At 45.7% G+C, this 57,671-nt stretch carries 57 protein-coding genes and 1 riboswitch (2 of these 58 running past the window's edge); of the genes, 12 read left to right on the plus strand and 45 right to left on the minus strand.

Going from position 1 to position 57,671, the window contains the following annotated elements; genetic code table 11:
• Positions 1–308, plus strand: partial view of a helix-turn-helix domain-containing protein gene (locus AC5W14_RS08990; protein WP_496060363.1) — the 3' portion only. It extends 49 nt beyond the left edge of the window; the window shows 308 of its 357 coding nt (coding positions 50–357); its start codon lies beyond the left edge, outside the window; it ends in the stop codon at positions 306–308.
• 132 nt (positions 309–440) lie between these two features.
• Here the strand turns inward: AC5W14_RS08990 and sinI are convergent, their stop codons facing one another.
• The 4 genes from sinI to AC5W14_RS09010 form a co-directional block, all read right to left on the minus strand.
• Complete coding sequence (sinI, locus tag AC5W14_RS08995; protein ID WP_496060362.1) at positions 441–551, minus strand: DNA-binding anti-repressor SinI; 111 nt, start codon at positions 549–551, stop codon at positions 441–443.
• A 36-nt stretch (positions 552–587) separates the two neighbouring features.
• A riboswitch (cyclic di-GMP riboswitch) is annotated at positions 588–673 on the minus strand.
• 179 nt (positions 674–852) lie between these two features.
• Complete coding sequence (locus AC5W14_RS09000; protein ID WP_496060361.1) at positions 853–2,049, minus strand: class I SAM-dependent rRNA methyltransferase; 1,197 nt, start codon at positions 2,047–2,049, stop codon at positions 853–855.
• Positions 2,050–2,054: 5 nt separating this feature from the next.
• On the minus strand, positions 2,055–3,098 hold the full coding sequence (locus AC5W14_RS09005) for an AbrB family transcriptional regulator (protein ID WP_496194170.1): 1,044 nt from the start codon (positions 3,096–3,098) through the stop codon (positions 2,055–2,057).
• Between the two features lie 44 nt (positions 3,099–3,142).
• Entirely contained in the window at positions 3,143–4,567 is a 1,425-nt protein-coding gene (locus tag AC5W14_RS09010; protein ID WP_496194171.1) for an MFS transporter, read from the minus strand.
• Positions 4,568–4,714: 147 nt separating this feature from the next.
• Between AC5W14_RS09010 and AC5W14_RS09015 the strand changes: the two genes are divergently transcribed.
• A complete protein-coding gene (locus AC5W14_RS09015) occupies positions 4,715–5,176 on the plus strand; it encodes a hypothetical protein (RefSeq protein WP_496194172.1) in 462 nt (153 codons plus the stop codon).
• Positions 5,177–5,491: 315 nt separating this feature from the next.
• On the opposite strand, the gene AC5W14_RS09020 is transcribed toward AC5W14_RS09015, so the two are convergent.
• From AC5W14_RS09020 to nei, 11 genes are all read right to left on the minus strand, one after another.
• On the minus strand, positions 5,492–6,016 hold the full coding sequence (locus tag AC5W14_RS09020) for a DsbA family oxidoreductase (RefSeq protein ID WP_496194321.1): 525 nt from the start codon (positions 6,014–6,016) through the stop codon (positions 5,492–5,494).
• A gap of 70 nt (positions 6,017–6,086) precedes the next feature.
• A complete protein-coding gene (locus AC5W14_RS09025; RefSeq protein WP_496194173.1) occupies positions 6,087–7,025 on the minus strand; it encodes an NADP-dependent oxidoreductase in 939 nt (312 codons plus the stop codon).
• Complete coding sequence (locus AC5W14_RS09030) at positions 7,022–7,972, minus strand: ribokinase (RefSeq protein WP_496194174.1); 951 nt, start codon at positions 7,970–7,972, stop codon at positions 7,022–7,024. Before AC5W14_RS09030 ends, AC5W14_RS09025 begins: the two co-directional genes overlap by 4 nt.
• A gap of 132 nt (positions 7,973–8,104) precedes the next feature.
• Positions 8,105–8,917, minus strand: coding sequence for a teichoic acids export ABC transporter ATP-binding subunit TagH (gene tagH, locus AC5W14_RS09035; protein ID WP_496194175.1), 813 nt, complete (start codon positions 8,915–8,917; stop codon positions 8,105–8,107).
• Positions 8,918–8,934: 17 nt separating this feature from the next.
• Positions 8,935–9,741, minus strand: coding sequence for an ABC transporter permease (locus AC5W14_RS09040; protein ID WP_496060354.1), 807 nt, complete (start codon positions 9,739–9,741; stop codon positions 8,935–8,937).
• A gap of 103 nt (positions 9,742–9,844) precedes the next feature.
• The gene (locus tag AC5W14_RS09045; protein WP_496060353.1) at positions 9,845–11,113 is read right to left on the minus strand and encodes a CDP-glycerol glycerophosphotransferase family protein; all 1,269 of its coding nucleotides are present in this window, start codon (positions 11,111–11,113) and stop codon (positions 9,845–9,847) included.
• A 410-nt stretch (positions 11,114–11,523) separates the two neighbouring features.
• Positions 11,524–11,922, minus strand: coding sequence for a glycerol-3-phosphate cytidylyltransferase (gene tagD / locus AC5W14_RS09050; protein WP_120193725.1), 399 nt, complete (start codon positions 11,920–11,922; stop codon positions 11,524–11,526).
• Between the two features lie 264 nt (positions 11,923–12,186).
• Positions 12,187–15,057: a CDP-glycerol glycerophosphotransferase family protein gene (locus tag AC5W14_RS09055; RefSeq protein ID WP_496194176.1), complete on the minus strand. Its 2,871-nt coding sequence runs from the start codon at positions 15,055–15,057 to the stop codon at positions 12,187–12,189.
• 36 nt (positions 15,058–15,093) lie between these two features.
• Positions 15,094–15,663, minus strand: coding sequence for a GNAT family N-acetyltransferase (locus AC5W14_RS09060; protein WP_496194177.1), 570 nt, complete (start codon positions 15,661–15,663; stop codon positions 15,094–15,096).
• A gap of 17 nt (positions 15,664–15,680) precedes the next feature.
• The gene (locus AC5W14_RS09065) at positions 15,681–16,289 is read right to left on the minus strand and encodes a histidine phosphatase family protein (RefSeq protein ID WP_496194178.1); all 609 of its coding nucleotides are present in this window, start codon (positions 16,287–16,289) and stop codon (positions 15,681–15,683) included.
• 16 nt (positions 16,290–16,305) lie between these two features.
• Complete coding sequence (nei, locus tag AC5W14_RS09070; protein WP_496194179.1) at positions 16,306–17,127, minus strand: endonuclease VIII; 822 nt, start codon at positions 17,125–17,127, stop codon at positions 16,306–16,308.
• Positions 17,128–17,237: 110 nt separating this feature from the next.
• Between nei and AC5W14_RS09075 the strand changes: the two genes are divergently transcribed.
• Positions 17,238–18,326, plus strand: coding sequence for an exonuclease domain-containing protein (locus AC5W14_RS09075; RefSeq protein ID WP_496194180.1), 1,089 nt, complete (start codon positions 17,238–17,240; stop codon positions 18,324–18,326).
• 49 nt (positions 18,327–18,375) lie between these two features.
• Here AC5W14_RS09075 and AC5W14_RS09080 read toward each other — a convergent pair whose 3' ends face one another.
• From AC5W14_RS09080 to AC5W14_RS09160, 17 genes are all read right to left on the minus strand, one after another.
• Positions 18,376–19,029, minus strand: coding sequence for a 3'-5' exonuclease (locus AC5W14_RS09080; RefSeq protein WP_496194181.1), 654 nt, complete (start codon positions 19,027–19,029; stop codon positions 18,376–18,378).
• A gap of 32 nt (positions 19,030–19,061) precedes the next feature.
• Entirely contained in the window at positions 19,062–21,008 is a 1,947-nt protein-coding gene (locus tag AC5W14_RS09085; protein WP_496194182.1) for a DUF294 nucleotidyltransferase-like domain-containing protein, read from the minus strand.
• Entirely contained in the window at positions 20,983–22,650 is a 1,668-nt protein-coding gene (locus tag AC5W14_RS09090; RefSeq protein WP_496194183.1) for a sodium:solute symporter family protein, read from the minus strand. Before AC5W14_RS09090 ends, AC5W14_RS09085 begins: the two co-directional genes overlap by 26 nt.
• A gap of 64 nt (positions 22,651–22,714) precedes the next feature.
• Complete coding sequence (locus AC5W14_RS09095) at positions 22,715–23,017, minus strand: DUF4212 domain-containing protein (RefSeq protein ID WP_496060345.1); 303 nt, start codon at positions 23,015–23,017, stop codon at positions 22,715–22,717.
• A 102-nt stretch (positions 23,018–23,119) separates the two neighbouring features.
• Positions 23,120–23,386, minus strand: a complete 267-nt coding sequence (locus AC5W14_RS09100; protein WP_496060344.1) for a hypothetical protein — start codon at positions 23,384–23,386, stop codon at positions 23,120–23,122.
• Between the two features lie 23 nt (positions 23,387–23,409).
• Entirely contained in the window at positions 23,410–23,592 is a 183-nt protein-coding gene (locus AC5W14_RS09105; RefSeq protein WP_496060343.1) for a hypothetical protein, read from the minus strand.
• Between the two features lie 233 nt (positions 23,593–23,825).
• Positions 23,826–24,614, minus strand: a complete 789-nt coding sequence (motB, locus tag AC5W14_RS09110; RefSeq protein WP_496060342.1) for a flagellar motor protein MotB — start codon at positions 24,612–24,614, stop codon at positions 23,826–23,828.
• A 1-nt stretch (position 24,615) separates the two neighbouring features.
• Positions 24,616–25,425 carry a flagellar motor stator protein MotA gene (gene motA / locus AC5W14_RS09115; RefSeq protein WP_496060341.1) on the minus strand — a complete coding sequence of 270 codons (810 nt, stop codon included), beginning with the start codon at positions 25,423–25,425 and terminating at the stop codon, positions 24,616–24,618.
• 84 nt (positions 25,426–25,509) lie between these two features.
• Complete coding sequence (locus tag AC5W14_RS09120) at positions 25,510–25,707, minus strand: helix-turn-helix transcriptional regulator (RefSeq protein ID WP_496060340.1); 198 nt, start codon at positions 25,705–25,707, stop codon at positions 25,510–25,512.
• 21 nt (positions 25,708–25,728) lie between these two features.
• Positions 25,729–26,208, minus strand: coding sequence for a DUF6773 family protein (locus tag AC5W14_RS09125; protein WP_496060339.1), 480 nt, complete (start codon positions 26,206–26,208; stop codon positions 25,729–25,731).
• A 99-nt stretch (positions 26,209–26,307) separates the two neighbouring features.
• Positions 26,308–27,048, minus strand: coding sequence for an SDR family oxidoreductase (locus AC5W14_RS09130; protein ID WP_496194184.1), 741 nt, complete (start codon positions 27,046–27,048; stop codon positions 26,308–26,310).
• 122 nt (positions 27,049–27,170) lie between these two features.
• Positions 27,171–28,655 (minus strand): NAD(P)H-binding protein, encoded by a 1,485-nt coding sequence (locus tag AC5W14_RS09135; RefSeq protein WP_496194185.1) that lies wholly within the window; start codon positions 28,653–28,655, stop codon positions 27,171–27,173.
• 83 nt (positions 28,656–28,738) lie between these two features.
• Entirely contained in the window at positions 28,739–30,184 is a 1,446-nt protein-coding gene (locus AC5W14_RS09140) for a DEAD/DEAH box helicase (RefSeq protein ID WP_496194186.1), read from the minus strand.
• Positions 30,185–30,303: 119 nt separating this feature from the next.
• Positions 30,304–31,014: an ethanolamine ammonia-lyase subunit EutC gene (gene eutC, locus AC5W14_RS09145; protein ID WP_496194187.1), complete on the minus strand. Its 711-nt coding sequence runs from the start codon at positions 31,012–31,014 to the stop codon at positions 30,304–30,306.
• Positions 31,015–31,025: 11 nt separating this feature from the next.
• Entirely contained in the window at positions 31,026–32,396 is a 1,371-nt protein-coding gene (locus AC5W14_RS09150) for an ethanolamine ammonia-lyase subunit EutB (protein WP_496060335.1), read from the minus strand.
• Between the two features lie 18 nt (positions 32,397–32,414).
• Entirely contained in the window at positions 32,415–33,845 is a 1,431-nt protein-coding gene (locus AC5W14_RS09155; RefSeq protein ID WP_496194188.1) for an ethanolamine ammonia-lyase reactivating factor EutA, read from the minus strand.
• A 291-nt stretch (positions 33,846–34,136) separates the two neighbouring features.
• On the minus strand, positions 34,137–34,373 hold the full coding sequence (locus AC5W14_RS09160) for a hypothetical protein (protein ID WP_496060333.1): 237 nt from the start codon (positions 34,371–34,373) through the stop codon (positions 34,137–34,139).
• Positions 34,374–34,585: 212 nt separating this feature from the next.
• Here AC5W14_RS09160 and AC5W14_RS09165 point away from each other — a divergent pair, with 212 nt between their 5' ends.
• The 3 genes from AC5W14_RS09165 (at position 34,586) to AC5W14_RS09175 (ending at position 38,392) form a co-directional block, all read left to right on the plus strand.
• The gene (locus tag AC5W14_RS09165) at positions 34,586–36,148 is read left to right on the plus strand and encodes a BCCT family transporter (RefSeq protein ID WP_496060332.1); all 1,563 of its coding nucleotides are present in this window, start codon (positions 34,586–34,588) and stop codon (positions 36,146–36,148) included.
• Between the two features lie 182 nt (positions 36,149–36,330).
• Positions 36,331–37,044, plus strand: coding sequence for a C40 family peptidase (locus tag AC5W14_RS09170; protein ID WP_496060331.1), 714 nt, complete (start codon positions 36,331–36,333; stop codon positions 37,042–37,044).
• Positions 37,045–37,216: 172 nt separating this feature from the next.
• The gene (locus AC5W14_RS09175; protein ID WP_496194189.1) at positions 37,217–38,392 is read left to right on the plus strand and encodes a DUF4317 domain-containing protein; all 1,176 of its coding nucleotides are present in this window, start codon (positions 37,217–37,219) and stop codon (positions 38,390–38,392) included.
• A 147-nt stretch (positions 38,393–38,539) separates the two neighbouring features.
• On the opposite strand, the gene rlmD is transcribed toward AC5W14_RS09175, so the two are convergent.
• Positions 38,540–39,925, minus strand: coding sequence for a 23S rRNA (uracil(1939)-C(5))-methyltransferase RlmD (gene rlmD / locus AC5W14_RS09180; protein WP_496194190.1), 1,386 nt, complete (start codon positions 39,923–39,925; stop codon positions 38,540–38,542).
• A gap of 155 nt (positions 39,926–40,080) precedes the next feature.
• Here rlmD and AC5W14_RS09185 point away from each other — a divergent pair, with 155 nt between their 5' ends.
• Positions 40,081–40,650, plus strand: coding sequence for a sugar O-acetyltransferase (locus AC5W14_RS09185; RefSeq protein WP_496194191.1), 570 nt, complete (start codon positions 40,081–40,083; stop codon positions 40,648–40,650).
• A gap of 18 nt (positions 40,651–40,668) precedes the next feature.
• On the opposite strand, the gene AC5W14_RS09190 is transcribed toward AC5W14_RS09185, so the two are convergent.
• Complete coding sequence (locus tag AC5W14_RS09190) at positions 40,669–41,106, minus strand: hypothetical protein (RefSeq protein ID WP_496060326.1); 438 nt, start codon at positions 41,104–41,106, stop codon at positions 40,669–40,671.
• Positions 41,107–41,119: 13 nt separating this feature from the next.
• Positions 41,120–41,623: a GNAT family N-acetyltransferase gene (locus tag AC5W14_RS09195; RefSeq protein WP_496060325.1), complete on the minus strand. Its 504-nt coding sequence runs from the start codon at positions 41,621–41,623 to the stop codon at positions 41,120–41,122.
• 270 nt (positions 41,624–41,893) lie between these two features.
• Here AC5W14_RS09195 and exaC point away from each other — a divergent pair, with 270 nt between their 5' ends.
• Both exaC and AC5W14_RS09205 read left to right on the plus strand, forming a co-directional pair.
• Positions 41,894–43,417: an acetaldehyde dehydrogenase ExaC gene (gene exaC / locus AC5W14_RS09200; protein ID WP_496060324.1), complete on the plus strand. Its 1,524-nt coding sequence runs from the start codon at positions 41,894–41,896 to the stop codon at positions 43,415–43,417.
• Between the two features lie 143 nt (positions 43,418–43,560).
• Positions 43,561–43,935 (plus strand): DUF779 domain-containing protein, encoded by a 375-nt coding sequence (locus AC5W14_RS09205; protein WP_496060323.1) that lies wholly within the window; start codon positions 43,561–43,563, stop codon positions 43,933–43,935.
• 177 nt (positions 43,936–44,112) lie between these two features.
• Here the strand turns inward: AC5W14_RS09205 and putP are convergent, their stop codons facing one another.
• Positions 44,113–45,585 carry a sodium/proline symporter PutP gene (gene putP / locus AC5W14_RS09210; protein WP_496194192.1) on the minus strand — a complete coding sequence of 491 codons (1,473 nt, stop codon included), beginning with the start codon at positions 45,583–45,585 and terminating at the stop codon, positions 44,113–44,115.
• Positions 45,582–45,704, minus strand: a complete 123-nt coding sequence (locus AC5W14_RS09215) for a hypothetical protein (RefSeq protein ID WP_496194193.1) — start codon at positions 45,702–45,704, stop codon at positions 45,582–45,584. The genes putP and AC5W14_RS09215 overlap by 4 nt, the downstream gene beginning before the upstream one ends.
• Positions 45,705–45,950: 246 nt before the next feature.
• Between AC5W14_RS09215 and AC5W14_RS09220 the strand changes: the two genes are divergently transcribed.
• Together AC5W14_RS09220 and AC5W14_RS09225 are read left to right on the plus strand one after the other, a co-directional pair.
• On the plus strand, positions 45,951–46,472 hold the full coding sequence (locus tag AC5W14_RS09220) for a hypothetical protein (protein ID WP_496194194.1): 522 nt from the start codon (positions 45,951–45,953) through the stop codon (positions 46,470–46,472).
• Positions 46,473–46,484: 12 nt separating this feature from the next.
• Complete coding sequence (locus tag AC5W14_RS09225) at positions 46,485–47,069, plus strand: GNAT family N-acetyltransferase (protein ID WP_496060319.1); 585 nt, start codon at positions 46,485–46,487, stop codon at positions 47,067–47,069.
• A 33-nt stretch (positions 47,070–47,102) separates the two neighbouring features.
• On the opposite strand, the gene AC5W14_RS09230 is transcribed toward AC5W14_RS09225, so the two are convergent.
• Complete coding sequence (locus tag AC5W14_RS09230) at positions 47,103–47,996, minus strand: diacylglycerol kinase (protein ID WP_496194195.1); 894 nt, start codon at positions 47,994–47,996, stop codon at positions 47,103–47,105.
• Positions 47,997–48,058: 62 nt separating this feature from the next.
• Positions 48,059–48,961, minus strand: a complete 903-nt coding sequence (locus tag AC5W14_RS09235; protein WP_496194196.1) for a helix-turn-helix domain-containing protein — start codon at positions 48,959–48,961, stop codon at positions 48,059–48,061.
• Positions 48,962–49,351: 390 nt separating this feature from the next.
• Here AC5W14_RS09235 and AC5W14_RS09240 point away from each other — a divergent pair, with 390 nt between their 5' ends.
• On the plus strand, positions 49,352–49,648 hold the full coding sequence (locus tag AC5W14_RS09240; RefSeq protein WP_496194197.1) for a hypothetical protein: 297 nt from the start codon (positions 49,352–49,354) through the stop codon (positions 49,646–49,648).
• Between the two features lie 48 nt (positions 49,649–49,696).
• Here the strand turns inward: AC5W14_RS09240 and gatB are convergent, their stop codons facing one another.
• From gatB to pcrA, 6 genes are all read right to left on the minus strand, one after another.
• Complete coding sequence (gene gatB / locus AC5W14_RS09245) at positions 49,697–51,130, minus strand: Asp-tRNA(Asn)/Glu-tRNA(Gln) amidotransferase subunit GatB (protein ID WP_496060315.1); 1,434 nt, start codon at positions 51,128–51,130, stop codon at positions 49,697–49,699.
• Between the two features lie 13 nt (positions 51,131–51,143).
• Positions 51,144–52,601: an Asp-tRNA(Asn)/Glu-tRNA(Gln) amidotransferase subunit GatA gene (gene gatA / locus AC5W14_RS09250; RefSeq protein WP_496194198.1), complete on the minus strand. Its 1,458-nt coding sequence runs from the start codon at positions 52,599–52,601 to the stop codon at positions 51,144–51,146.
• 13 nt (positions 52,602–52,614) lie between these two features.
• Complete coding sequence (gatC, locus tag AC5W14_RS09255) at positions 52,615–52,905, minus strand: Asp-tRNA(Asn)/Glu-tRNA(Gln) amidotransferase subunit GatC (protein ID WP_496060313.1); 291 nt, start codon at positions 52,903–52,905, stop codon at positions 52,615–52,617.
• Between the two features lie 110 nt (positions 52,906–53,015).
• On the minus strand, positions 53,016–54,203 hold the full coding sequence (locus AC5W14_RS09260) for a CamS family sex pheromone protein (RefSeq protein WP_496060312.1): 1,188 nt from the start codon (positions 54,201–54,203) through the stop codon (positions 53,016–53,018).
• Positions 54,204–54,239: 36 nt separating this feature from the next.
• Positions 54,240–56,246 (minus strand): NAD-dependent DNA ligase LigA, encoded by a 2,007-nt coding sequence (gene ligA / locus AC5W14_RS09265; RefSeq protein WP_496194199.1) that lies wholly within the window; start codon positions 56,244–56,246, stop codon positions 54,240–54,242.
• A 20-nt stretch (positions 56,247–56,266) separates the two neighbouring features.
• Positions 56,267–57,671: the 3' portion of a DNA helicase PcrA gene (pcrA, locus tag AC5W14_RS09270; RefSeq protein ID WP_496194200.1), read on the minus strand. Its footprint extends 821 nt past the window's final position; only the last 1,405 of its 2,226 coding nucleotides appear in the window; its start codon lies off the right edge, out of view; the stop codon is at positions 56,267–56,269.

Genomic DNA, 57,671 nt, shown 5'->3' on the forward strand with positions numbered 1-57,671 from the left:
TATCTGATTTAGCCTCGTCAACCGGTATCTCCAAATCGTATTTGAGTTACATTGAAAGAGGAATTAAACACAATCCCTCTATTGATGTGCTTGAAAAGATTACAGAAGCACTTGAAATTAATATTTCCAGCATAATTACAGATTCCCCTGCTCCCGCTTCGAAAGACGGGGTAATTGACGAAGAATGGCAGGCCTTGATCCATGAAGCGATACAAGCGGGTATCAGCAAAAAGCAGTTTCGTGATTTTCAAAAGTTTATCCGCTATGAGAAATGGACGTCATTCGAAAAAGATAAGAATGCCAACTAGTTTCTCCAGGACATACAAAGAGCATGTTAAAACAATAACCTTGTTTTAACATGCTCTTTACGTGTAGTAAACGGTTAAAAGATAGCAACACTCTTTTCTATCATTACATACTACTTTTTTGTCTGGTATTTATTAATGCTTTACTGCTTGAAAAAATTCCAGGATCTCTTTTTTTGTCATACCTGCTGTTTTAGCTTCGCGTATTAATACCATCCAGTCGTAATCCAGTTCTTTTGTTTCCAATATTTCCAACCTCCCAAGCCTTTATAGGATCTCTCCCCAGGCAGTTCAGCCATCTTAGCATATAGCGCCTTAGACCTGTAACTTTGCGTAATCACTTTTCAATGAACTTGCCTTTATCTGAAGGTTGATTTTAATATCTTATCACCAACAAGCTGTCAGGTAAAACGATCTGTTTCGAAAACCTCTATTTTCTTATTACATTTTGATCTATACCCCATTTCAAAGTGAGGAAAACGCAAAAACGTTCTCCCGAAGAAGAACGTTCAGCTGCCGAAGGTACTTTTACCGTCAACCTGATGCGTTATTTTGTTATTTCTATAAATACAACCTTTAAATAATCGCCCTCTTTGTAAGAAGCTGTATAAGGATGATCATCGGGAAGACGGACGCGCTCTGTGACGTTTTGTTTTACTTCTGCTTTCGTACACGCTTTATCAATTTGCTTTTGGAAAGCTTTCATTCCAAAACCTCCAAAATTCGTTGAAGCGATGATCGTACCCCCATCTTTAATGATAGATATCGCATCAACGAGAAGGGAAGTATAATCCTTAGCTGCAGAAAACGTGCGTTTCTTCGTTCTTGCAAAGCTTGGGGGATCGAGCACAATGACGTCATACGTAATATTTTTCTTTTTAGCATAATCAAAGTAGGCAAATACATCCATCACCCGTATTTCCTGATCCTCACTTATAATTTCATTCAGCTCAAAATTCTCACGAACGCGTGTCTTGCTTCTGTTTGCTACATCAACATCCACTGTTTTGGCAGCACCCCCGGAATGAGCGGCAACAGAAAAAGCACCGGTGTAGGAAAAAGTGTTCAGAACCGTCTTTCCGGCTGAATATTCATCGCGCAGCCGCTTTCTTGCGTCACGCTGGTCGAGAAAGATGCCGACCATTGCTCCATCATTTAAGTACACGGCAAAGGTCATCCCATTTTCTTTAATATGAAGCGGAGCAGGAGCTTCTTTTCCTTTTACAAAATCGTCGCCTTCTATATACTGGCCCTGCTGCTGAAAACGCCTTTTTTCGTACAAGCCTTCATAAGCAGTCACGGCTTCAAGCGCGCGGATAATAAGAGAACGAAATGCATAGATGCCTGCACTGTACCACTGCAGCAGATAATAGCCGTTAAAATAATCAATTGTTAATCCGCCGATGCCGTCTCCCTCACCGTTAAACACTCGAAAAGCAGTCGTGGATTCATCTTCAAAAAAAGCTTTTCTTCTCTGCAGAGCCGCACTCAGTTTTCCAGTAAAGAACTGCTGGTCAATGGCTTCTTCTTTTTTCTGCGTAAGAATCCAGCCGATACCTTTATTCTGCAGGCCGTAGTATGCTTTTGCGATAAACTGGCCCTGCGGGGTCATTAAATCAAAAACGGTTCCTTCTTCCGAAAGTTTTTCCCGTTTATTTACCATGTCTTCATGGATTAAAGGGTACCCTTTCTGAAACGTTTCAACGGCTTGCTTTGAAGCAGAAATCTTCATTATTTCAGTCATATATCTCATCCTTCATTTTTTAATATCATTCGGTCCATCCATTTAATAAGAAACGGGAGCAGTAAAAACAAGACAATCACACGAATAATGTGAAGCGTTGATACGAGCGTCGGCTCCAGCTGCAGGGCAAATGCGGTGGAAGACATTTCTGCTGCGCCGGCAGGCACCGTGCTGAGCAGACTTGTTATGTATGGGAGCGGGGTCATTAACGTGAATAGTCCCGCTAATGTAAGGCTGAGCAGTAAAAAACACTGCAGAATCCCCAGGCTTGGCAGCCCGATGCTTTTCACACGAAGCAGCGTCTCCCTGTCAAAGCGGATGCCTACCATGGCACCAATCAGCGCCTGTCCAATGCCTGCTGCATACCCAGGTGAAGCAAGACCCGGCACGATCCATTCCCCGACGGCAAATCCAATGGCCAGCGCATAAAGAAGAGCTCCACCGGGAATTTTAACATATTTATTTAATACAATAACAAGTGTGACAATAAAGAATAAAATCGGAAAACCGATGAATGGATTCCAGACGCCCGGGTCAGCCGTCACACCGCCGGAGGGAGCGGCTGGATAAAACAGCACAGCGGAAAGAGGAATAAGAAAGACAAAAAAAGTAATCCGCGCTGTATGAAAGGCTGCGACAATGCGGTCATCCGCCCCATATTCCCGGCTGACGCTGATTACTTCCGACGCTCCGCCCGGCACGCAGCAGAAAAAAGCTGTCTTTACGTCCAGGCTTGTCCATTTGTACATCAACATTCCAAATACAAGCCCCATCAGCAGTGTAATCGATAACGTGACAATCAGGGGCAGAATATAGGCTGGAATGACCGCGAAAAGCTCTGTGTCCATCAAAAAGCCAATGTTGGCTCCCACGAGCGCCAGAGCTGCCTGAAACGGCCAGCCTTCAAAGGTAAAACGCTTAATGAAAATCCCTGTAAAAATCCCGGCCAGCAGGGCTCCAAACAGCCAGCCGGCAGGCACACCAGCAGCAGAAAAAAGGCCGCCTGTGATGACGGCTGCTGTGATAAATAAGCCTTTCTGCCACATCATGACGGCCCCTCCACTACTCATTTTAATCAACTTTTGTTAGTATATCATGATTTTCCGTACTGCTCTCTTTGTTTCGAAGAAGAAGTAGCCGCCTCACGAAAGGAACGGGAAGAAAAATAAAATACGGCTCCGTTAATAACAGCCATTATAGCCATTCCCATAAAGATATTGCTGTAAATACCGGCATTTCCCGGAGAAAAATGAAGCGGATTATACGCCTGTGCTCCGGTATATTGATTCAGCAGGGCACCTATGACCGCTCCTCCGAATGCACCGGCCATGAAATTAAATAAATTGTACACGCCCATTCCTACACCTGTCTCCTCCTCCGGAAGAACAGAAGAAATTAAGTTAGCTGTGGCTGTCTGCAGAAACGGAAAAGCTACATAGCTTGCAACCAGGGCCATGCTTATGAGCCATGGAGAAGCACCAGCAGTAATAGACAGCGAGATGAAGCCAACCATCGTTAAGCCGAGGGCAAGAAACACCATCGGCCAGCTGCCAAACCGATCCGTCCATAAGCCGGCAATTCTTCCCATAAATGCCGCAGTTATCGCACCAGGAAACAATACGAGCCCAATCGCTGTTGTACTGAGATTGTTCACGTCATCCAAGAGAAGAGGCATCATAAACATCATGCTGAACATTGTCATAATCCCGAAAAAGCTTGTAATTAAGGTGGTCCGGTACGCATGGTTCAGAAATAAACCGGGCTTGATAAACGGATTGTCCACACGGAAAATCCACCATATGAAAATAGACAAAAAGATGATACTGATCCCGAGATACACCCAGCCGACCGTTGTAATAAATAAAATAAAGAATCCAACTCCCACTGCCATAAAAAAGGCACCCGGAAAGTCGACTTTGCCGGTTTTCGGCTCTTCCACCGGCAGCCATTTGTGAAAAAACGGAATCGTTATTACAACGAATATCGATACTAGAAATAAGTAATTCCAGGCGAATGCACCGGCAATCAACCCGCCGGCAATAGGGCCTATCCCGGATGCAAATGCCATTGTTGAAGATACTATGCCAAGCACCTTGCCCTGTTCCTCTTTAAAAAAACGGGAAGGCGCGATAAATACAAGCGCTGGAACCGTTGCAGCTCCGGCAGCCTGGATCATTCTGGCCGCCACTACCATCAGGAAGTGAGTGGAGAAAAATCCGATCACAGAGCCAACAGCAAACAAAATCAGTCCAACCGTCAGCAGCCGCTTAAATGGATACAAGTCAGCGAGCTTTCCATAGATAAGCGCACCTACTGCATAAATAATAATGTATCCTGTTACTACCCAGCTTACCTCCGAAGGAGATAACGAAAAGGCCTGGGCAATATCAGGAACCGCAATCATAAACATAGTAGAGTTCATAACAGAAAACATAAGAACTGCACATAGCAAAACAATAATTCTTCTTTTAACAGATCTGCTGAGTGGTTCAGCACTTTCTATATGTGAATCCGGCACAGACAGCGCCCTCCTTTAATGCTTCTTTATACCATTAGCAGTGTATCATATATTTCTCTTTTCGAAATAAATTCAGCCTCCGCATTCTTGATAATAACTATGAAATATATGATATACTGTAACGATGAAAAAAAGATCGGAGGATTTATGCTTACTTTTGAGGAAAAAATAAAAATTGCGGAAGAATTTGTAGAACTTGAGAAAAAAGAAGTATCCATGGGGCGCGTTAACTTCCATTACGAAGAAAGTGCATATGATAAGAAAAATGTTGTCTATCACCTTCATCCGAACGGCAACGGATTTGTCTATGCCGAACTGGTCCAGAACGTTAAAACAGATGAGCGCGGCATGGTAAATATTCGGGAATATCCGGCAGATGACTTTAGAAATTTAATTAAAGAAGCGATTTCTTCTCTTCAGGCTGATGCCTCTATAGAAGAAGAATTTGAAATTGAAGAATGGGAAAACGTAGAGGATCAGCTGCTCGTTCTCATGCCGGAAGAAGACGGCTGGAATGTCTACGCCGGGCTGCAGCTCGATGGCACATTCAATACGTACGGCGAAGCCATCGATTATTTGGAAAAAGAAGGATTCAAAAGAGTATTATAATAAAATAAGGAAGAAAAAGAAGAGCTGCCCCTAAACAAGGGGCAGCTTCTTTAACATATCGAGAATTCATTATATTTTGTATATCTATACACAATACCCGTTTCTTTTAAAAAGGGAATAGCACAGAAAAAAATTAGGCGGCGACTCGAACAGACCAGCCATCGGTGAAAATAAAAAGGTCGTTCTTTTCCTTTTCAGCTTTTGGCTTGTACAAGATTCAAAATTTCAATTGAACGGAGAGTAAATTCAATAAAATTTTAAGAAGATCTCTGCTTATTAAAAACCTCTCCCGGGGAAAAGGGAGAGGCTGAATTGTTATTTTTTATTTAATAAATGAAGGAGGGATTCATACGTCTGAGCCCCCATTATGCCCTGTTCGTTTGCAATAAAACATGGCACTCCTGTAATGCCGATCTGCTCGGCCGTCTGCCTGTCTTCCATAATTACCTGTTCAAATTCTCTATTCTCCACGGATTGGCGGAATGCTTCTTCGTCGAGTCCAACAGCTTCAGCAATTGCTGTCAGGGTGGCAAGATCGTTGATATCTCTATCTTCCTGAAACTGTGCTTTAAACACGGCGTCATGATAGGCATCTGCCTTTCCATGCAGTTCCGCAAACTTGGCTCCTTCATGAGCGTGATGGGAATGGCTGCTTTTGTCATTCCATTTCATATCCAGCCCGTACTGTTCGGACATCCGCTTCACGTTCGCTCTTGCCTGCTCCATGTAGCCTTCCGGCTTGGGCGGCAGTTCAACGCCTTCCGGCTTTAATTCAAATGACCGCCATTCTATTTCTACTTTCTCTTCCTCAACCAACTGGTTGAGCGGGGCACTCCCGATAAAGCAGAAGGGTCAAAGAAAATCGCTGAATACGATCATTTTCTGTTTTTCTTCCATGTCAGTCACACTCCTATGATTTAACCTTAATCACAATTTTACCGCGGGTGCGGCCTTCTTCACTTGCCGCATGGGCCTGCTGAACACCTTCTTCACTAAGAGGAAACGTGCTGTCGATAACTACTTTTAATTTGCCTTGGACACATAGATCCGCCAGCTTCTGCAGACGTTCTCCACTTTCTTCGAGCCATACAAAGCCGGCTTTCACTCCGTATTTATCCGCCTGTTCCTGTTCCGGCTGTCCGGCGATGGTTGGAAGCTTCCCGCCTTTTTTCAGTACGGTAAAGCTTTTTTCGAGCACCTCGCCGCCGATCGTGTCGAGTACAATATCTGCATCCGTCACTATTTTTTCAAAGTCTTCTGTCTGGTAGTCAATGATTTCATCGGCCCCAAGTTCTTTTAACATATCTGCTTTTTCCGCACTTGCAGTAGCGATAACATAGGCACCGAAGCTTTTTGCAATCTGCACGGCAAAATGACCGACTCCGCCGCCGGCTCCGTGAATGAGTACTTTATCTCCGGATTTCATTTCTGCAAATTCGACGAGACACTGCCAGGCCGTCTGTCCGGCAAGCGGAACAGCTGCGGCGTCATCAAAGCTCATATCTTTTGGCATATAAGAAACCCGGTTTTCCGTTGTTTTTACATACTCTGCGTACGTACCACGGTTGTTGTTGGCAGTACGTGTGAATACCCGGTCTCCTTTTTTAAACGAATGAACGTTTTTCCCAGTTTCTCTTACAACGCCTGCTGCATCCCATCCTAATATAATAGGGAATTCATAAGGCAGCATGTCTTTTAAATAGCCTTCTCTCAATTTCCAGTCAATCGGATTTACAGACGTTGAATATATTTCAATAACGACTTCATCATCTTCCGGCTCCGGCCGGTCTATTTGTTCTTCTGTAAGCTGTTCCTTACCGCCGTATTCATTTATTACAATTGCTTTCATCCTGGTTCCACATCCTTCTTTTTATACTCTTCTTCTATCCCCTTACTTTTAGTAATGCAAACCTGCATCCCTTCACTCATTCTTTGCTGCACTTCTTTGTAATCAGGCATGCCTGTCTGTGCTCCAATTTTTTCAACAGCTATGGAGGCTGCTGCATTCGCAAAAGCTGCAGCTTCTTTCATTGATTTTCCTTCAGCTGTTCCAACGGCAAGTGCCCCGTTGAAAGTATCCCCCGCTCCCGTTGTGTCCTGTACCCGGCTTTTATAACCCGGATGCGACTTTACTATCGTACCTTCTCTCCACCGCACCCCTTTATCTCCAAGGGTCGTAATAATTTTCTGCTGGATGGTATCCTCCGCTTCTGTAAACAGCTGGCTGTATTCTTTTTCATTAGGCGTTATATAATCGGCCAGTTTCCATAATAATTCCGGCATATCCAGGGCGGGAGCCGGATTAATCATAAGAGGCAGATTGAGCTCACTGCATCTCTGTGCCGTATGCATAATCGTTTCAGCAGGTATTTCAAATGACATTAAAATGATGTCGCTCTGCTTCAGTACGTGGAGATGTTCGTCTACATAATCAGGCGTTACATAGGCATTGGCGCCGGAGGCAATAATAATCCGGTTGTCATTATCTGTTAACAGAATAGAGGCGGTTCCGGTAGAAACTGCCGGAGCCGCTTTCACATACAGGCTGGTAATCCGGCTTTCTTTAAGATAGGCGCGTATCTCTCTGCCAATATAATCATCTCCTGTATGCCCGATAAAACTTACGTCCGCTCCCAGTCTCGCGGCTGCTATTGCCTGATTGGCGCCTTTCCCTCCCGGGGCCGTTTCGAACCGCTCTCCTATTATCGTCTCTCCCTGCTCTGGAATGCGGGAACAGGTAGTAATCAAATCCATATTAATGCTGCCAACTACTGTGACTCTCGGTGCATTGGTCATGGTCAATTCCTTCTTCCGGCTGAATTAGTTTTCAAACCCGGTTTCGTTCTCTTTTTTTATACGACTATTTACAAAAAGAGTCAACTGCCGGTATATAAAAAAGCGGCCGCTTCCGGCCGCCTTGCACTGTTTTTAGGAAGAGGCCGGCTCTACTGTTTTCCGGCTTTGTTTTTTGAATCCTTCTTCCCTGAATTCTTTTTTCTTCTGCTTGGAAAGCTGATTGTATTCTTCCAGGAATGCTTCATACTCCTTTAGCACTTCCTCGAGCGGACCGTAATCTCTTTTCTCGCCGAATTCCAGCCACAGGGCTTTTGTACAGAATTCTTTCATCTGGCTGATGGAATGGCTGACGAAAAACATCGTCTTGCCTTCTTCTTTAAACTCCCTCATCTTATCAAGGCTTTTCTTTGCAAAAGCCCGGTCCCCGACAGAAAGAGCTTCATCAATAATAAGAATATCAGGGTCAATGCTGACATTGATAGCAAAACCAAGTCTTGCCTTCATCCCGCTTGAATACGATTTCACCGGCTGATCGATAAATGCTTCGAGCTCGGCAAATTCAATAATGCTGCTTTCCATTTCTTTAATCTGCTTTTTGGAAAAACCGAGCATTAAACATTTCAGCTCGATATTCTCCCGGCCGGAGAGCTTCAGGTCAAGACCGGATGATACTGCAATGATAGCTGAATCCCCATTTTTGATAAGCTCCCCGTCTGAAGGAGGAACAATTCCTGCCAAGATGCTCGACAGCGTTGATTTACCTGAACCATTTACTCCGAGAAGACCGATAATGTCCCCTTTTTCCGCTTCAAACGATACATTGCGGAGAGCATAGAATTCTTCTCCGAAGTCTTTAGGCAGAAGCATATCCTTCAGCCGCTCCGACTGGGAATCATAAATCTTATATTTTTTTGTTAAATTATTAGCGATAACTGCTTTTTCCATAGAGACCCCTTCTTCCATTAAAGGAAATCAACAAAGTGACGGCGGAAACGAACATGCAGGGCGGCTCCGATAATAAAAAATACCGCAACGGTTCCCCAGAAATATAAAGTATACTCCCACTGGTCAATGAAATACCATCCGTCTCCAAAATAAGCAGCCCGGTATCCCTCTACAAGATAATACAGCGGATTAAGCTGCATAGCGGACTGAATTGCCGGCGGCAGGGAATCGGTTGTCCATAGAAACGGCGTTAAATATAGCATGACGCGGATAGAGGATTGAATAAACATCTGCACATCGCGCACTAATACAGTAAGCGTAGACGAAATTAATACAAACGATACAACGAGCGCAATGGTTCCAAATAGAAAGTAAGGAAACTGCAGGTAATACATGTTTACAGGGTACCCTGTAAACTGCATATAAATGCCTACGATTACCATTAACGCTAAATGGGGATAAAGCTTGGACACAATAATATACGTTGGAATAGCGCTCGTTGGAAAATTCATCCTGGCTACCATTTTAATCTTTGAAAATATGGATTTAGAGCCCTGGGTGATCGCCGGCTGAACAAAAAACCAGATGGTAATACCGGCCATCATCCAGTTTAAAAACGGAACGCCGTCCACGCCGGTGTTGCCGCGGATGCCGTACCCAAATACAAACCAGTAAATAGCGATAAAAATCAGCGGGTTTATAATCTCCCAGGCAATACCTAAATAGTTGTTTTTATTTTTGCTTTTGATTTCATAGACTGACAGCCTTCGTATTAAATACAGGCTCTGGTACAGTTCTTTGCAAATTAATACTGCAGATTTCATAATAGTTCCCTCTTTTGCCGATACATTAGGAAATCACTACAGGGTGCCGGCTGTTACTCTTTCAGCTTCCAGGTGCGTTCCAGTATAACAGGCATTATTTCTTCTATTTTAGAAATACCCGCTCTACTATCCGCTTGGAGGCATTTCCGTCTTCAAGAGCATTGTAGTTGTTTTCGAATATCTCGAATTCTTTTTTGTAACGCTCCATAATGGTATCGGCCTGCCTGATTTCTTTAATAATTTCGTCTGTGGTCCGCACCAGCGGGCCCGGGGCCTCTTTTTCAAAATCGAAATAGAACCCTCTCAGCTGGTCACGATAGCTTTCGATGTCATAAACAAAGAAAATCATCGGGCGCTTTAGCACGCCGTAATCGAACAGAACAGACGAATAATCCGTCATCAGAATGTCGCTGATAATATATAAATCACGAATATCTTCATAGTTGGACGCGTCATACGCAAATCCTTCGTGTTCGGTTACATCCACCTGGTCTGATACAAGATAGTGCAGCCGAAGAAGCACGACGTACTCATCTCCCAGCTCTCTTTGCATTTGATCCAGGTCCATTTTCAGGCTGAACTTATAGCGTCCGATAAAATGGTATTCATTATCCCTCCACGTTGGAGCATATAGGATTACTTTTTTATCTTCGGGAAGGCCAAGCTTTCGTTTGACCCTCTGGACGTCTTCTTCTTTATGGTGCACAAGATAGTCGTTTCTCGGATAGCCTGTTTCCAGCAGACTTTTGTCGTAGCTGAAAGCACGACGGAAAATATCCGTGGAATAGCGGTTAGGAGATATCAGATAGTCCCACCGGCTCGCTTCATTCACAAAATTCTTTTTGTACGTTTCTGTTGTAGTGCCGGGCATAAGTACTTCTTCCATATCCAGTGCCAGTTTTTTCAGCGGTGTACCGTGCCACGTCTGCAGGTACACCGTTTTTTCCGGTTTTGGTATCCATTTCGGAAGCCGGCTGTTGAATACCCAGTACTTCGCTCTCATCATAACCATAAACCACTTGAGGGTAAACCGGGGAAGCATATTTACATTATGCTCTTCGAACTTCCCCTTATACCGATGATCCACGCTCCAGTAATACGTACGCTTTGGATCCTGTTCCTTCAAGTACTCATACACAGCCCGGGGGTTACAGCTGTACTGCTTTCCGAAGAAACTCTCAAATACTACAATATCTTTCTTTCCGGGCAGGCGGCCGATTAACGAAAGCAGCGAACGCTGCAGGCTTTTGCTTTTCTTGAACTTTTTATAGCGCTTGGATGTATTTTTTTTAATCTTTTTTACTTTTTTTAGATAAGACTTTTTAATTTTGTTTGATGATTTCTTTATTTTCTTAACGGATAGGTTTTTCATATCACTAAATCCTCCACTGGCTCCATCTATTAGAAAGCAATGCCGGCTGTTTTTGAGAAAGCAGCGGCGGTGTATTTCTCATCAGGGTTCTATCTGGGGCATGCTGCCTTCGCCTGTTATGATAACAGGTCGTTCTCCGGCAGCTAAAAAGAGAGCCTTATATAATATAGCAGGAATCCTTTTGATTTTGAACTGCTTAAATTACTGTGGAATATGTGATCACCCGGCAGAGGAGGGTTTTCCTTTTTATATTTTTTTCGTAAAAAACGTAAAGAAAAACCTGACACACAGCCAGGTTTATTGGCACCGTCTTTCCATACAGGGATGGAGATTCTTGTGACTTTTAAGCAAAAAAAGAGAGAGCACTACGTTCCCCCTCTCTTTGTTCCATTATATTCAGCTTGCTTTTTTTAGTAGTTGTTCACGAGAAGAAGCTCTTTTTTGATTTTGGTCGTTGAAATGTTTGCTGTTCTTGGAAGGTACACAACATCACAGTAAGGCTTAAGGAAGTCGAATTCGCCCTTCCAGTCATCTCCCATGACAAAGGTATCAATCGAACGGTCTACCACGTCTTCGAGTTTCTGCTCCCACTCGTTTTCCGGAATCACTTCATCTACATAACGGACAGCTTCAAGAATCATCTTACGCTGCTCATACTGATAATAAGCTTTTTTGTTTTTTAGTGCGTTGAACTCGTCTGTGGAGATGGCAACAATTAGATGGTCTCCTAGGTCTTTTGCACGCTTGAGCAGATTAATGTGGCCCCAATGCAGCAAGTCAAATGTGCCGTACGTAATAACTTTCTTCATAACTAATGCCCTCCTTGTTAAGCTTTATATGTTTTATTTGTATTTATTTTTAGATGATAATGTTAATTTTTTTAATCAAAATTAATATAAAATTTACTTTCTACTGGTTGACTTTTATACTATAACATACATATACCGCCGCAATCATCGAGTAATCATGGAAATATTGCCCAATGATTTATAAAAATATGTAACAAACTAAACAAAAATTACACACTTTTACTTAATTTAAAAAAGGAGTACCTTTTAAGGCACTCCTTTTCTTTATTCCGGATGATTCAGGGCATCTACTGCTTCCTGATAAATACGTTCTGCATTCTTCTGGTCAATATGGGTGAAAATAGATGATTTCATGCCGGCCACCGATTTCTTTTCCTGAAAAGACTGTTCGATATGTCCGCGGATGCTGTTAAGCAGATTGTGTTCTGACTTAACTGTATCCCCAAGAAAAGTCTCTTCGAGTGGACGGAGCCTGCCTGTTTTAAAGAAACTTTTCACGTCAAAGTGATAGAAAATCACCGGTTTTCCCATATAACTGAAATCGAAAGAAACACTGGAATAATCCGTGATCATCAGGCTGCTCTCCTTTAAGAGCTCTTGTACGGACACTTCCCCTAATTTCAGCACACGAATACGTTCTGTGCTCTCGACTGTAAAATGGTCTATATACGGCTGCATCCGATAATGAGGGTAAAAGTCCAGGTCCACGTTATGAGCTTCGAGCATGGCATGCAGCTCTTCATTGTGAATAAGCGACTTGTACCTTTTATAATAGGTAGAGTCTAAAAACGCTTCCTCATTATGAAGCCATTCCCTCCACGTTGGAATCAACAGAATTTTCCGCTTAGGTCCGGGGTTATCCAGCAGTTCATCAAACCTCGATAAGCCGGTAACTTTCACTTCAGCGGAACTGTATCCCATTTCTGTTATAACCATCTGCTTTTCCATTTCCGAACTGACGCAGAAAATATCAAAAGGATAATGGTAGTACTTTTTATCGTATTCTACTCTTTTGCGGCCAAGTACACCGTGCTGCAGAAAGACTTTTTTGGCCCGCTTGTATGACTCCATTAAAGCACCTTTAAATGGCAGCAGGTATTCAATATCATGGGATCCAAAAAACGCATCCGCTTCCAGCGCCTTTATTACATGCTCGTCACTGCCGGCAGCCAATACATTTCCAAACGCTGCCACTTTGCTGAAATCTTCCGCTTTTTCGTTAACAACGTAGTACGCATCAATTTCGGGGTGATGCAGACGGCAGTATTTAAAGAAATGATACCCTGTATCCTGCGCAGTATCCGGTCTTTCCCCAATAATCCACGTATATTTCCCGGTAGAGCGTGCGTACGTTTCGTTTTTTTCTTTCAGCCAGGCCGCGTGCTCTTTAGAAAGCAGCGCGGTTTCCAGCTTTACATTGCCCCGCGGAGTGTGGGTCGCGTAGTATTCCAGAACTTCCCCCTCTGTTTGTAACGAGTGGGAGGCAATAATATCATCTTTATAATAGGTGAATTCTTCCTGGCCAAGCTTTCTTTCCCGAATGTATGTCCCCAGTTCTACACGAATGTACAAATCAATGACATCTTTACTCTCGTGAAGCGATTGAAGCTGATCGAGCGGCACTTCCACTTTAAAGGCGTCCCCTTCTTTTTCATAAGGGACAAATAATGCCTCCCGTTCTGTCTCCCGGCTTTTCGCTACAATAGTCAGTGACTGGTCTGCCGGATCAGCTGCTTCCATGGCATTAAGGCTGGCCGTTCCTTCTATAAAAAAGCTGTTACCCTGTACGTTTAAGGCGGTAACATTTCGTACAATGCCCGCTTCTTTCAATATATAACCTAGACGGTTGTTGACCGTAGCGTAGAAAAATCCTTTATATACATAATCGCCGCGCCGCCATTCTTTTCTTGGTTCTGTTTCAAAAATACTCTGCTCTGCTCTAAACCGGTATTCCATCAGCCGCGCATCCACTTCTGCGCTTAAATACACTTCATATCGGGACGTATCAATCATTTTTCCGAAGAAAAGAGACTTTTCCGGCAGGCTGCATGTAAATGTGTATTCTTTTGCCTTCTGATCTCCTTTTTTTGTTTCCATAGGCGTCCGAATTATTTCACCGGACAGCTTGTCGGCGAGGCAGAGATGAAACGCATCCACTTCATACTTTCCCCACTGAAAACTGCCGCTCATATGCACTTTGTTGTCCTGGTAGACGGAATTCCAGGAGTAAACTTTCACTAAGTCTGCGAATACTTTAAAGGAAAATCCTCCGTTTGATGTACGATACGGACGTATCCGGCGGATGCCGCCATCCACTTCCGCCCGATGATATGCCCCGGGGAGGAATTCGCCCGAATCTATATTCATGCGGTACAGCCTGCGTTTGTCTGTCTTGATATAAAAGTGAGCGTCCCATAATCCGCCGGAAAAGGACGGTTCGGAGGAGATCCAGTCTGCCTGCCAGAAATAGTCATCCAGCCACTTTATGGTTAATGTTTTATTAAGTATTTTTTCTCTCTTCTTTAAAAGAATGCCGGACGAATGAAGATCCGGAATATCTGATAGAATGTTTCGATTCCCCATGCCCGTGATGCGGTACGTGTCTCCGGAACGTTCAATATCCACTACTTTCATCGGCATATCTTTCAGCGTTTCCCCATCCCATGCTTCTCTTCTCGTAATATTCACATAGCCTCTTGGTGTTTTATACACCTTTAAAAAAGCCCGATCGCCGTAATACAGCTTTTCCATGTAGAGCTTATCTGCAGTAGGCGCGCGCAGCCTGGCTGCAGCCTCATTGCTGCCATCCGACAAAAGGATATAGACCTCCCAGTTGTTAATGTGCGCCGTCACCTTATGTAAATAAAGGGCTTCAAGTGGTATACGGCAGACAAAGGATACGCGCCCGGCCTTTCCTTTTTTCGGCTTTACGACATTCCATTCTATAGAATCCACCGTAAACTGGTGCTCTTTATCTCCTGAATGGATGACAGTTGCCAGCGAATGTTTTTTTATTTTTCTGTAGGTTATTTCTTCTGGTATAGAAGTGCAGGTACCTTTGATCACCCACTCCTCTTCCTTTACATCTACCCAATTTATTCTGGCTGATACAGCCTTTGGTTTTAGTGTCGTCATTTGAAACCTCTCCTGCTTTTTGCGTCGTTCTTTCTCTTATCCCATTCTCCATTTAAGCTGTACCTTAATCTTAGGCCATTCCTCTGCAATAATACTATACATTACTGCATTTCGGATCCGGCCGTCATGAAGCTGACGCTCGTTTCTGAGCATTCCTTCTTTTACCGCCCCAAGGCGCTCCAATGCCCGCTGGGCCGGCACATTTTTTTCATCTGTTAAAATCTGCACCCGAATCGCATGAATTTCTTCAAATGCCTGCTGAAGCAGCAGGTATTTTGTTTCGGCATTTATGCCGGTGCCATGCAGGAAAGAACTGAAATAAGTCGATCCAAGCTCTATCGTACGCCGGCTTTGGGAGTAGTTGTATAACCTGGTCGATCCTCTGACGCGCCCTGTTTTTTTCTCAATAACCGTATAAGGAAAAGAGGTTCCCTGTTCGTATTCCAGACAGGCCTCTTCAATAATGCTTTTCATGTCTTCTACTGAAGAAAGGTACCTCACCATGTACGTCCAGTTGGATGCTTCCGTTGCAATATAGTACAAATCTTCTGCGTCATCCAGATTCATTAAACGGAGCTGGTAGTGATTACCGGTTCTTTTTTTCAATGGATGCTCCTCCTTCTTTAATTAAAATGGCTTGTATCTCCCTCTTTTCTTACATCTATACGCCCGTCTTTTATTTCAATATGAGTCAGGCTGCAGTTCGCCAGTGGAGGGGCTTCCCAAAAATGTTTCAGCGATTCTTTTTTTAAATACGCCAGCAGGCATTTCAATGTACCAGAATGGCTCACAAGCAGAATTTGGCCCTGCTCGTGTGTATTTATTATGTTCTCCCAGGCAGACGCCGCCCGCTGCTGGAGGGCGGGAAACGTATCGCCGCCCGGTGCCTCAAATAAATGGGGCTCGGTAAAGAAAGTCGTCACTTTTGCTTCTTCTTCTTTTTGAATGGCTTCCGCTGATCGGCCGTCCCAGCTCCCATAATTAAGCTCCATCAGCCCTTTTTCTTTTTTGATGGAAGCGGCCGGCTGTCCGGATATGATCTCGGCTGTCTTTACCGCCCGCATTGTCGGACTCGCGTATACAGCGTCCAGAGGGATCTCTTTTAAGCGCCTGCCCAGCAGTTCGGCTTTTGCGGTACCGTCCCTGGTCAGCGGAGAGTCTTTCCACCCCTGCACAACTCCCTGCGCATTCCATTCGGTCTGGGCATGGCGTACTAAATAAACCGTCAGCATTTTCCACATCTCCTTTTTATTCCGGCTGGCAGGAAGGACAAAAATAAAGCCGTCTCGACGCTGCCGTAATCTTTTGAATATCCGTGCCGTCTATACGGCACTGGTCCCCGTCTCTGTTAAACACCCAGTGCCTTCGCTGCGCGTAACTCTGCCCTCTCTCTTTCAGGCGGCCGGCTGTTTCCCGGTCTGTGGTGATACCTCCTGTCTGATAGGAGCGCTCTACTAATGTAATCAGCGCTTCGGCTGCGCTTTGAAGCTGTTCATCGGTACAATCCGCGGGCCTTTTTCCCGGATGAATCCCCGCTTCAAATAAAATTTCGCTTCGCAGGTAATTGCCGATGCCTGCTACAAACGACTGGTCCAGTAAAAGGGAGGCCCATTTTCGGTTAACAAACTTCCGGCTCGTCATCCGCTCAAATAATTCCGCAGAGGACGTTTCATTATTTAAAATATCCGGGCCGATTTTCGCTAAAAACGGATAATCTTCCACTTCTTCGTCTCTAAGTACTTCTATTTCCGACGCGCTGTATAAGAGAGCGGACTTCTTTTCATTGTGTATCGCCAGCCGCAGCTGGCGCTTTGTAGCAGGATAGTTGTATGCTGAACGGACATACCACTTCCCGTACAGCTGGTTGTGGGAATAAATGGTGTAGCCGTTATCAAAACGGATCAGCATCGCCTTTCCTCTCGTCTCCACTTTTAATACTGCTGCCTGTTCAAACGAAGCGGTATACGACTGAAGGTGGGGAAATGCAAAATACATTTCTGTAACGGGGCCTGCCTGTAGAGCTTTTTCCACCTGGTCTGCGGCCCGTCTGATTTCTGGTCCTTCCGGCATGTTTATCGCTGCCTTTCCTATTTATTATTTTACCCTTTTTCTTTCGTCCTGTATCATATATAAGAAGTTGATTTTTTGAGCCCATATATCGTTTATAAAGGAGAACAGTCATGAGTGCTATTCTTAATATATTTAATAAATTAAACCAGAATATTGAAGCGAACCGTCCCACGTCCACCCAGGAGGGGGACCTGGAGCGTACGATTGAGCTGTGTGAACAGGGCATTGTCCTGCTCCCAATGTACATGCAGGAAGCAGAAGAACCTCCCGGTCAGCTGTTATGCCGGGATGTGCTGCTCCGCTGTTATCTTACCACTGATCAATTTGAACTTGCACGTGAAGCCGTTGCTTCTGTGTATAAGGCAGGAGCCTATACTTCCGTTCAACATGAAAAGGCGGTCCGCGGTATTGATGACATCGAATCCGCCCGCAACGCTCTTGCCGAAGTATTAATAAAAACTCCGGGTATTGCCGCTGAAGAAGCAGAGCAGAAGGTACCTGGAGCTGTTTCCTCTTCCCTCAAATGGTACCTTACCCACTCCCGCGTTCTGGATAAAAAAACAGAAAACGGCGTTACCCGGGTGTGGCTGCCTGAACAGCTGATGGACCAGTCCCATACCGATCCATCATTAGTAAAAGTAGCTATCGTTGATGTGGAAACCACAGGAATGTCCAAGGAAGAAGATGAAGTGGTCGAACTCGGTTTAGTCGTTTGTCTTGTTAACAATAAAACCGGCGAAGTGGAAAAGGTTCTCACAGAGCTGAATAACTTAAATGAACCAAGCTTCTCGATTCCGCCGGGTGTTACAAGGGTTCATGGTATTACCGATGAAGATGTCCGCGGAAAAAGCCTCGATCATCCTAAAATCGAACTGCTTCTGGAGCAGTCCGACCTGATTGTCGCTCATAACGCTTCGTTTGACCGCGGTTTTGTTTCCCGCTATTTTCCTTTTGTTAAAGAAAAGCCGTGGCACTGTTCGGTAAAAGGCGTCAATTGGAAACAGTACGGCTTTGTTTCCAAAAAGCTCATTTCGCTCTGTCAGGCACATGGCCTTGCCCAGACGCAGTCCCACAGGGCGCTTGATGACGTGAAGCTGACCCTCGGCCTGCTTCAGCAGAAAAACCCTGAAGGCACTCCTTATTTTCTGGAACTGCTGGATAAAGAAATTCAGTTTTCCGATAAAAAACGAGCATATTAAAAAAGCGGAAGGCCGGCGCCTTCCGCTTTTTTTGTCGTCGTATAGGGTGTTAATGACCGTTGTCTTTTTTCGTAATTTCAATCAAATCACCGAGCGTCAGCTTGCCCCGGTCACCAATATGATAAAGCAGTTCAACGAGCAGATGAGCAGTAGTCTGGGCATCGCCAAGAGCGTTGTGCCGATCAAATAGTTTTGAACCGAACTGAATCGCATAGTGGGAGAGATCTCTCATATCCCAGGATGGATTCAAATAACCGATCACATCGAGCGTGTCAATATACGTCGGTTCATCAAAAGTCAGCTTGTGCCGGGCCAGTTCTTTTTTCAGCACCATAATATCAAAATCAAGATAATGGCCCACCCAGCCGCCGCTGTCATACTGTTCAATAAATTGATAAAATGCTTCAATCGCTTCCAGGGCAAGAGGTGCCCCTTCCACGTCAGACTGCTTAATGCCAGTCAGGGTCTGAATGGAGTCAGGAATCTCTCTTTCCGGATTCACGTAAGTCTGAAATGTATGGTCGGTAACTTCCAGGCCCTGCACCTGCACGGCTCCAATTTCAATCATCCGGTCTCTGCTGCCTACAGCAAACCCCGTCGTTTCTGTATCAAATACGGTAAAGCCGAGCTCCTTTAACGGGGTATTTAATGGCAGTTCGTTGTTTAACTGATAGTGAAGACTCTTTTTTTTCCAAAATATCATAAGACTCCCCTCCTTTTCATCCCCTGATCTCTTTAAGCCATTCCAAATGTCGCCACTGCTTTTGTCTGAAGCGTGCGTATGGCTTTTAACGCTTGTATCAGCGCTTCTTTGTCCCTTGATTTCATCTGCCGGAACGACACTTCGCTGGAATTTTCCTCTTCCCGCTTATACCGGTCCCATGACTGCGTCACCCTGATGTGAAGCACTACTTCGTAAGCATAAAGCAGCTCATCGGCAAAAGGTTCATCCAGTACTCTTTTATCTTTAAGATGCTCTATCATTTCTTCCGGCGTTTCTCCTAAAATACCGTGCTCGGCTGAAAGAATCTGCAGCGAATGATGAAAAGGAAACAAAGCCTGCTTTTTTATATCCATGCCTTCTTTTTTCACGCGGAACAGGGCACGTATTGGATGGTCCAGTACGGGAACCGGCACGTTTTTTTCAAGCTCGGCTGCACGCCTTAGAAATATTTTTGATTTTCCGAGCTGTTTGGACACGCCTTTTACAAACTGATCTCTCACTTTTTCACTGCCGTATATCCAGCGGAACGCAAGAAAGTTCTGACCGAGCAGGATGTTTTCATTGGTGGCTCGAAGACCCCATGTCCGGATTCTATCCTCCCAATGATCAATCGTTCCCCGCCAGCCGGGAGCGCTTGCCATCATGTTTCCATCACAGCGTTTGTAGCCTGCGGTTTCCAGCCAGTAAACAATCTGTTCTCCAAGCTTTTTAAAATAGGCATCATTGGATTTACGATCTTCTTCTTTAGCCGGTTCTTCATACACAAGAAAATGATCCTGGTCCGTCATCATAAACTGTTCGTGCCTGCCCCCGCTTCCCATCAGGAAAAACGCAAAATCACAGGGTGGGCTTCCGAGTTCTTCTTTTACTTCTTCAAGCGCAAGTTCGGTACAGTGACGGATCAGACGGTCATACAGGTTCGTGACTACTTTCATGATATGAAGAATCGGAATGCCGTCATCAATCAGATGGCCGAGCACTTCATAAATGGCAAATTTCACGTCAGCAAGGCTTTCGCTGGAAGATGCTTCGATTTCCCGTAGAACGTCAAATTTGCCGCGGTTTTGTTTTTTCAGCAGATCGGACAGCGTGATCATACCGACCACCTGGCTTTTGCTGTCTTCATTCACGACAGGCAGGTGCTTGATGCCATTCATAAGAAAACTCGACATCGCTTCATAATAATAGGCCCTCCGGGAAATCGTGTAAGGAGACGAAGACATAATATCAGCTGCGGTACCTGTTTTCCTGTCTGCGGCAATGACACGCTGCACCAGGTCCTTCTCAGTAATGATGCCCTGCAGCCGCTGCTTTTCGTTGACAACGACAATGGAACTTGCCTGCTGATCGACCATTTTTTCTGCTGTATGCTGGATGCTTTCTTTTTCTTCCACCATTAAAGGCGGCGCATTCATTACGTCCTGTACCCGTTGAATAAACGGATCGCTCTCCCCCCACTTCTGGGCAAGATGCACCTGTTCTGCAAGAGAAGCATAAATATCCCTCAGCCTGACGGCTACATGACGCATGACAAAATCACGCACTTCTTCGCGGTGCCATACTTTTTCCATCACCTGGTAGGGAATGTACAGGCAGACCGACTCTTCAATGGCACGTACTTCTACCGTGTAATTGTTCTGTTCGGCCGATGGCTCCCCCAGAAAATCAGCAAGGCTTGATAACCCGATAACTTCTCCTTTTTCCAGCACTTCAAGAACTTCCTGGTTTTTTTCTTTTGTTTTGGAAAAGCTCACATATACTTCCGTTAAACCTTCCAGGATAAGAAGCAGCCCGTCTCTCGGGCTTTCCGAGTATAAAATACGCTGATTTTTGGAAAACGACTGTAAGGAGCATGTCTCCATTAATGCACCAAATTCAGCGGCTGGTGCGCCGCTGAATAAGGGATGGAGATGTACCTGCTCCAAGTATTCTTTATTTGTCTTCTTCTGTTCCATCATTCATCCATACCTCACCGTTCTTATATGTCATTTGTTCCGGATAGCGGAGGTCCACTACATCATCCTGCAGATGCTGAGCAGGAGCCGGGGTTAATAACGTCACGATAATACATGCAAGGAAGTTGATAGGTACGGCAATAATACCGGCACCTGTGTCCTGAATGCCAAGGAGTGTAATTCCATTAAGCGCCAGGAAGATGTACGTAAGTGTCGTACCGAGACCTACGAGCATTCCGGCAATGGCCCCCTGCTTGTTCATACGTTTCCACCATACGCCAAGGAAGAGAACCGGGAAGAATGTTCCGCCGGCCAGTCCAAAGGCCCAGGCTACAATCTGTGTGATAACGCCCGGAGGATCCAGTGCAATAATCCCAGCTACTACTGTAGAGGCAACAATTGCAATCCGTCCTGCATTTAAACGCTTTTTATCTGATGCTGTCGGATTCATCAGGCGGTAGTAAATATCATGAGCAAAGGAAGAGGAGATCGTAATCAAAAGACCGCCCGCAGTCGATAGAGCCGCAGCCATCGCACCGGCTGCTACAAGACCAATAACGAACATGCCCAGATTGGCAATTTCCGGCGTCGCCATTACTACCATATCGTTACCTACTGCGATCTCATCCCAGTCCAGTATGCCGTCTCCGTTGGTATCGGCAATTTCAAGCAGACCCGTGTTGACCCAGCTTTCCGTCCAGGCGGGAAGCTGATCAATCGGCTGCCCGGCTACTTCTGTCATTAGAATAAAACGGGAAAATGCAGCGTAAGCCGGAGCAGAAAGATAAAGGAAACCAATGAACAGCAGTGCCCATGCACCACTCCAACGTGCCGCTTTCATTGTTGTTACGGTGTAGAAGCGAACAATAACGTGCGGAAGTGCTGCGGTTCCCACCATTAATGTAAACATAAGAGCAATAAACTGACTTCGGTCACTCTCTGAAAACGGTGCAAAGTATTCAGTAAATCCAAGTTCCCTGTCCAAAGCACCAATCTCGTTAACGACATTTCCATAGGTCAGCCAGGGAAGCGGATTCCCGGTAACCTGCAGGGACATAAATACAATCGGTACAATATAAGCAACAATAAGTATGATGTACTGTGCTACCTGAGTCCAAGTAACCCCTTTCATACCGCCGAGAGAAGCATAAATCGCAATAATAACAACCCCGATAATCGTGCCGTATGCGGCCGGGATACTGAACAAACGGCCAATAACAACTCCGGATCCGGAAAGCTGGCCGATAACGTAAGTAAAACTGATAATAATAGTGGCAATTGCTGATATTAATCGTGCTGTATTGCTGTCAAACCGGTCCCCGATAAATTCAGGAACCGTAAACCGTCCGTATTTACGAAGCTGTGGTGCCAGGAGGAAGGTAAGCAGAAGATAGCCGCCTGTCCAGCCCATAATATAAGCGAGACCGTCATAGCCGAGAGCCATAACTGTTCCGGCCATACCGATAAATGAAGCGGCACTCATCCAGTCGCCGCCTATTGCCATACCGTTCCAGAATGCTGGAATCCCGCGGCTGGCTACGTAGAATTCAGATGTTTTTTTAGCTCTATTGAAATAGGCAATTCCAATATACAGTGCAAATGTAGCGAGTATCAGACTTACAGATACGAGTGTTTGCATGTCCAAGCTGGTGACCCCCCTGAATGTTTAGTTTGTCTGTAATGGTTATTCTGCTGCAGTGATTTTTTTATTAATGATCTACCGTTTTGCCACCGCTGATCCGGACATTTTCATCATTATCAATGCCATATTTTTTGTCCACGCGGTCATTTAGAATCGCATTTAGGAATAAAAGAATTATAAAGACGATCACGGCTCCCTGGGAGGCCATATAATAATGAAACTGTACGCCCATAAACATAAACTGTGAAAAGAATTCCGCGAAGGTTACAACACCGAAGGAAACGAGAAATCCAATGAATAAAAAGATCGAAATCATCGTCGTCCTTGTTTTAAAATAAGCATCCGCTACTTTTTTCTCTACTTTTTTCATTTATTAACACCCGCCTCTATGAGTTAGTAGTTTTTGTGCGCTTTCGTTTTTCTATCCTCCCCTCTTTTTTGTAATCGCTTTCAAAAATGAATGCATGAATCATTATGCACTATGTGAAACTCTTCCTGTTTCTTTTTTGCAATTCATACACATAATGATCGGTGGCTTTTTAGCAGCCAATATACTATTCAACACAATGACAGCGGGAATGAAAACAAAGAAAAATGATGTCATCCACCATCCCAGAATCACCGCCATTATGACAGGAAGCGTTGACATAAAAAAGACGTAGCGCCATTTCGACATCACAGCAATTCGTTCACTGCTGCAATGAATGCACCGTTCGTTCTGCTCGTTTTGGTTTCTCATACCTGGCCCTCTCCTTTAATATGTTATTGCAGGCCGAAAATCAACTGAACTGTTTCCCAAAACGGCAGCGGTACTTTCGCTATCTCGATTACCATATAGGTTCCGATCGCCAGAAACGGCATCAGCAGAAGCGCCGGCTTTTTCATTTTCCATGCCACAACCAGACTTCCCAGCATAACCACCCAGAATAAAATCAATGCAGCCATTTTCATCCCCCTTTTGTGAGCGCGCTTTCAAATTCAGACTTACCAGTCTGATAAAAACAGTAATCACTCTACTTTCTGTTTTTCACGCAGGGTATTCTCTGCGTTTTGTTATACTACACATTATTCCAAAAATATCATCAGCCCGCAACTCTTATTTTAAAAATTCTAAAATATTAAAAAACGATCAAAGTAAAAAAAGAGCGCTGCCTCTTTCCGGCTCCGCTCTTTTTCTGTTAAGGGGCTGGTTCTTCTGTTAATGGGAGCACCAATATTTCCACTCGTCGGTTCTGTGCTCTGCCTTCCGCTGTATCATTGCTTGCGGCCGGACTATGTTCCCCATAGCCTTTAGCACTGAAAATAGCAGGGTCCAGATCCGGATTATTAAGCAGCAGCTGCATAAAATGGACAGCTCTCAGTACGCTGAGGTCCCAGTTTGTTTCAAAGTCCGCATTGGAAATAGGTACATTATCGGTATGCCCGCTGATAACTATATTCCGGGGAGGGCTTAATACGAGGAGCTCTGAAATTTCATCAGATAATGATTCTGCTTCTTCCCGGACTTCATCTTCACCGGAATTAAACAAAATATTATCTTCAATTGAAAGCATCAGTCCATCTTCTGAAATGCTGGTGTTTAATTCTTCCTCAAGGCCCCGGTCCTGTATAAACTGATCCACCTTTTCCTTGATGCCCTGCAGTTCTTCCTGATCTGCAAGCGCCGCCGCTTCCTTTTCTTCTTCCGTAGCCGACGCATCGGATACTTCTGACAATTCCATACTATCCTGGCCTGCCAGCTGTTCCATTTCCGGTACCATTTCCGGATGCTCCATTATGCCGGTTCCTCCGTCAAACGCTGAATTAAAAGAGTTCGAAATCTGCTCGAATTTTTTTGCATCTACAGAACTCGAAGCAAACAGGACAATGAAGAGGGCAAGAAGCAAGGTGAGAATATCCGCATACGGAAGAAGCCAATCCTCCCCCATGTGTTCCTCTTCATGCTGCTTTTTTCTTCGTTTAGACATGCTATCCCTCTCTTCCTGCTGCGGGTTCTGCATTTTGAATATCTTCCATTACTTTCTGTCGCTTCTTTGCCGGAATATACATCAGCAGCTTTTTCTCAATTACTTTCGGAGGCTGCCCTTCAAGTACGGAAAGAATACCTTCGATCATTACTTCTCTAATTTCTATTTCTTTTTTTGATTTACGTCTCAGCTTATTGGCGAACGGGTGCCACAATACATAGCCGGTAAAAATACCAAGCAGCGTGGCTACAAAAGCCGCACTGATCGCGTAGCCGAGCAGCTCTGTGTCACTCATGTCGGCAAGGGCTGCAATCAGTCCAACCACTGCCCCAAGCACACCAAGAGTCGGTGCGTATGTACCTGCCTGGGAGAAGATGCTTGCCCCCACTTTATGGCGTTCCTCCATCGCCTCCACTTCTTCGGTCATTAAATCCCGGATGAAGTCCGAACTTTGGCCATCGACTACCATACTCAATCCATTACGCAGAAACTCATCTTCAATTTCATCTACTTCCGGTTCCAGCGCAAGCAGCCCTTCTCTTCTTGCCGTCTGGGCCCACTCTGAAAATTTCGGAATCAGTCCTTCCACACTTAAAGCGCCTTTATCGCTGAAAATAATTTTGAAAAGGTTAGGTATATTTTTGATTTCACTCGTAGGAAACCCAATAACGATTGTTGCGATGGTTCCAACGATAATAATCATGATGGCTGCCGGATTGACCAGGGCTCCCAGTTGCACACCTTTCATTACCATTCCGCCGAGAAGTGCCGTAAGTGCTAGTATTAATCCAATAATGGTTGTTTTATCCATTCCTTATTCATTCCTTTAATTTGACGTCTCTACCATTACTATCGGCAACGCCGCACTGGAAATGAAGGAGGAAGACGAACTTTTTCATTCATCCTGCCAAAAAAGCTCATCAAGGGTTTTCGAAAGCACATGGCAGACAGCGAGACACAACTGAAGACTCGGATTATATTTACCTGATTCCATTAATCCAATGGTCTGTCGGGATACTCCTATTTTTGCTGCCAGCTCTCCCTGGGATAAATCTTTTTCTGCGCGGGCTGCTTTCATTTTTAAGTTTTTCATTTTTTCTCCTTTCTTCCCGGACTATTCCAGTTTCTTTGATCTTGTAAAAATAACTGGAATAAATGCCAACAAAAGCATAGCTGGAATATATATCATTAGGCTTCCCATAGAAACGATAAAAAAATAATATACACTCTGTGACATTCCTTCTCCATATACCACGGCGCTTCTAACACCAAAATACAGCGATATGATCAGCCCGCCCGCAGCAGCATAAATAAAATGCTTTGCTGTCATCGGCAGACGGCTGTTTCGATCGTGTATTTCTTTTTCTGCACTAAAAATACCGAGCAGCCACCCTCTTATCATGTAATAGATTCCTGTTCCAGCTAAAATCATTAATTCTACTATAGGTAGAGAAGACGGCTCTGGGTTTACCATCTCTTTGTAAAAAATCGAAAAAGCGCAAAATAACACGACCAGGAGATAAAGCTCTTTATAGATTTTATTTTTTGTCTGTTCAATCCATTCATCTGTTGTTTTTTGTTTAAACCAACGCATTATAACGCCTCCTTTTCTAAAATTATATATTATATAAATCATAATGCAATATATATATTGCATTAAGTAAATAAAAAAAAACACTCCTATGGAGTGTTTTTACTGATGCGGTTTCGGGCGTACGAGCATTTCGTTAACCGCCACGTGATCGGGCTGTTCGATTACATATGTAATCGCATTAGCCACATCTTCGGGATAAAGGGAGGGGCCAAGAATATAATTGTCCATCATATTTAACAGGTCTTCATCTGTTAAATGGTCGGTTAGTTCTGTTGCAACCACTCCCGGTGAAATCGTCGTTGCCTTAATATTATCTTCCGGCTGCACTTCTTTACGAAGTCCATCCATGACAACGCGTACTGCTCTTTTCGTGGCGGAGTATACAACATTGGATGTCGCTGTTTCATGTCCTTCTTCAGAAGAAATGGAAATAATATGGCCTTCTTTCTGATTCAGCATAGCAGGCAGGGCGGCTGCAATACCGTATAAAACACCTTTCAAGTTCACATCGATCATACTATCCCATTCGTTCACTTTCGCCTTACTCATATTGGAAGCAAGCGAAATGCCTGCGTTATTAATCATTACATCCACACGTCCATAAGCCTGAAGTGCCTCGTTTACGAGAGCTTCCACCTCTTCGCGCTTCGTTACATCCGTTGTTTTATAGATGGCTTTTCCGCCATCATGTTCGATTGTCTGCTGAAGCAGTTCCAGACGTTCCTCCCTGCGGGCGCCCAGGACCACGTAGGCTCCTTTTGATGCAAGTTCTCTTGCGGCAGCTTCTCCGATTCCGCTGCTTGCTCCGGTAATAACAATAACTTTTCCTTCCATAGCCATATAGCGACACCCTCCCAATTTGATAACTGTGTTCTTATTCTACCTTTAAAAGACTCTATTTTACAAATACAAGATGTCATTCCTTCTGCTTCCAGCATGTGCCTAAAGAAAAGCAAGAGCGTTTAGGCTCTTGCTTCAGAAGGAGATACCGTTGTTTCTTCTTTTTTATTCTGTCGTTTAATATAGCGTTCCAGGTGCTTTTTATAGCTGTGCATAACCCAAATATGCATTCTCGCCTGCGTATACTGATAAATAAACCACGGCAGCGAAGGCATGTAATCATGAATCGCTACAATGCACTCGCTTGTTCCGGGAATATGCCTGAATTCCAGACGCCCGCGGTTACCGTCTACCGTCTTGGCAAACGCTCCGCCTGTAATATAGTAAAGGGCTCTATCTTCCGTACTGCGTTCTTCAGAAAGCGATAGAATAAGAAGCGGTTTTCTTCCGAACTTTGGATAAAGTTCACAGCTGCTCGGGTCATCACATTTTGCCCGCAGAAAAGGATTGAACAAGCCGGGAAGCCATTCCACATAGTGCCGGGCCACCCACTGGGCTGTTTTCCCGTCCGGCATTGGAACACGCTGCACCGAACGGACATTGGCCTCTACTTCCGGTTTTTTCGGTTTAGGAGAAGCCGACCCCTGCTGTTTTTCTTTTTCTTCCTGCTCTTTTCTTTTCTGTTCTTCTTCGCGGATGGAATTTCGGGCCGCTTCTTTAAATGTGATTTTACCGTCACTGATGCCTTCTACTACCCGCTCTTTGCTGACGACCATGGGATGCACGAGGCTTTCAATAAGCGGATACACCATTTCCTTCGGCGTCTGCGTCGTTAGGCTGACCCAGAGCCGGGACAGTTTCACGGTGAAAAAAGGCACATTGTAAAACTTGCGTTCTTTATTTAAGACTTCCGCTGTCTGCTTCATCATAATTTTATAAGTAAGGACTTCCGGTCCTCCTACATCAATGGCTCTTCCAAATACAGACTCGTTGCCGACGCTTTTATCCAGCGCATTTAACACATCCGGCAGGGCGATAGGCTGTGTTTTTGTATTCGTCCATTTTGGAAGAATCATATAAGGCAGACGCTTTACCAGACGCTGCAGGATTGGGAAAGAAGAGCCCTGCGGTCCTACGATCAGACCGGCACGTATTGTCGTTACGGGAATGCCGTAAGCGCTGAGCACCTTCTCAACTTCAAGCCGGCTCTTCAAGTGTCTGGAGAGCTGCTTTGCTGCCGGCATCAGACCGCTCAAATACACAATCTGCTTGACCCCGTTCTTCTTGGCGGCCTGGGCGAAGTTATCCGCCAGAATAATATCCATATCCTCGAATGTGCCCTGTGTGAGCTTTGCGGAAGGCATCATGGAGTGAACGAGATAAAAGGCATAATCGGCTCCCTTTAATGCTTTTTCTGCATCCGCCATGGAAAACACGTCACAGGACCGCCATTCGACATGTTCTGTGTTTTCGTATTTATCACCGTTACGTGATAACGCGATCACATCGGCATGTTCGGTTAGCTTATTCATTAGATTTCTACCAATGTAGCCGCTTGCTCCGGTTAATGCAATTTTCGGACGCTTTGTCTGTTGATTATCAGCCATTGAAATTCACTCCAGTATACTAAATTTTATTATGTTTCTTATTCAGTACCCTTTTTTGGAGCAGAACTAACGCATGGCCGCGCCTACTTCTTAGCAATATGCACTTTCAGATTTTTACCTTTGATCGTCGTATGGCGCAGTGCCTCGAGCACCATCATGCCTTTTCCATTTAAAATATCTACGTAGGAAGACTGCTCCTGAATGGAAATAATGCCGATGTCTTCTGCCGATACGCCCTCAATATTAGAAATCGTGCCGACAAAGTCTACAGCCCGGATTTTCTTTTTCTTTCCGCCGTTAATATACAGCTTTAAAATATCTTGATTCATCTGTTCTCCTTTGTCTGCTTTCCGCTCCGGCTTCTGCTGAAGGCTTTTTTGAAAAGCCGGCAGAGCGCGGGTGACTTTCTGTTCAGCCGGTACCGCTCTTCTTTCAATGGAGAATCCGATATAGTCTTCAATGTACTTCATATAACGCTCATCACGGGGACCTGCAATCGTTATCGCCGTTCCGCTCCGTCCTGCTCTTCCCGTCCGTCCGGTGCGGTGCACATAGCTCTCCTGTTCCCTCGGCACGTCAAAGCTGATAACGTGGGTGACGTTCTCTACGTCAATCCCTCTGGCAGCTACGTCTGTTGCCACCAAATAGCGGAACAAACCTTTCTTGAAATCATCCATCACGTCAAAACGATCTTCCTGGATCATGCCGCCGTGCAGTTTATCACATGGATAGCCCTTCTGTTTAATGTAGGCAAACACCCGTTCAACCTCTGCCTGGGTGTTACAGAAAATCACGCACGTTTCCGGATTTTCCACGACTGCTGCTTTATGAAGCGTTTCGAGCTTTTTCTCCGGAATGCTGTCCAGACGATAATGGGTAATCGCCTGGGCGGAAGCCGCTTCCGGTTCCACTTCCAGATAATCAGGTTCGATCATGTATTTCCGACCGAGCTTTTCGATATTTTCCGGCAGCGTAGCAGAAAACAGCATTGTTCTGCGCTGCTTGGGAACCCGGTGGATTATCGCTTCCACCTGTTCCAAAAAGCCCATATGAAGCATTTCGTCTGCTTCATCAATAACAAGGTACTTTACTTTTTCAAGAGAAAGCGTTCCTTTTTCAATGTGATCGAGTACACGGCCCGGGGTTCCGACTACGATATGGGCTTTTTGCTTCAGCTCGTTTTTCTGCTTGGCAAAAGGCTGCTTGCCATACAGCGCTACCGCATTAACCCGTTTGAAGCGTCCGATATGGATAATATCGTCTTTTACCTGGGCGGCGAGTTCCCTCGTCGGCGTAAGTACAAGCACCTGCGGCTTGTTTTCCTCCCACTCTACCAGCTCACAGAGCGGAATGCCGAATGCCGCTGTTTTCCCGCTTCCCGTTCTTGCTTTTACAATCACGTCCCGGCCTTCCAGCGCTTTAGGGATCACTTTCTGCTGGACGTTGGTCGGCTCCTTGTAGCCAAGCATATCAAGCGCGCGGAGTATGTCCTCTTGTAATTTATACTGCGTAAATGATTTCATTTCCAACACAATCCTTTTTGTTTATAAATTTCGTTTGGTCTTATCCTGCACTTAATCATACATGGTTCTTTAAGCAATAGGGAAAAAATCAGCAAAAAAAGGCAGGGACGAGGCCTGCCTTTTGTTTATACAACCAGTTTGACACCACTTGTTTTCTGCTCGAGCATTTTATGAATTAATGTCCCGATATGAGCGGCAGCTTCCAGTGGCGGCGTACCGCTGCGGTGAATGTTGGAGACTACCATGCGGCTTGATTCTTTCGTTCCCTCCCGGGGCCGATAGCACATATAGGCACTTAAAGATTCCGCCGAGACGAGGCCCGGCCGCTCGCCGATCAGCAGCACAAAGGCCTCAGGCTGAAGCAGTTCTCCTATCGCATCCATACAGCCGACACGCCCTCCTTTTAAAAAGAAAGGGGTGCCTGTTTTTAAACCGTAGGAATCGAGCGAATCTTTAAGCGCCCGGTACACATCCATGATATTGGCCTCTACCGCCGATGCGCTGAGACCGTCTGAGATAACAATCTGCACCTGAGGAGCCATTTCACAGTTCTCGAGTATCCGCCGGCGCCCTCCATCAGAAAGCAGGCGTCCGTGATCCGGCCGTTTCAAATAATTCTCCTTGGATTCAAAGCGGGTATCTATCGAAAACAAACCCAGCTTCGCGAGCAGCGCCTCCTCCACTTCCCCGTAAACAGAATCAACGGCTGCGGCATGATCCACTCGAAACGACAGCGCATCTTTTGTGAGCGGCCTTGTGCCGGTTCGTCCGACTTGAATCCGGGCTGGTGTAAACTGCCTCAGGTCGACCGCATGCGTATCTTTTTGTTTTTCCATCCTGCTACCTCCTATACCCGGTGCAGAAACACTCCCGCGTCACCGGATGTTTTTGTAAGATATCCATTTTTCATCAAGTCTCTGCTTTCCAGCCATTTTTCAAAATCAGGAGCCGGCCGTTTGTTGAAAATACTGCGCTGCGTGGCAATGTCATGGTAACTGAGCGATTGGTAATTCAGCATGCAGTCATCGGCCATCGGCACGCCAATCACAAAAGTAACGCCTGCGCTGGTGAGCACGGTGCTCAACGTGTCCATATCATTCTGGTCCACGTTCATATGGTTTGTGTAGCAGGCGTCGACCCCCATTGGCAGACCGTGCATTTTCCCCATAAAGTGATCCTCAAGCCCCGCCCGGATGACCTGCTTGCTGTCAAACAAGTATTCCGGACCGATAAACCCTACTACCGTGTTGACGATAAACGGATTAAATACTCTCGCCATGCCATAGCATCTCGATTCCAGCGTTACCTGGTCAATGCCTGCGTGGGCTTCCGCGGAAAGCTCGGACCCCTGCCCCGTTTCAAAATACCAGCGGTTTGGTCCCGGTGCAGTGCCTTTTTCCTGAATCAGCGCTGATGCTTCCCGAAGCATTGCCGTTGAAATACCGAATGATTCGTTTCCGGCCTGGGTTCCTGCAAGACTTTGAAACAGCATATCCGCGGGCGCCCCGTTTTCCACCGCTCTCATCTGGCTCGTAATGTGCGAGAGCACACAGTTCTGCGTGGGGATGTTCCATTCATCAATAACGGCTTTTGTTTCCCGCAGCAGGCTGTCAATATTGCTCGTCGTATCAATAACCGGATTAATGCCTATGACGGCATCTCCTATTCCATAACTTAATCCTTCATACAAAGAAGCCCTTATGCCTTTAAGATTATCGGAGGGGTGATTGGGCTGGACTCTGGAAGCGAGCACGCCCGGCTGGCCGATCTGAGTCCGGCATGTGGTCAGAACGGTAATTTTGGATGCTGCCTGAATCAGATCCAGATTGGACATCAGCTTAGCCGCCGCCGCTATCATTTCGCTCGTCAGACCTTTTCCTGTTTCGACTAAATCACTGCCTGTCTGTTCATCGCTCAATAGATACTCCCGCAGATCAGAGACGGTCCAGCTTTTTAGCACGTGCAGCCTCTCTTTATGGAGAGACTGCTCAATCAGCTCTGACACTTCATCTTCTTCCGGCAGAAGCAGCGGATTGTCGTATATCTCCCCAAGCGTCAGATCGGCCAGCACCATTTTCGCTGCTATCCTTTCTTTCATGGAATCGGCAGCCAGGCCGGCCAGTTCATCGCCTGACCTCTCTTCATTTGCTTTGGCCAGAATTTCTTTCAAGCCGTGAAAAACATACGTTTCCCCGAAGAGAATTACTTTTTTCTCCATCTCTTTTCCCCCTTTTCATTAAAATGCCAGTGTTTTAATAGAAATGGAAATCGCTTCTCCTGAAACCGGAAGCCCCAGATCGATATAATCGCCGTGTGTGACATCCACCTGATCGATGCAGATCACTTCTTTGTCCTTGCCTGACCGCTTTTGGAGAGCCTGTCCGAGTACTTTAGCCAGATCGTTCTCACTCAGCACGGCAAGAATCCGTTTATCAGCAAATTCTCTGGCGTACACCGCCTCCAAGCTGTCGCTTATATCCTGCAGGAGCTCGTATGTGATGTGTTCTATAGAAGGCAGCGCGATCACAAAGGGAGGATCCTGCTGTTCTGAATAGATGGATTTCGCTTCTTCGAGCATCTTTTCAAGACGGGTATGAAAAGTAGCAGCCGAACCATGTTCATATACCGGAATCGTTAAAATAGGCAGATTTTTAAGTGGGAGGAGCGTCTGGTTAACAAACATCGTGGATCCGCTCACTTCCGTATTCTGCATACCGGCTCCAATAACTGTCGCCCGGGACGTTTCTTTGGCAGGAATGAGGAATAGGTTTCGGCTTAACGCTTCTTCCTGCAGGCACGCTGCCAAAAGTGGTCCGATGTCTCCATAAACCGCGGTTTCTTCGACTGTCTTTGGCTTAGGCTCCCTCATCATTTCTCCGACACCGCCGGAAAATATGAGCGTGTCAATCGTTGGAACTGCTGATAATGCGGGCTCTGTTATCAACCCTTCTGCCGCCTCCCCGCCTGTCACTGCATCGAACATCAGCCCGCTCAGCAGCTGACAGACGCCCTCCAGCTCTTTCATGGATAATGCCTCATTTACCTCCACCGGAATACCGTGTCCGCTCAGAAGACGTTTCGTAGACGGGGCAATATAGCTCACTTTCCCCTGTTTATCCAGCCGCAGAAGGCGTCCGCCGACATGAAACGTTATTGTGTAAAAAGGAAGACCGTTTTTAAACAGCGCTGCATTGGCTGTACCTCCGCCTACATCAATATTTGCCGTTACACCCGTATAGTTTTCGGAGTATTCCAGCGCTCCGGATCCTTTGCCTGCTAAAATGCCTTCCAGCGAGGCTCCGGCTGCAGCCACGACAAAATCCCCGGCACGGTCGGCTAAATAATGAATGATATGTTCTGCGTTTTTCTTTAACGCTGTTTCGCCCGTTATAATGACAGCGCCCGCTTTCACATCGGCAAGACGAATCCCGCCGTGCTTATATTCCTTTTCCAATATATCCTGCAGGGCTTTCATATTAATTTCTTCATTGTTAACCAGGGGGGTCGTGTACATCCCGCTTTCATAGACAACTTCTCGTTGTTCAATCGTGCAGGCCGGAAGTGTAAAGCCATTGTCAGATACTTGAATATAAAGCCGGCTGACAATGCATTTGGTGGTACTCGTTCCAATATCAATCCCTATACTTGTGATCCATTCTTTATCCATCACGCCCTCCTTTCAGGCGGATTCACTCTACTTTTCTAATAAACGTCCGGCCGCTAGAAAGGCCGCTCCTTCATAAGGTCCAACGTTTAAATCCTTACTGAACTATATTCGTCTTTGCTGTCAAAATACCTGCATTTACCAACGTATTGAGCTGGACTTTTTGCCTTGTCTGAATTGTCTTTCCAGCACACCGCAGTTTTGGCTGATTGTGCATCCTGTCGCACGCATATAAAAAAGATCCCAGCAGCTGCCGGCATCTTCAGGATATTGATTATCTGTTTTTACTTCTCTTTACTCTTCTTCTTTATCAAGCCGGAACACGTTCTGCCCGTCTTCGAATACCGTATTTCCATTTTCAAACTTGATAGTATCAGCCTGCGGCACCATCCGGTCTTTTGTTTCGTACTGAATGTTGTAGGTCGGCTCCTTTCCATCATAAAGCACCGTTACATCGTAGTTTATTTTGTGGCCCTTATCACTTTTTGTTTCATGGCTTCCCTGAACGGAAGAAAAAGTTATTTCCGCCATACGTATCCACTCCTTTGCTTTTTCTTTACTCTTCCCTTAGATTGCTCTTCTGAATCTTTATTTCCGTTTGCTCTCTTCTATCTTATTAAAAAAAGCATTTCAAATGCATATTTTATCGTTTAACAGGGTATGAGGTGAGGATGCACCTGTTCCAAATCTACTGGAAACATATCGGGTCAGAATTAGTTATTCATTAAAAGGGAGTGTATTGTATGGAACCAAAAGTCGATCGAAAAAAAAACAAACTGGCGTTGATCGATTATAAAATTTTTCTTCCCGCCCTCATTGTTATTATTGCGATAAGCGTTATGTTCGCAGCTAACGAGGGCGCTGCTTTGGAGTTATTAAACCCTGTATTTGATTCCATTGTCAGCATATTCAGCTGGGGATATCTTTGGTATGCGGTTATTTTAGTAGGAGCCGGCCTTTATTTATCCTTTTCCAAATACGGAAAGGTCGTTCTTGGAGATCCTGCTGAAAAACCTCAGTTTTCCCTGTTTGAATATGCTTCTATCTTAATAGCGATGGGTGTTGGTTCTACGTTAATGCGGACCGGCATGCTCGAATGGTCATCTGTAGCCAATGATCCGCCTGCCGGAGTCGAAGCTCAGTCTGCTGAAGCCCTTTTATGGGGAAACTCCTACGCGATGTTTATGTGGAGCTTTCAGGTATTTGCTATCTTTGTCATGATTGCCCCGGCAATGGCATACCTTATTCATGTCAGAAAACGTCCATTGATGCGTATTTCGGAAGCTTTCCGGAGTATTTTTGGAGATGCCTTTACGGATGGACCGCGTGGGAAATTTTTGGATATTATTTTCCTGATCAGCATTTTGGCCGGTGCGGCCGTTACGCTTGGTCTCGGTGCTCCCATCGTTACGTACAATTTCGCCGCACTGTTCAATATGGAAGTGACATTCGGCCTCACGCTGGCTGTGACCATTATCTGGGTCTTCATGTTTTCCATCAGTGCTTATGTCGGTATTGAAAAAGGAATCAAACGTTTGAGTACCTTTAATATGTACTTAGCAGGAGCTTTTGGTATTTTTATTTTAATAGCCGGACCCGGCGTATTTATTCTTAACTTTTTTACAGAAACGTTTGGATTTCTTCTAAATAATTACATTGGCATGAGCTTTATGACCGAATCATTAGCCGATGGAGGAGCCAGCCATATCCAGACAAATACGGTATTCTGGTTTGCCTACAGCGCCACATGGGCTATGCTGCACAGTGTATTTGCCGCCAAAATATCAAAAGGACGTACGATTAAAGAGATGATCTTAACATATCTGCTGGCACCTACCCTGCTGTCCTGGATTGCGACCGGTATTCTCGGCGGACTCGGCGTACACCGCTATATCAATGGAGACGTAAACGTGCTCGAGATCGTGCAGAACGGAGATGAAATGGCAGCTATTCCTGCTATTCTTTCTTCTCTGCCACTTCCTGCCCTCTCGCTTACCGTCTTTATGATTGTGGCCATGGTTTTCTTAACAACCACTCTGGATTCGACTACGTATACCATTGCTGCTTATACAAGCACAGAAGATATGAGCAAAAAAGAACCATCTAAATTTCTACGGATTATTGTTGCTGTTATTATTACGTCGCTTGCTCTTGTTTTAATGAGAGCCGGCGGACTTGCCCCGCTCGAAATTGTGTCCGGATTAATGGGGCTGCCGATTATTATCATTCAATTTATGCTGATTTATGCAGCCATTAAAATGATGAATCAGGATGAAGCCTGGATTAACAATGTACGCAAAAAATAAAAAGAGAAGCCTCCTTTTGTCGAAGGGAGGCTTTTTTTCTAGAAAATTTCATTTATCTGCTTAACCTTTCCTATATCCTGCCGATACTATAAGAAGAAATGAAACATTTAATGGCACACTTTTATTCTTTTTAAGAGTCCATCTGTTGTCCATACATATACATATCGAAAGGCAGGAATTCCATGATAACTAATGTAGCTACAAGCGGATTTTCGCTTCCGCAGCCCGGTAACACCGCATCTTCCATGAAAGTAGGCAGCCGGGGCGATTTTGTCGAGCAGCTTCAGAAAACACTGACGGAAAAGGGATTCAACCCTTCTTCCAACATAGATGGCATTTTCGGATCCAAAACGCTTCAGGCAGTCCGGGACTATCAGATGTCGACAAGCATCTCCAACCCGCGCGGGAATTTCTATGGAGTAGCCGGTCCACAGACGCTCGGTTCTTTAGGACTTGCCGGCTCCCCTGTCGTAGCAGGAGCTTCTACCACTGTGCCGTCAGAAGCAGCATCCGCTCCAAAACCGGCCTCTTCTTCGGCTTCCGGAGATGCGGACAGCCTGATTTCGTCGGCTAAACGCCATATGGGCGTTCCTTACCTATGGGGAGGCACGACAAGAAAAGGCTTTGACTGCAGCGGCCTCATTCAAAGCGTCTTTGCCGAACACGGCAAGGATCTTCCCCGCACCGCCGCCCAAATGTGGAAAGCTGGAACGAGTGTGGATAAACCGGAAAAAGGCGATCTGGTCTTTTTCGAAACGAGAACCGGCCCTTCACACGTCGGTATTTATGCAGGCGATAACAAGTTTGTTCATGCCGGCGCCTCTACGGGGGTAACAGTAACAGATATGGACAACAGCTACTGGAAATCAAGATACCTCGGAGCGAAAGAAATGTAAAAAAAGCTTTATTAAAAGAACCGGCAGGAGATACTTCTGTCCGGTTCTTTTTTTTAGAATGTTTTTAAAACCCGGGTCGACATACGTATTCACAAACGCCCTCTCCGTGTGTCAAAATGGTATACTGACAGAGTTTCCGAACGCAAACTACATCACCCGGGAGTGGACAGCTATGGATAAAAAAGATATTGCCGCGATTCGCAGGCAGCTTAAAGTAGACAATGACCTATTAAAGATTACTGATATATTCAATGTGTACGTGATGAAAGAAACGACAGAAATTTACCATCAGCAGAGCCAGCCATTTCATATGCTCGACAGCGACCAGCAGGAGCTTTTTATCGCCCACTTTAAAAAGCTGCTCGGCGGCCAGATGGATGAAAAGCTGTTTGAAGTAAAGTTTGACCGGGAAGCTGAGGATTCCAGCCAGCTGATTCTGCACAAAGCGCTTCTCAGCAGCAGTGTAGAGGACTGGAAGCAGGAAATGCTTGCGATCACAAACAAGATACTGACCGATCATCCGTATGAAAAAGATATTGTGATCTCGTTTATCCGCGCGGAGTACATGAAGCCAACCCGTCGGGAAAGCGGGGAAAATGAGGAAAACACCCGGGACACAGTCTATTCCAATCCTTTCATTATATGCAGCATTAATAAGACCGAAGAGCCTAAGAAAGAAATTCATTTTGACTACATTGAAAAAGAATTCAAATACAAAATCGAAACCGATCCCGTTATCGATTTAAAGCACCCCATGGCAGGCTTTCTGTTTCCGGCGATTACCGACGGAGTGTCCGACGTAAATCACGTCCTCTATGCAGCAGGCAAAGCGCATGAGCCGGACTACCGGTTTATTGAAGAAGTACTGAACGGCCAGGACATTATGACTGCCCAGGAAGACAAGGCTGTGTTTGAAGAAGTGATTAAAGACGTAGTCGGCGACCAGCTCAACCCATCCACCCTTGCTGCAGTATATGAAGAAATCAACCGGGTCGTTGAAGAAAATGAAGAAGATACGCCTCCTATGCTCGACTATAAAGACGTCGGCCGCGTGCTTGCCCAGAGCGGTGAGAAGGTCGAAGACGAGCAGATTAAATCATCATTCGAGCGCTTCACCAACGAGGAATCCTACGAACTAAAAGCAACAAGCGTGATCCCGAAATACAAATCCAAATCGATTAAAATCAATACGAAAGTTGCCAATATTTCAATCAGCCCGCAGGACCTGCAGTTTGTGAAACAGGTCAACTACAAAGGCAAGCGCTGCATTATGATTGAAATCGAAGAAGACGCCGAAATCGAAGGCTTTAAAATGCTGCCGGAGGCATTTGGGGAAGACGAATTGTAAAAAAAGAAGAGGCCGTATAGGTCTCTTCTTTTTTATGAAACAAGCTATTAAAATTTTATTTGGACGGCAGCTTTCTGCAGGCCATGCCTCAGCAAAAAGATAAGACCATTCTTTTATCTTCACCGATGTCTGGAAATTCTTTATTTTTTACTGTTCTACTCTTGAAACTGATGCTACACACTCTATATGCGTGGTCTGCGGAAACATATCCACAGGCTGTACTTCGTTAACTTCGTACGCTCCGCTTTCCGTTAGATACTTCAAGTCCCGGGCCAAAGTGGCCGGGTTACAGGAGACGTAGACAATTCGTTCGGGCTTCGTTTCAAGCATCATATCAAGCAGCTTGTTGTCACAGCCTTTCCGCGGCGGATCGACGACTATAACATCTGGGCGCAGGCCGTTTGCTTTGGCCCACCATGGGACGACTTCTTCGGCTTCCCCTATCGCAAATGTTACGTTCTCAAATTGATTCAAACGGGCGTTGCGCTTCGCATCCGCAATCGCTTCCGGCACAATGTCTACGCCGTGCACATGCTTCGCTTTTTGGGCAAGAAACAGCGAAATCGTTCCAATGCCGCAGTACGCGTCTACTACCGTTTCATGGCCTTTCAGATCGGCATATTCAAGCGCCTTATCGTATAGTACCTTCGTCTGATCCGGATTCACCTGGTAAAATGAGCGTGCTGAGATCGCAAACGAGATGTCTCCTATATGATCGTAAATATATTCTTCTCCCCACAGCACGTTCGTTTTATCACCAAAGATTACATTCGTGCGCTTTGGATTGATGTTGTGAATAATCGATACCGTTTCCGGTATGTCTGCCTGGATTTTTTCGATCAGCTTTTTCTTATGGGATAAGGTTTCATCTTTTGTGACAAGTACAATCATCAGCTGGCCGGTCGTTTGTGCATATCGGGCCACCACATGCCGGAGTGTGCCGCGGTGTTTGTCTTCATTGTAAGACGTAATTCCAAGCTCGTCGGCAATATTTTTAACCGTCTGCACGGCCTGGTCGTTGTTTTCCTGCTGAATCATACAGGCATCCATGTCCATAATCCGGTGGGAGCGCTGCTGGTAGAAGCCGGCTTTTAAATGGCCGTCCGGCTTTGTTCCAATCGGCACCTGCGCTTTGTTGCGGTAATGCCAGGGCTCCTCCATGCCAAGTGTTGAATGAACAGTTACGTCAGACAGGCCGCCGAGACGGTTTAAAGCTTCCACTACCTGCTTATGCTTGTACTGCTTTTGCCCGCTGTAGTTCATATGCTGCAGCTGGCACCCGCCACAGAGTTTATAGATCGGACAGGGCGGCTCCACCCGGTCCGGGCTTTCTTCGATCACATTAAGCAGACGGCCGAAGCCGTAGCCTTTTTTCGTTTTAATGACTTTTATTTCAGCAGTTTCGCCGGGGAGGCTGTTTGGCACAAATAATGTATAACCATCCACCTTTACGACGCCTGCACCTTCATGGGTTAAATCTTCTATAGTTGCCGTAATGGTCTCGTTTTTCTGTACGGGCAGCTCGTTTGTCATGTGATGCCTCCACTCATTAGTCCTATATTCTTTACAGATTGTATCATATCTTATTCCATTTGGATTTGTTTGTGTTCTTTATGAGCGGTCTTCTCTTTTGAAACAAGCTGCGGTAGGATAAATAAAGAGATCTTTATGAAGAAAGGACGTTACATATGAAGACAGAAAAAGAAAAAATGCTGGCTGGGGAGCTTTTTCTTCCACACGACAAAGAGCTCTCCGAAGAGCGTATGAATGCGAAACTGGCACTGCGGATGTACAATAACATCGGCGTGGAATATCCGGAGAAGCGTCTGGAGACGATCAAGCAGATTTTCGGGTCCACGGGTGAGGCCGTCCGGGTTGAATCCGAATTCCGATGCGATTATGGCTACAACATTCATGTCGGGGACTCTTTTTACGCTAACTTTGACTGCGTCATGCTTGATGAAGCGCCTATCCGATTTGGCAGCGGCGTTATGCTCGGTCCCGGCGTGCACATTTATACCGTAAATCATCCACTTGATGGAGAAGAGCGGGCCACTCTTCATGAATACGGCACCCCCGTCACTGTAGGCGACAACGTCTGGATCGGCGGCCGTTCCATTATTAATCCCGGTGTTACCATCGGAGACGGTGCCGTCGTTGCATCCGGTGCGGTAGTTGTAAAGGATGTTCCCGCTCATACCGTTGTCGGCGGCAATCCGGCACGCGTGATTAAACAGACGAAAAAGCAGGAAGGCTGATGACCTTCCTGCTTTTTGCTATTTATTTTGTTCGCTTTCTTTCCATTTCGTGTAGCTTGTGTCCTGCTCGAGCGGCAGATCGTGGTCGACCGCAAATTTCTCAACATCACGGTACAGCCCGGTATCTTTAAACCGGCGCAGGCGGATCGTTGATAAATTTTTTCGTTTAATCAATGGAAGAACTTTTCCACCCGGAGCATTTTTTAAAAAGATGCCGGTGACGTTTTTCGGATACACTACCCTGGTGAAGATCCGTTTCTTCAATAAATACGTATAACACGTCATCGTGTTATTTTTAATCTTCACATGCTGGTGAAGAAACATCGACAGTACTGCGACAATACTAATCAGTACAGCCGGAATAATAAAGGCAGGATCTGTTAACAGCACGATGGCCCAGACCGCAGCCAAAAGAATAATGGGTTTTACAAGATTATAACCAGAGTGATACGTCATCCTTACTATTCACCTACTCTATTCCTACAATTTTACTTCTGCGCTCATATAATAGCACATCTCTCCATACACCGTTAAGCCTTCCTATTTTTTCCCGGCGTCCAACTTCCCGGAATCCGGCATTTTCATGGATACGTATGCTTTCAATATTCTCCGGCATAATGCCGGCCTGAAGCGTCCAGTAGCCTTCACGCTCGCTGATATAGATCAGCTCTTTCATCAGGCGTGTGCCGATGCGCTTGCCGCGTCCTTCATCATGTATATAAATGCTGGTCTCCCCCACGCCTTCATAAACCGGCCTGTTTGAGGTAGGAGCGAGTGCCACCCAGCCGAGCACTTTTCTCGTCTCTTCTTCCACTGCTGTAAGCCGGCAGACAAGATCATGTGTCGCTGACCAGATTTCCCAGGAAGGCGTTTTTGTTTCAAACGTTGCTTTCCCGGTCTGAATCCCCATATCGTATATTTCCCTGACTTCCGGCCAGTGCTCCTTATGGAGCCGTTCAATTTCAATGTTCATTATGTTCAGCCCCTTACGTGTCCCATTCTTTACTCTTCTATTATAGAAGAAATACGCTTCTGCGACAAATATCACCGTTTTTCCAGGTGAAGCGGCTGAGGGACTGTTAATATTCATTTATAACTTATTGATAATAGGCAGATAGAATATTGTTTTAAAAAGGAAAAATATGTGATAAAATTCTACATGTAATCGCTTCCATTATCGTATTCTACCGATTTACAGTTTTGTGTATCACTATCACATTTATGTAAAAGGAGAGGAAATCGCATGCGCTATGAAAGCCCGAACACAAAAGGAAGTCTTGTTCAATTTAAGGATCGTTATGACAATTTTATAAATGGGGAATTCAAAGCTCCCGTCAACGGGGAGTATTTCGATAATGTATCCCCTGTTACCGGCAAAGTATTCTGCCAGGTAGCCCGTTCATCCAAAGAAGACGTGGAACTTGCCGTCGATGCAGCAGAGGCGGCAAAAGATGCCTGGGGTAAAACCTCGGTGGCAGAGCGCTCGAAAATACTAAATAAAATCGCAGATCGCATCGAAGAAAACCTGGAAATGCTTGCCGTAGCAGAAACATGGGACAACGGAAAAGCTATCCGTGAAACACTTAATGCCGATATTCCGCTGGCAGTCGATCACTTCCGTTATTTTGCCGGGGTTATCCGTGCTCAGGAAGGCCGCTTAAGCCAGATTAATGATGATACTGTCGCTTACCACTTCCATGAGCCTCTTGGTGTTGTAGGTCAGATCATTCCATGGAACTTCCCTATTCTTATGGGAACGTGGAAAATCGCGCCTGCGCTGGCTGCCGGCAACACCATCGTACTCAAGCCGGCCGAGCAGACACCCGCTTCGATCATGCTTGTTATGGAATTAATTCAGGACCTGCTTCCTCCTGGCGTATTGAACGTTGTTCAGGGATTCGGCGTTGAAGCCGGCAAGCCGCTTGCCACCAACAGCCGGATTTCCAAAGTCGCCTTCACCGGTGAAACAACGACCGGACGTCTGATTATGCAGTATGCGTCAGAGAATATTATTCCGGTTACACTGGAACTGGGAGGAAAATCCCCGAACATTTTCTTTAAGGATATTATGCTCGAGGATGATAAGTTCCTGAATAAAGCAGTAGAAGGTATGGTATTGTTTGCCCTGAATCAAGGGGAAGTATGTACATGCCCGTCCCGTGCCTTGATTCATGAAGACATTTACGATGAGTTTATGAAACGTGCCCTCGAGCGCGTAAACGCTATTAAAGTCGGCCACCCGCTTGATACCGATACGATGATGGGCGCCCAGGCTTCCCAGGAACAGATGGAAAAAATTCTATCGTACCTGGATATCGGTAAACAGGAAAATGCCGAGCTTCTTACAGGCGGCGGCAGGCAAAAAATGGACGATGAAGAACTCGCTGAAGGCTTCTATATTGAGCCTACTGTCTTTAAAGGACACAATAAACAGAGAATTTTCCAGGAAGAAATTTTTGGACCGGTTCTTTCTGTTACGACCTTTAAAACAGATGAAGAAGCAATGGAAACCGCCAACGATACCCTTTATGGATTAGGCGCCGGTATCTGGACTCGTAATATTACGACAGCCTACCGCTTTGGCCGCGGCATTCAGGCCGGCCGTGTCTGGACCAACTGCTATCACGATTACCCTGCACACGCAGCGTTCGGTGGATACAAGAAATCCGGTATCGGCCGTGAGAACCATTTGATGATGCTTGATCACTACCAGCAGACAAAAAACATGCTTGTCAGCTACAGTGATGACGCGTTAGGTTTCTTTTAAACACCCGCAGCAGATTATACGGGCCGCCTTCCAGAAATGGGGGCGGCCTGATTTTCTTTCTGGATGAAAACGTGTACAATAAGACTATATCCTTTTTCTTCTGTCCCGCGATTAGACCCTATTTTCAAGAGAGGATGGTTAATATGGCTGTGGATAAAGTAACCGCAACAGATGCCACGCTTGAACTGATGGAATCACTCAAAAAACGGCACGGTGAATTGATGTTTCATCAATCCGGAGGCTGCTGTGACGGCAGTGCACCAATGTGTTTTGCAGCGGATGAATTCAAGGTCGGAGACAGTGATGTATTACTTGGAAAAATCGGCGGCGCGCCTTTCTATATTTCAAAGGACCAGTATGAGTACTGGAAGCATACCCAGCTCATTATCGATGTAGTGGACGGCCGGGGCGGTATGTTTTCCCTGGAAGGCCCGGAAGGCAAACGGTTTTTAACCCGCTCCCGCGTGTTTACAGAAAACGAACGCGAAGAGCTGAAAAAAGAAGCATCCATCGTGTAAGAAGACTGAAAGAGCCTACCCGCTCTTTCTTCTACATAAAAGAATACAGCTGAAGGAGGCCCCTCTATGCACTGGTTTGTTATTATTACAGCAATTACTGCCATAGGCACCGGTATTTTCGCTTTTGTTAATATTAACCGCGGCTATTAAAAAACCGACCCTCACGGGGTCGGTTTTTTACATGGCGTCTACTTTATCAAATTCCTCTATTATTTCTTTATGCGGCGGCTTTTGCATCAGGCTGACCACAATAATGGCAATTCCCGCAAAAAGGAATCCCGGTACAAGCTCATACAGGGCAAAAATACCCTCTGAAGGAATGGCCCATAAAATGACAGTACCTCCTCCTGTCAGCATGCCTGCCAATGCGCCTCCCATCGTTGTGCGGCGCCAGAACAATGCCAGCAGCAGGACAGGGCCAAATACAGCCCCAAACCCTGCCCAGGCGTACTGTACCAGTTCGAGCACGGTGCTGTCCGGATTGTAGGCCAGCACTGTTGCGATCAGGGCGATCGCTACTACTCCTATTCTTCCAACCCAGACGAGCTCGAGGTCGCTTGCTTTCGGCCGCAGATAGCCTTTGTAAAAGTCCTCGGCCAGCGCGCTCGAAGAAACAAGCAGCTGCGAATCAATTGTACTCATAATCGCAGCCAGAATAGCAGCCAGCAGAAAGCCGGAAATCCATTCATTAAATAACAGCTGCGAAAACAGAATAAATACCGTCTCGTGAGAGCCATCAGCAAGCGCTCCTCCCGCTCCGGCAGCAGAGAAGTAGGCAATGCCTACAAATCCTGTGAAAATGGCACCAAATAAGGAAAGCACCATCCACGTCATACCGATTAGCCGTGCTTTTGGAATTTCTTCTTCTGAGCGGATTGCCATAAACCTCGTAATAATATGAGGCTGGCCAAAATAACCAAGCCCCCAGGCGAGCAGGGAAATAATACCAATCGCAGAGGTGCCGGCAAACGCATCTAAATGCGTAGGATCAACGGTTCCAACCGCTGAGATGGTTTCCCTCCAGCCGCCCAGCTCCGAAACGGCCACAAATGGCACAATGACGAGAGCGAGAAACATAATGATTCCTTGAAAAAAGTCCGTCCAGCTGACGGCAAGAAACCCGCCCAGGAACGTGTACGTAATAATGACCGCCACCCCTATCCAAAGAGCGGTCGTGTAATCCCATCCAAAGGAATTCTGAAACAGCGTAGCTCCCCCGACCAGACCGGAAGACGCGTAGAAGGCAAAGAAAATAAGTATAAAGACAGCGGAAACCATCCGCAGGAGCTTGCTTTTATCCCGAAAGCGATTTTCCAGAAAATCCGGAATTGTAATAGAATCATTGGCCACTTCCGTATAGCGTCTAAGACGCCGGGCCATAAACTGCCAGTTTAAGTAGGCACCGACGGCAAGGCCGATCGGGAGCCAGATTTCACTCATTCCCCCTAAATACATTGCTCCCGGCAGCCCGAGCAGGAGCCAGCTGCTCATGTCCGAGGCACCGGCGCTCAACGCAGCGACTGCCCCGCCAAGCTTTCTTCCTCCTAATACATAATCGGAAAGATTGTTCGTCATTTTGTAGAAAATAATACCGATTGCGAACATGCCGACAAGGTAAATTAAAAACGTAACTAGCGTTGGTATCGTCACTTTCCATCTCTCCTCTGCTTTCTTTTATCTGTCACAAACGTAATGCAGGAGAGAATAATAAGAATAGGCATCGGAACCAAAAGCCAAAACCAAGTCGCTGTTGTTAATGTTTCTGTCATATTATGTCCTCCTTTTATCTTACTGCTTTGTAATGCAGGAAAAGTGCCGGTCATGAACTATTTTATGTAAAAGGTATTTTTTATTCTGTTGTCCGGTAGACACCGCAGGTTTTTTGGCACTGCTTAATATTTTGCCCTATTTTGCCTGCGTCTGCAACTTTCTCCTATATTACAAGAAATGACATATTTCCCCCTTAATATATGGTAATATAATGTTAAAACATAGGAAAGCAAGGGAATGTACATATGAAATGGATGACAAGTGCTGCACTTATCTGTTTTCTCAGCCTGCCTGCTGCTTCTGCCGGTGCGGCATCCCCCGAACAGGAAGGATTTTTTTCTTCTTTTATGAACCAGATGTTCTCTTCCGATGAAACCGAACCGGAAACAGAAGAAGCTGATGACAGATGGGCAGAAGCCCAGCTTGAGGTGGAAGACGAGGAAAATCAGACGGAAGAAGAACGCTTACACGATTTCGACGAGACGTGGGCTTCTTTCCCCTCCAGCGGCCAGGCTCCGGCTTTGACGACACCGCTGACTCTTTTCACAGCCGCTTCTGCTTTCACCAACGGCTTCACAGAGCCGGAAGCACCTGAATCAGCTGACGCTGTCAACACCCCAGTTGCGGAAGAGCAAACAAACAGCAGCTGGGATTCTTTTGATGAACAATGGGACGATTTTGGCAGTTCTTTTGATGAGGCCCGTCAGGAAGAGGATGCTTCAGAAGACGAACCGGTTCTTTTTCAAGAAACGGAAGAAACGAATTAGGAGGTATCCCCTATGCTCCGCCGAACCCCGACACTTTTCAAACCTTTTCCAATATTAGAGACCGAACGGCTTATTCTGAGACGTCTGCAGCAGACCGATCTCCGGGATGTATTTGAATATGCATCCAACGAGAACATCAGCCGCCAGGTATTGTGGGAGGCCCATCAGTCACTGCGGGAATCACAGCGGTTTCTGGACTATGCTTTTGAACGGTACCGCCGGGGGGAAATGGCCCCTTTTGCGATTGAGCATAAAGCAGACAAAAAAATGATCGGCACCATTGATTTTGCCTGGTGGGAACGCGGAAACGGAACGGTTGAAATCGGATTTGCCCTAGCTGAACCATACTGGGGACTCGGCCTTATTTATGAAGCAGCCAGTGCCTTGAGTCAATTTGCTTTCGAACGAATGGGTGTTACACGCATCGAAGCCAGATGCTTCGCTGAAAACACCCAGTCGATCCGCGTCCTCGAAAAAATAGGTATGACGTATGAAGGCACACTCCGGCAGCGGCTTTTGGTTAAAGGGGAACGGCGGGACGTTCATATTTACAGTATTCTTCATCAGGAATGGAAGCAGAAGAAACGGATTCAGTAAAAAAGGAACTCTTGGAAGAGTCCCTTTTTTGGTTTATTTCACTTTCGGGCTGAACATTTCAATATGATGATGAAGGTTAAAGAATTCACATGGCAGTTCCCCGCCGTGCTCACCGTCCAGATTGAGCTGCATATCACCCTCTACTTCAATCTTCACGCGGCTGGCTTTCACATACATGACGCGTTCATGATTCAGGTGTTCTGCATTCAATGCCTGCGTGCCTATTTTTACTAACTCGGCCAAATTGGTTTTTTTGATTAGAATAACATCAAATTTCCCGTCATTGTATTTAGCTTCCGGCAGCAGCTTTTCAAAACCGCCTACCGAATTGGTATTTGCGACAAGAAACAGCATAATTTCTCCTTCAAACACTTCATCATCGTACTCCACTCTTACTTGCTGTGGATGCAGGTCGCGGAGCTTTTCGAACCCTTTTAAATAGTAGGCAAACTGCCCCATCATTGTTTTCAGGCGGCTTGGGGTATCATACGTTAATTCTGTCAGCTTGCCTCCGGCTGCGATATTAATAAAGTACTTGTCGCCGACTTTCCCTATATCGACAGGCTGGGTATAGTCGCCGCAGAGTACATCGCATACGCCTTCTATGCCGACATCGCTGATACCAAGTGCCCGAGCCATATCGTTTGTCGTACCGGAAGGAATCAGGCCGAGTTTGGGCCGATGTTCTAGATCAGCAATGCCGTTTACGACTTCAAAAATCGTCCCGTCCCCGCCGGCTGCTATGATCACGTCAAATCCGTCCAGCGCAGCCCGCCGCGCTTCCGACTTAGCGCATCCTTCGGCTTTTGTCATATGGGCAGATGTCTCATACCCGTTTTGTTCCATGCGGTCCAATATATAAGGCAGGTCTTTTTTCATCTGTTCCCTGCCGGATGTAGGATTATATATTACTCTTGCTCTTCTCATTGCAGTCTCCTTATTATGTGGTTTACTATCCCATACCCTAGATGGCGGTATTTTGAAACAGTCTACATGGTAAGATGCAGTTTATTAATTGCGGCTCTTTGAAAATTTAAATAGTTATATTCAACAAACTCATAAAATCCTTGCTGCTGCTTTATTTTAAAAACATCCATTGACTGACGCATCTCTATTAAAGCAGTTTTTACTTTGTTACTGTAATAGTAAGATAACCCTTGCTGATAATAGAGTTCTCCTAATAAAAATAATGAATTAATTTTTAAACAAACAGCAATTCCTTTGTTCGACATAGTAATTGAATGTTTATAATTTTGCATTTTAAAACTAGTTAAACTTGAATTATAATACACTTTTATAAGTTGAATATTTGTATCAATTTTTGGAAACTTCTCACACATTTTATGTGCTTTTTCATAATAAAAATTGGACTCTTTGTAATTTTTTAATTCTGAATTCATGATACCTAATGTAATATGGAGTTCTATATCTGTTACAGTTATTGTTTTCTTGGAATTTGTTTCAATTTCCATTGCTAAATGAATTAATTCAAGAGCTTCCTCTTTTTCTTCAGTTAAATGGAAATGACAAATCGCACGCTTCCATAATAAAAATTTCTTATGGGCCGGTTTTCTAAATAGCGGATTTTTTAATTCTTGTTTTACAATTTCCAGAGCTTCATTATATTTAGTCAAACTTACTAATTCTTCAATATTTTTCTTTGTTTCCTCGATATAATTAAACCGCGGGGCTTCATTCTCATTTAAAAAATACGTAATATCTACTCCTAGTCTAACTGCAAGCTTATTTAATATATCTACCGTCGGTATGGTTTGCCCTAATTCAATTTTAGATACGTTTCTTTGAGAACATATATTTTCTGATAATTCTCCTTGAGTAATATTATAGTACTCTCTCAAATCTTTTAATTTTGGACCTATATTATTACTCATCTTTTTTTCTCTCCTTATAGAACTATAGTTCTATTAAAACATAAAAACATTAGGATATGCTATTTATATTGTTAATTATCTAATGAGATCGCTTCTAAACCAAAATGCACACATTTACAAATTATGAGAGGATATTATTAGTAAGATTTAACTTATGTTTAGGGAGGATTAATGGATGAAATTACTAAAAACAGTGAGCACTCTTGCTTTAATTGCTGCTTTTTTTGCAACAAGTGGTGATTTTTCAGCACTTGTAACTTTACCGCATATCCATTAAGTTTTATCTCTCTTAATTTGTTTTCATACCACCAAGTTTTTTTACCCCCCTTTTAATCCCCTGTGCTGCAGGGGATTCTTTTTTTCATTACGGCTGGCAAGGAGAGTGATTGGATGGTTTTGGATAGAGAAGGATTTATGGCTTTATTTTTTATGAAGGAGCAGGCGGCGCGCGATAAAGAAACAACTCGGGCCCTGCTTGAGTTTGTTTTCTATGAAACGCCGAAATACGGACCGGACATGCCTTTTATTGAATTAATGGCTTACGTCTGGCTTAAAGATCATCAAGTCGTGCGGGAACTTGCTGAACAAGAACCGGCGTTGGAAGGTTTTGTGGATATATTTGACCAGAGCGATGAAGCCGACTTTGCTTTCATGACCGACCGGGTTAAACAAGCAATTTTCTCCTGACTCACAAAAAAAGAAGCAGCCGCCGCAGCGATTGCTTCTTTTTTCTATTTAACGGGCTTCCATGCCCTCTTTAATTAATTTGTTCACGAGCTGTGGATTCGCTTTTCCTTTGGTTTCCTTCATCGTTTGGCCGACGAGGAAGCCAAGTGCTTTATCCTTCCCGTTTTTAAAGTCTTCGATTGACTGCTGGTTGTTATCTAAAATCGTATCCACGATCGACTTAAGCTCGCCTTCATCTGAAATCTGGACAAGGCCTTTGTCTTTAACGATCTGTTCCGGATCGCCGCCGTTTTCCATCAGTTCAGCAAATACGGTTTTGGCAATCTTGCTGGAAATCGTGCCTTCTTCAATCAGTTTGATCAATGTTCCCAAAGCTTTAGGCGTCATCTTGATATCCTGAAGCTCCATGTTGTTGGCATTCAGGTAAGCATTCACTTCTCCCATGAGCCAGTTGGACGTCTGTTTGGCATTAACGCCCTGGTCTATTGCTTCCTGGAAAAAGTCCGACATTTCCTTGGACTGGGTGATTACACCGGCATCATAAGCCGGCAGATCGTATTCTTCAATATAGCGGACTTTTCTCGCATCCGGAAGCTCAGGAATCTGCGCTTTGATTTTATCAATCCAGTCCTGGTCAATCAGTAACGTCACCAGGTCAGGCTCCGGGAAGTACCGGTAATCATCGGATCCTTCTTTAATACGCATCAGAACGGTTTCTTTTTTACTGTCATCCCACCTTCTCGTTTCCTGAAGAATTTCTCCTCCGGAAAGAAGCTCCTGCTCCTGGCGGATTTCTTCAAAAGCGAGACCCTTCTGGACGTTCGTAAAGGAATTCAGGTTTTTCAGCTCGGCTTTTGTACCAAATTCCTCCTGGCCTGCGGGACGAAGGGATACGTTGGCATCGCAGCGAAGAGACCCTTCTTCCATTTTGCAGTCTGAGACTTCCGTATACTGCAGGACAGCCTTCAGTTTTTCCAGGTAGGCATAGGCCTCTTCCGGTGTACGAATGTCCGGCTCTGATACGATTTCAATCAGAGGCGTGCCTACACGGTTGAAGTCTACAAGAGAATGCTCGCCGAAGTCATCGTGTGTCAGCTTTCCTGCATCTTCCTCCAGGTGAATACGGGTGATGCCGATTCTTTTTTTGTAGCCTTCTACTTCGATTTCGATCCAGCCATGCTCTCCGATTGGTTTATCAAACTGGGAAATCTGGTAGGCTTTTGGATTATCCGGATAAAAGTAGTTTTTGCGGTCAAACTTTGTTTCTTCTGCAATTTCGCAGTTCAAGGCTATTGCCGCTTTCATGGCATATTCCACGGCACGTTCATTTAGTACCGGCAGAACGCCGGGATGACCGAGGCAGACCGGACAGGTCTGTGTATTCGGAGGTGCACCGAACTCGGTTGAACAATTACAAAAGATTTTTGTATTCGTTTTTAGCTCTGAGTGGACTTCAAGTCCAATGACCGTTTCAAATTTCACAATAGTTCCCCCCTTACAATTCCGCTTTCGCTTTATGGTGTTCCGTTGCCTGTTCATAGGAATGGGCCACTTGATAAATCGTTTTTTCATCGAACGGGCTTGCAATAATCTGCAGGCCGACCGGCATGTTTTCAGAAAATCCGCACGGTACGGAAATAGCCGGTACCCCTGCCAGGTTTACTGGAATGGTTAATATATCGTTGGCATACATCGTCAGCGGATCATCTATCTGCTCGCCGACTTTAAACGCAACGGTCGGCGCTGTTGGGCCGATGATCACGTCATATTTAGCAAGTACATCGTCAAAATCATTTTTAATTAAATGACGGACCTTTTGGGCTTTTTTGTAGTAGGCCTCGTAGTAGCCGGAGCTTAAGGCAAAGGTTCCAAGCATTATACGGCGCTTGACCTCATCCCCAAATCCTTTGCTTCTCGTTTCCTTGTACATTTCAAGCAGGTTCTTGCTTGCGTCGTGACGAACGCCGAAACGAACGCCGTCAAAACGGGAAAGGTTAGCCGATGCTTCTGAAGAAGCAAGCAGATAGTATGCGGCTACCGCATACTTAGAATGGGGAAGAGATACTTCCTCCCATGTCGCGCCCTGGCTTTCGAGTACTTTTAACGCTTCGAGCACTTTTTCTTTAATTTCCGGCTGCACGCCTTCGCCGATATATTCTTTCGGCACAGCGATTTTCAATCCTTTGACGCCTTTTTCGAGATCTGCACTGAAATCCGGAAGTTCTACGTCGGCAGAAGTCGAATCTCTTTTGCAGTGACCGGCTATTTGCTGAAGAACTCTGGCGTTGTCTTCTACCGTACGGGTTAGTGGACCTACCTGATCTAAAGAAGAAGCAAATGCCACAAGACCAAAACGGGATACACGGCCGTACGTAGGCTTCATGCCTACTACACCGCAGTAGGAAGCCGGCTCACGGATAGAACCGCCCGTATCGGAGCCAAGAGAAAACATTACTTCTCCTGCGGCAACCGAAGCTGCGGAACCGCCGCTTGATCCACCCGGCACCCGGTCAAGGTCCCAGGGGTTGCGCGTGATTTTATAGCTGGAGTTCTCATTGGAAGAACCCATCGCAAATTCGTCCATGTTCAGCTTGCCGATATTTATAGAAGATGCCTTCTGCAGTCCTTCTACTACTGTTGCATCGTAGACAGGGATAAAGTTATCAAGCAGCTGGCTTGCGCAGGTCGTGCGAAGGTTTTTTGTGACAATATTATCCTTAATACCGCCCGGCAGACCAAAAAGCACGCCGTTGACACCGTCTGTACCGATAGCCTCATCCAGTTTTTTCGCATGCGCTCGGGCCTGTTCTTCGTTTAACGTGAGAAAGGCCTTTACTTTGTCGTCGACTTCATTGATTCGTTTATAGGAAGCATCTACTAGTTCAGATACTTTAACTTCTCTGTTTTCAAGCTTCTTATGTACGCTCGAAAAACTTTCTTCTAATATAGACATGGTCTTCCCCCCTTTACTCTAAAACTGATGGTACTTTCACCTGACCGTTTTCCTGATCCGGTGCATTTCTTAATGCGTCTTCTCTATTTAAAGAAGGTTCTACTTTATCTTCACGCAGTACGTTATGAATATCGAGTACATGCGATGTCGGCGAAATATGATCTGTATCCACTTCGTTAAGCTGCTCGGCAAACTCAATAATTTTATCAAGCTGCTCGGTAAATCGTTCTGCTTCTTCTTCAGAAACAGACAGCCGGGCCAGATGAGCCACATGCGTTACCTGTTCTTTTGTAATTTTATCCATTTTATTGTCACCTCCGGCTTCTTATGCTTTCACAATATACTGATGATACCAAATTAGCTGTCTCACAGCAACGCTGGGGCAGGCGGCCCCCTGAAGCAGGGAGCCGGCTTTTAGTAAATATGGGTATAAGGATCTTCCCCGGATTCTCTCACAATTAATGCTTCCTGCCCCTGAGTGGAATTAATTTCTATTTCAATTTCCATTTCAGAAGGAAAGCGGGCTTCCATGCGGTCTACTACAAACTGGGTGAATGCAATAACTTCTGTTTTGCTGTAAAAGCGGATAGGAATTTCGATATTTAGTTCTCTCATTTCCCCATTCTGGTAATAGCCTTCTCCTACTACGCCGGTAAAGTTTTCAAAGAAATTATTAATATCGGCCTGGAAGGAGTCGAATGCTTCAGCATCCGAACGCTGGGCTTCTGTGGCTGCACTGGAAGGGAATAAGTAATGGTTCTCATCAATCTCAGTCCAATTGCCTACATCGTTGCCAGGCTGTGCTATCCCGGTCGCAATAAATTCACCCGGTACCGATGCATCCCTTGGAGCTTCCCGGAAAACCGAAAACATAATGGGTACATCTTCGAGTACCCCGTCCCCGCGCTCTTCACTGCGAAGGCGTTCAGTGATCTCCTGGGCTATACGTTCGGCATCCTCCAGGCTCGTTTCCCGATCGATCGTTTCCTCCAGCCAAGGGCCGTAGGAACCATCGTCCAGCTCTTCCCGGAAATAATACGTACTATTCATGGAAAGGCCGATCATTACACCGCCTGGCTCATAATCCCCGCCGTCTTCGACCATGTAATTATGCTCGATAAGGTTTGAGAGCGTTCTTGGCGAAGCACTTTCCCTGGCTTCAAAATCATCGCCGCCTCCAAGAGCCGGGTTTAGGCCGTCCGGGTTGCCTTCTTCATCATCTGACGCATCTTCCTGGCGGCTCAGCCAGCTGTTTAATTCATCTCTCGTAATATAGCGGCCTTCCCGGAAAAAATAATCATCCTGGCTGAATTCATCTACAGCAATTTCCTGCATGCCCGTTTCCAGACGTTCCAAGTCCAGACGATTGTACGTCATTTCCGTACTGAATCCGCGTGACTGTCCGTGCACATACTGCCCGTCTTCGAGGATGCTGCGGTAGTATTCATCCAGGCCTGGAATATCAGGGCTGACTTCTACTGTCGTTTCCTCTTCCTCCTGGTTTTCCTCCGGGCTTTCTTCTTCATCTGAAGACATTCCCGGAAGGCATCCGGAGAGCAGCAATACAGCAGATATTCCGACCAAGCCTGTTTTTCTCCACATATCTTTCATCTCCCTATTTGAATCGGCCGTGCTTTATTAAACAGCATCCGTTTCCTTTTTAAAACGAGCTTCGTTCCACACTTCGACAGAGAGTTCTTCCGCTTTCGCCAGCTTGGAACCTGCATCTTCCCCGGCAATCAGAATATCTGTTTTCCGGCTCACGCTGCCCGTCACATTTCCGCCAAGCTTTTCAACGATTTCCTGGGCCTGCTTCCGGGAATAGTCTTCCATTTTCCCGGTAAGCACGACGGTTTTGTCTTGAAGCGGTGATTCTTTTACCGCCGACTGTTTTTTCGGTCCTTTGTACTCCATATTAACGCCGAGGCGCTTTAGTTCAGACAAAAGCTCTACTGCTTCCTCATTATCGAAAAAATTCACGATCGAATCCGCCATCTTTTCACCAATCTCAAAAACGGCGAGCAGTTCTTCTTTAGACGCCTTCATCAGACCGTCCATGGACTCAAATTCCGCCGCCAGCGTTCTGGCGGCTTTTGCGCCTACAAGAGAAATGCCCAGACCGAACAAAAGCTTTTCCATCGAGTTGTTTTTTGAAGCTTCAATGGCTTCCAGTAAATTCTGTACGGATTTTTCGCCCATTCGTTCCAGTTCCAGCAGCTTTTCTTTTTCCAGCTTGTATAAGTCCGCAATACCGTGAATGAGTTCATGCCGAAACAGCTGAAGCACAACTTTTTCTCCAAGGCCGTCGATATTCATCGCTCCTCTGGACACGAAATGAATAATGGCTTCTTTCAGCTGGGCCGGACACTGCGGATTAATACAGCGCCTGGCCACTTCGCCTTCGAGGCGGACGAGCTCGCTTTCGCATGCCGGGCAGTGGATCGGCATGACGAAATCTTTTTCTTCACCGGTTCTAAGCTCGGTGAGCACCTTAACGACTTTCGGGATAATGTCGCCGGCTTTTTTGATAATAACTTTGTCCCCCAGCTTGACATCTATTTCCCTTATCAGATCCTCATTATGAAGCGAGGCCCGTTTCACGGTCGTACCTGCCACCTGGACTGGTTCAAGCACAGCGGTCGGCGTCACAACGCCGGTACGGCCGACTGATAGAATAATATCTTCAAGCGTCGTTACTTTTTCTTCCGCCGGAAATTTATAAGCCGTCGCCCAGCGCGGGCTTTTCGCTGTAAAACCGAGCTTCTGCTGCTGCGACAGCGAATTGACTTTGATCACGATGCCGTCCGTTTCGTAGGAAAGACCCGTCCGGGTATCCGCCCATTCTTCCACATAGGCAATAACGTCTTCGATCGTTTGGCAGTGCCGGCTCTCTGGGTTTGTTTTGAAGCCCAGTTCCTTCATGTATTCCAGCGACTCCAGATGAGAAGGCAGGCCGCGGCCTTTGTCATCGGCAATAGCATACAGGAAAATGTCCAGGTTGCGGTTTGCTGCGATTTTGGGATCCAGCTGGCGGAGTGAACCCGCAGCGGCGTTTCTTGGATTGGCAAATGGCTCTTCGCCGTTTTGTTCTTTTTCTTCATTTAACCGCTCAAATGACTTTTCCGGCATGAAAACTTCCCCGCGCACTTCAATATTCACACGGTTATCCAGGCGGAGCGGAATCGAACCGACGGTCCGTAGGTTATTGGTTATATCTTCCCCTGTCGTGCCATCGCCTCTTGTTGCCCCGCGTACAAATCGTCCTTTTTCATACGTTAAAGACACGGCAAGGCCGTCAATCTTCAGCTCGCAGATATATTCGGCCGGTTCATCCAAATTCTGCTGAACGCGCCGGTCAAAATCACGGAGATCCTGTTCATTAAACGCATTACCCAGGCTCATCATCGGAATCTCATGCTGCACTTTCTTAAACGAATCCAGCGGAACTCCGCCGATGCGGACCGTTGGTGAATCCTCTGTCTGCAGCTCCGGAAATGCTTCTTCTATATCAACCAGCTCTTTTAATTTCTCGTCGTACTCCGAATCGGGAACAATCGGATCATCGAGCACATAATAATGGTAGCCGTATTTCTCAAGCAGCCTGCGTAGCTCCGCTGCTTTTTCTTCTGCTTGTGCCTGCTGCATCGTTTTCTCCCTTTCCTTGCTTATTCCTTTGTAATTGGAGCAAACCGGGCTAAAAGCCGTTTGATGCCGTCTTTAGGAAATGCAATATCCAGTTCCATATCCTCGGCGTCTCCTTTGACACTGACAACGGTGCCGGTTCCCCACTTTTTATGGGAAGCCTTGTCTCCTACTTTCCACCCAAGCTCCGATCCGCCCGTTTCGGCCTGAACCGTATGCTTTCTATCCGCTACAGCTGCCTGGCGCCGGCGTTCATACGGTGACAGCTTCTGCTGGAAGGAAGGCGTCAATGGTTTGTCCTCTTCCATGCCTTCAAGCAGTTCTTTCGGCAGCTCACCGATGAACCGGGATACAGGGTTGGCCTGGGTTTTACCGTACAGCTGTCTCATCTTGGCATGGGTGATAAACAACTCCTGCTCGGCTCTTGTAATACCAACGTAAGCCAGACGGCGCTCTTCTTCCATCTCCTCTGCTTCAAACAACGAACGGCTGTGTGGGAAAATCCCTTCTTCCATTCCAGTAATAAACACGGTCGGAAATTCCAGTCCTTTTGCAGAGTGGAGGGTCATCATTACGACGGCACCTTTTTCTTTTTCCTCTTCGTCCGGTGCATTAATGTCGGATACGAGTGCCAGATCGGTTAGAAAGCCGATAAGTGATTTATCTTCTGCATTTTTTTCAAAGTCTTTTGTTACCGATAAAAATTCATCGATGTTTTCCATCCGGCTCTGCGCTTCAATTGTCTGTTCTTCTTTCAGCGCCTGACGGTATCCCGTTTTTTCCAGGATCTCCTCTACGAGCTCCGTGACGGAAAGGTATTCCTGCATCTCTATCCAGCCGGCCATCTGCCGGGAGAAATCAATTAATTTTTTGGATGCTCTGGCGCCGAGACCGATCTGGTCGGCGTCCTGAATCGCATCAAACATTGTGATGTCGTTTCCTGCAGCAAAATGGGCCACTTTATCAATGGTAGCCGCGCCGATTCCCCGTTTAGGCACGTTAACGATCCGTCCAAGGCTGATATCGTCATTCGGGTTTGCAATCGTACGAAGGTATGCGAGCACATCTTTGATTTCTTTTCTGTCATAGAACTTGGTGCCGCCGATCATGTTGTAGGCAATGTTGGATTTCACAAACATTTCCTCTATCATCCGCGACTGGGCGTTCGTGCGGTATAAAATAGCGATATCTGAATAATTGCGGCGCCCGCTGTTAACTTCGTCTCTTATTTTTTCGATGATGTATGCTGCCTCATCGCGCTCATCCGTGGCGTGGTAATAACGGATGTTTAAGCCTTCATCATTATCGGTCCAGAGGTTTTTCGGCTTTCTTCCTGCATTATTGGTAATCACCGCATTCGCAGCCTGCAGAATTTTCTTGGTGGAGCGGTAATTCTGCTCCAGCAGAATCGTCTTTGCTTCTTCGTAG

The organism is Sinobaca sp. TMA16-18, assembly GCF_059510535.1.

Coding starts and splice junctions, on each gene's coding strand:
- AC5W14_RS09000 (WP_496060361.1), bottom strand. CDS start 2,049: ATGACTGAAATAATGAAGATTTCTGCTTCAAAGCAAGCCGTTGAAACG.
- AC5W14_RS09005 (WP_496194170.1), bottom strand. CDS start 3,098: ATGATGTGGCAGAAAGGCTTATTTATCACAGCAGCCGTCATCACAGGC.
- AC5W14_RS09015 (WP_496194172.1), top strand. CDS start 4,715: ATGCTTACTTTTGAGGAAAAAATAAAAATTGCGGAAGAATTTGTAGAA.
- AC5W14_RS09025 (WP_496194173.1), bottom strand. CDS start 7,025: ATGAAAGCAATTGTAATAAATGAATACGGCGGTAAGGAACAGCTTACA.
- AC5W14_RS09030 (WP_496194174.1), bottom strand. CDS start 7,972: ATGACCAATGCACCGAGAGTCACAGTAGTTGGCAGCATTAATATGGAT.
- tagH (WP_496194175.1), bottom strand. CDS start 8,917: ATGGAAAAAGCAGTTATCGCTAATAATTTAACAAAAAAATATAAGATT.
- AC5W14_RS09040 (WP_496060354.1), bottom strand. CDS start 9,741: ATGAAATCTGCAGTATTAATTTGCAAAGAACTGTACCAGAGCCTGTAT.
- AC5W14_RS09045 (WP_496060353.1), bottom strand. CDS start 11,113: ATGAAAAACCTATCCGTTAAGAAAATAAAGAAATCATCAAACAAAATT.
- tagD (WP_120193725.1), bottom strand. CDS start 11,922: ATGAAGAAAGTTATTACGTACGGCACATTTGACTTGCTGCATTGGGGC.
- AC5W14_RS09055 (WP_496194176.1), bottom strand. CDS start 15,057: ATGACGACACTAAAACCAAAGGCTGTATCAGCCAGAATAAATTGGGTA.
- AC5W14_RS09065 (WP_496194178.1), bottom strand. CDS start 16,289: ATGCTGACGGTTTATTTAGTACGCCATGCCCAGACCGAATGGAATGCG.
- nei (WP_496194179.1), bottom strand. CDS start 17,127: ATGCCGGAAGGACCAGAAATCAGACGGGCCGCAGACCAGGTGGAAAAA.
- AC5W14_RS09075 (WP_496194180.1), top strand. CDS start 17,238: ATGAGTGCTATTCTTAATATATTTAATAAATTAAACCAGAATATTGAA.
- AC5W14_RS09080 (WP_496194181.1), bottom strand. CDS start 19,029: ATGATATTTTGGAAAAAAAAGAGTCTTCACTATCAGTTAAACAACGAA.
- AC5W14_RS09085 (WP_496194182.1), bottom strand. CDS start 21,008: ATGATGGAACAGAAGAAGACAAATAAAGAATACTTGGAGCAGGTACAT.
- AC5W14_RS09095 (WP_496060345.1), bottom strand. CDS start 23,017: ATGAAAAAAGTAGAGAAAAAAGTAGCGGATGCTTATTTTAAAACAAGG.
- AC5W14_RS09100 (WP_496060344.1), bottom strand. CDS start 23,386: ATGAGAAACCAAAACGAGCAGAACGAACGGTGCATTCATTGCAGCAGT.
- AC5W14_RS09105 (WP_496060343.1), bottom strand. CDS start 23,592: ATGGCTGCATTGATTTTATTCTGGGTGGTTATGCTGGGAAGTCTGGTT.
- motB (WP_496060342.1), bottom strand. CDS start 24,614: ATGTCTAAACGAAGAAAAAAGCAGCATGAAGAGGAACACATGGGGGAG.
- motA (WP_496060341.1), bottom strand. CDS start 25,425: ATGGATAAAACAACCATTATTGGATTAATACTAGCACTTACGGCACTT.
- AC5W14_RS09120 (WP_496060340.1), bottom strand. CDS start 25,707: ATGAAAAACTTAAAAATGAAAGCAGCCCGCGCAGAAAAAGATTTATCC.
- AC5W14_RS09125 (WP_496060339.1), bottom strand. CDS start 26,208: ATGCGTTGGTTTAAACAAAAAACAACAGATGAATGGATTGAACAGACA.
- AC5W14_RS09130 (WP_496194184.1), bottom strand. CDS start 27,048: ATGGCTATGGAAGGAAAAGTTATTGTTATTACCGGAGCAAGCAGCGGA.
- AC5W14_RS09135 (WP_496194185.1), bottom strand. CDS start 28,655: ATGGCTGATAATCAACAGACAAAGCGTCCGAAAATTGCATTAACCGGA.
- eutC (WP_496194187.1), bottom strand. CDS start 31,014: ATGGAAAAACAAAAAGATACGCATGCGGTCGACCTGAGGCAGTTTACA.
- AC5W14_RS09150 (WP_496060335.1), bottom strand. CDS start 32,396: ATGGAGAAAAAAGTAATTCTCTTCGGGGAAACGTATGTTTTTCACGGC.
- AC5W14_RS09155 (WP_496194188.1), bottom strand. CDS start 33,845: ATGGATAAAGAATGGATCACAAGTATAGGGATTGATATTGGAACGAGT.
- AC5W14_RS09160 (WP_496060333.1), bottom strand. CDS start 34,373: ATGGCGGAAATAACTTTTTCTTCCGTTCAGGGAAGCCATGAAACAAAA.
- AC5W14_RS09165 (WP_496060332.1), top strand. CDS start 34,586: ATGGAACCAAAAGTCGATCGAAAAAAAAACAAACTGGCGTTGATCGAT.
- AC5W14_RS09170 (WP_496060331.1), top strand. CDS start 36,331: ATGATAACTAATGTAGCTACAAGCGGATTTTCGCTTCCGCAGCCCGGT.
- AC5W14_RS09175 (WP_496194189.1), top strand. CDS start 37,217: ATGGATAAAAAAGATATTGCCGCGATTCGCAGGCAGCTTAAAGTAGAC.
- rlmD (WP_496194190.1), bottom strand. CDS start 39,925: ATGACAAACGAGCTGCCCGTACAGAAAAACGAGACCATTACGGCAACT.
- AC5W14_RS09185 (WP_496194191.1), top strand. CDS start 40,081: ATGAAGACAGAAAAAGAAAAAATGCTGGCTGGGGAGCTTTTTCTTCCA.
- AC5W14_RS09190 (WP_496060326.1), bottom strand. CDS start 41,106: ATGACGTATCACTCTGGTTATAATCTTGTAAAACCCATTATTCTTTTG.
- AC5W14_RS09195 (WP_496060325.1), bottom strand. CDS start 41,623: ATGAACATTGAAATTGAACGGCTCCATAAGGAGCACTGGCCGGAAGTC.
- exaC (WP_496060324.1), top strand. CDS start 41,894: ATGCGCTATGAAAGCCCGAACACAAAAGGAAGTCTTGTTCAATTTAAG.
- AC5W14_RS09205 (WP_496060323.1), top strand. CDS start 43,561: ATGGCTGTGGATAAAGTAACCGCAACAGATGCCACGCTTGAACTGATG.
- AC5W14_RS09215 (WP_496194193.1), bottom strand. CDS start 45,704: ATGACAGAAACATTAACAACAGCGACTTGGTTTTGGCTTTTGGTTCCG.
- AC5W14_RS09220 (WP_496194194.1), top strand. CDS start 45,951: ATGAAATGGATGACAAGTGCTGCACTTATCTGTTTTCTCAGCCTGCCT.
- AC5W14_RS09225 (WP_496060319.1), top strand. CDS start 46,485: ATGCTCCGCCGAACCCCGACACTTTTCAAACCTTTTCCAATATTAGAG.
- AC5W14_RS09230 (WP_496194195.1), bottom strand. CDS start 47,996: ATGAGAAGAGCAAGAGTAATATATAATCCTACATCCGGCAGGGAACAG.
- AC5W14_RS09235 (WP_496194196.1), bottom strand. CDS start 48,961: ATGAGTAATAATATAGGTCCAAAATTAAAAGATTTGAGAGAGTACTAT.
- AC5W14_RS09240 (WP_496194197.1), top strand. CDS start 49,352: ATGGTTTTGGATAGAGAAGGATTTATGGCTTTATTTTTTATGAAGGAG.
- gatA (WP_496194198.1), bottom strand. CDS start 52,601: ATGTCTATATTAGAAGAAAGTTTTTCGAGCGTACATAAGAAGCTTGAA.
- gatC (WP_496060313.1), bottom strand. CDS start 52,905: ATGGATAAAATTACAAAAGAACAGGTAACGCATGTGGCTCATCTGGCC.
- AC5W14_RS09260 (WP_496060312.1), bottom strand. CDS start 54,203: ATGTGGAGAAAAACAGGCTTGGTCGGAATATCTGCTGTATTGCTGCTC.
- ligA (WP_496194199.1), bottom strand. CDS start 56,246: ATGCAGCAGGCACAAGCAGAAGAAAAAGCAGCGGAGCTACGCAGGCTG.